Below are 57,671 nucleotides of genomic sequence, written 5' to 3'. Positions count from 1 at the left end.
TGGCTGACGATTATGCGCCCGGATTTTTTATGAAGCATTTTATAAAGGATATGAAACTGGCTTTAATTGAGGCAAATATGAGTGAGCTGGATCTGGGGATGCTCAGCCAGGTGCTTGCTAACTGTGAAGAACTGGAAGCGGAAGGATATGGGGAGCTGGGAACACAGGCGCTGATGAAGTACTATGAATAGGCGGCAGGCCGCCTAAAAGGGGCGAGGGAAATGTACATTAGAAAAGGGTGCAGGCTATGAAATTGACGATATTAGGTACGGGGAATGCAACGGTGACAGACTGCTATAATACGTGCTTTGCTTTGACGGAGGAAAACAGGCATTTTCTGGTAGATGCAGGGGGCGGCAATCAGATCCTCCGGATTCTGAAGGAGACGAATATACCGTTGGAAGAAATTCACGATATATTTATTACGCATGAGCACATAGATCATCTGCTGGGGTTGTTCTGGCTGATAAGAATGATCGGGCAGAACATGAATCAGGGAAAATATGAGGGAAAGGTCAGGATTTACTGCCACAGCGGTCTGATCCCGACGATCACAACGATAGCGGAACTGACGATCATGAAAAAGGTGACGAAACACCTTGGAGGACGTATTCAGCTGATTCCGCTTGAAAGCGGGGATACGAAACAGATACTGGGCTGCGAAGTTACCTTTTTTGATATAGGATCAACAAAGGCCCGGCAGTTTGGATTTACTTTGAAAACCGCGGACGGGAAAAAGCTGTCCTGCTGCGGGGATGAACCATATAATCCGTGTGAAGAGGAGTATGTCAGAGACAGCGACTGGCTGATGCATGAAGCATTCTGCCTATACCGGGAAGCAGATAAATTTAAGCCATACGAAAAACATCATAGTACGGTAAAAGAGGCATGTCTGCTGGCAGAGCAGCTGAGAGTCCCAAATCTGATACTTTATCATACAGAAGAAACGCATTTGGAGGAACGGAAAGAACTATATACCGAAGAAGGAAGAAAATATTACAGCGGAAATCTGTATGTACCGGATGACCAGGAAGTCTTCCGGATCTAGCAGATTTTGTGCTGTAAAAGTGAAATAAACGGGCGTACTTGCTCAGAATATATATTTTGAGATGAAAAGAACAAAGAAAGCACAAATAATAGCTTCAAATCTCATGAAAATTAAAAAGTAATCAGGCAAATGCGCCACAGCTTATTGACAAAAACTGACAAACAGAGGTAAAATCAAACCAGTATCAGATACGCATGTCATGATGCATGATATGCGGTCTTTCCGGGAGTCATATTATTGATTCTATTCGGTGCAAAGGGAGGACGACTAACATTATCCAGGAGGAAAAATTTATGTTTAAAAAATTAAGACAGAAGGCTAAAAATAAGAAAGGGTTTACGCTGGTTGAACTGATTGTTGTAATTGTAATTATTCTGGTTCTTGCGGCGGTATTGGTCCCAAGTTTATTGAGATATGTAGATAAAGCCAATAAAGCTAATTGTAAAGCTGATGCAGCAACTATCTTATCTCAGTTGCAGGCAGACTATGCAGCCAGCCAGGCGAATGAGCAGACAGGTGTGTCTGCATTAGGTGATGATTATAAAGTAAATGGTGTTGAAGTTTTGAATAGAGCGGCAACTGTTGCAGCACCTGCTAACAAAGCTGTATATACTGTGACGGCAGTTGCTGATTCAAGCGCTGGTGCCCAGACTTATAACGAAATTACTCGGTTTGCATATAACAACGGTAAGTATACTGCAACTTGGAATATGAATGGTGGAACTGGAGTTACTGCAGGCTGGACAGTAACAAAGAACTAATTCTTGAATTTAGTTCCAGAGAGGAGGTTCATAATTACATATGCCCAAGCAAAATTATGAATCCCTCATCTACAAAAACAAGTTCCTAAGAGCATGTAAAACGGCTCTCATAGTCCTGCTGATCTCCGCAGTGGTTCTTGCACCGACCCTGTGGATATGGGACCAGTCAGTTCAGGAACGGCAGGCTCTGCGTGAAGCGAAGAATGTTGTTCTTAACATGAATCTCCTCAGCCTGGAGTATTATGGCTCCCCCACCTCCATAATGGACAGAACCCGTTCAAGCGGGATCGTGAAGTCTGCGGAGGAGGAGATCGTCAGTTATTCGGGTGCGGAGGGAGAGATCCATTTAGTTTCATGGAATACCAGAAAGAACTGCGTAGATACCATGAGTTATCGGAAGGGAAGATTTTTGGTGCAGTATCAGTATGATTCAACTGATGATACTGATACATGGGAAGTCTACTGGAAGATTCATCAATATGCTGATTAGATGAGGAGTGGGAATTTATTCGGTTGAAACCGGGTGAATTCCCCTTTTTATGAAAGGGAAAAAGTGGAAACGAAGTAGCAATTCAGGCAGGCCTGAACTGTTACGAAAAAACACTGTTTTCTTTTCATAAGAAGTAATTGATTTAAGCAATTCAATGTGCAATCACCGAGCGTGGTTTGAAACAAAATTCGGAGAATAAGTATGGGTTTAATTATATGTGAAGCGCTGTTGTGTATCCTTTTGTTTTTTGCCGGCGCCTGTGTGTTTTCTTTTTTAAACGTGATTGTCTATCGTGTCCCCAAGAAAATGTCCTTTATCCGGGGGCGTTCCGTCTGTCCGGCCTGCCACCATGAACTGGGGGCGGCGGATTTAATCCCCATTTTCAGCTATCTATTCCTGCGGGGGAAGTGCCGTTACTGCGGCGGGAAAATTGGAGCCAGGGATACGCTTGCCGAGGCAGCAGGCGGTGCGGCTGCACTGTTTTGCGCCATATACTATGGATATGACGGCGGGGATTATGCGAAAGCTGTGCTTGTCTTCGCATTCGCAGGGGTTCTGACCGTTGTGGCACTGATGGATCTAGACACCATGGAGATTGCGGACGGCTGCTCCATAGCCATTGTGGTTCTGGCTGCAGCGGGGCTGTTTTTTATGAAAGAGGTTACGATCGGGCAGAGGCTGATCGGAATGGTTTGCATCAGCGTGCCTATGCTGCTTCTTGCGATCGCAGTCCCTGGAGCATTTGGAGGCGGCGATATCAAGCTGATGGCAGCAGGCGGGCTGTTCCTTGGATGGCGGACGGTTCTGGCGTCCGCGATTATCGGTATCCTTTTGGGAGGCGGATATGGAATCTATCTGCTGGCGTCGGGAAAGAAGGGGCGCAAGGAACAGTTTGCATTCGGGCCGTTTCTGTGTGCGGGCATGATACTGGGCCTGCTCTTCGGGAACCAGATGATTGACTGGTATCTGGGGATTCTGATATAATAAAGTATTACCTAAAATTAGGGGATCAGGGAGGGACGTCTGATGGCACAATACAAGTATAAGGCTCAGACGATAGACGGAAAAAAGATATCGGGCGCCATGAATGCGGGAAGCGAGGCGGAGCTGCAGCTCAGGCTGCACGAGCAGGACGCTTTTCTGCTTTCAGCAAAGGAAGTGCGGTCCGGAAAGAACCGGAAGCAGTTTAAGGCAAAGGTGCTGGCGGATTTTTCCAGGCAGCTGTCCACGCTGGTCGGTGCGGGCGTTACTTTGGTGCGGGCGCTCAATATCATTGCAAACGGGGAGTCCATTAAGCCAAATGAACGGCAGGTGTATGAAGACATGATTCGCCAGATCCGGCAGGGAATATCCCTTTCGGAGGCGATGGAGTCACAGAACGGGGCATTTCCTCCCCTTATGATTTATATGTACCGCTCTGCGGAGAGCAGCGGCAATCTGGAACTGGTTTCCATGCAGATGGCTCTGATGTTCGAGAAAGAGCACCGTCTGAACGGAAAGATATCCAGCTCCCTTGTGTATCCTAAGATACTGGGTGTTATGATCATCGCGGTTATCATGGTGCTCACAAAGTTTGTTATGCCGCAGCTTCAGGAGCTGTTTGACACCATGGATACTCTGCCGCTGCCGACACGTATTCTAAATGGGATCAGCGATTTCATGCAGAGCTACTGGTATCTTGCCATAGCGGCGCTGTTGGGGCTGTGGGTCGGATGGAAGGCGCTGCTGAGGATTCCCGGTTTCCGAAGGAGATGGCACAGGGTGCGTCTGCATATGCCGGTATTCGGCAAGCTGCAGAAGGTGATCTGTACCGCGCGTTTTGCAAGGACATTAAGCTCCCTTTATTCGGCGGGAATTCCGATCGTACCCGCACTGCAGATTGCAAGAAATACGGTGGGCAACGATTACATAGATTTACAGTTTGACGAAGTGATTCCCTATGTCCGGGCCGGCAACAACCTGAGCGATGGCCTGGATATGGTGGACGGGTTTGTAAAGAAGCTGTCTGATACAATCCGGGTAGGGGAAGAAACCGGAAGTCTTGACTCCATGCTGCTGGCAACGGCGGATGCCATGGAATTTGACGCGGACATTGCGATCAATAAGATGGTGTCGTATGTTGAGCCAATCATGCTGATCATCATGGGGATTGTGGTGGCATTTGTTATGGTGGCTGTGTTCAGCGCACTGTACGGTTCTTACGACAGCATAGCAGGCATGGAATAGGAGGCAGAAGGATATGGTAGTTGTATATTTGTCAAACCGGTATATCCGCGTTGTGGACGGGGAGGTATCCGGGGGAAGCATACACGCAAAATCTCTTTATTATACAGTGGATACCAGAGGATGTATCCTGAACGGAACTATTACGGATGAGGACGGGTTCCGTGAAATGATCCGTAATCTTTGGGAGACCAATCATATACCCAGAAAAAATGTATATCTGGTGATCGACAGCAGCCAGTTTACTACGAAAGTGGTGGACGTGCCGGCTCTCAAGCCAAAACAGATGATGGAATATATCAGCCGTGAATTCACGGATGTGGAGCGAATCTCCAATCCGGTTTACGGCTATTTCCCGTTATCCAGGGGGGAGAGGAAGAAGGAAAAGCTTAAACGGGTCTTTGCATCCGTAGCGCCTAGAGAACTTGTACGCGGATATGTGGAATGCTTTGCCGGCCTGGATATTGCAATCAGCGGTGTGGAGAGCGCAGTGGGCGTGACCATGAGGCTGGCTGAAAAGCTTTCGCAGCTAAGTGACGCAACCTGCATCGTACAGTTTGCGGACGACATGTCGCTGATCAATCTTCTTCTGGTGAACGGTGAATATAAATATTCCAGCAGAAACAGGATGTTTTCCGAGTCCGGAACCCCGGAGTTTGCTGCGGAGACGGCGCGTACGGTCAGCACGCTTCTACAGTTTGCCAAGGCACAGGATCTGGCACAGAAGATTCCGCAGGTGTACATAGCCGGATTGTCGGAAGACGAACTGCAGATTTATCAGGACAGTATCTATCAGATTGATGCGGAGATGGAAGCGGATGCATTACAGCTGGAGCCGGTGGTGAAGCTTGGAAAAGCTGCCGGAGGCAGTCAGGAACTGACACATTTTGCTCTGACTGTGGGAGGGCTGTTGAAGACAGATCCCAGGACCTCCATTATGTCCCGGGTTGTGAAGGATCCGGAGAAAGAAGCCGGGAAGAGAAAGCGCAGAAAGATGCTGGTTCCGGTGTTTGTTCTGGCTGCGGTCATGTTCCTGCTTGCCGGGATTCTGGGCGGCCGGGCCATGTATTATAATGTGCAGCTGAAAGAATTGGAAGCGTACAACCAGAGAACGGATGTTGTGGCGGCATGTGAGGAGTATGACAGGCTGAATGAAGAACTGCAGGCGGCTTCCTCGCTGGGAAACAGCATGGTGAGCCTTAAGAGCAGCGTGCTGGCCTATCCGAGAGTGGACAGCGCAACCGAAGAGGTTGTAGCCTCCTGTGCATCAGGGCTGGTTACGGCGGAGATCAGCAGTTATGATGCGGAGAACGGCCTGCTGAGCTTTGACGCAAAGGCGGGGAATGTAGATCAGATCAACCGCTTTATCGGTCTGTTAAACAAACAGGAGATATTTGCCGCGGTAGATTACACAGGATATTCCCAGGGAACAGATGACCAGTGGAGTGTAAAGGTGAACTGTATTATGGCGGCAAGACAGGAGGAAAGTGATGACACTGAAGCTGACAGAGAGGGATAAAAAGTTATTGGTGATACTGGCAGTGTTCGTCCTGATCGTCGGCGTTGGGGTCGGTGTGCTGATGCCGCTGCTGGATAAGGGGCAGGAGCTTCAGGAAAAAGCAGCAGATGCCAGAATCGAACAGCAGGAACGGGAACAGAAGGTCGTTTCCCTTCCGGTTCTCAGAGACAGGGAATCAACGGTGCTGAGTAATATCGAAGAGATGAGGAAAGACTTTTATCCTGTCATGAAAAGCATGGAGATTGATAAGATGCTCACAGAACTGGCCCTGTCGAAGGGGATGATCGTGAAAGATATGGACATTAAAATGCCTGCGTCGGGCGAATTCAGTACGATGAAGGATTATTCGGCATTTACCGATGCAGGTGAGCCGGAAACAGCTGATGCCGGGGTTACATACAATGGAATCTATACAGCCGTGGTATCTATGACACTGCAGGGAAGCAGGGGGGAGATCCAGTCGATGATGGATGACTGCGCGGCAAATGAGCCGGGAATAAGAATTACCGATTTTATGTGGCAGACATTAAAAGAGTCCGAGACCAGAACCCTTGGCATGACTCTGGAAATATATATGTGCAGGGATACCGAACAGTACATTATGGAACAACAGGCGGCGCAGGCAGCTGCCAATGCGGCGGATCAGGCGGCACAGACAGACGCCGCGGATGAGACAGAGGGAGAATAGAGGCGGTTTTATGGAGACAGCAAGTATTAAGAACCTCAGAATCGGGGATATATTAAAAGAATACAAGTATGTGACGGATGAACAGATCCAGATGGCCATAAACTACCAGAAGGAGCACAAAGGAGTGCGTATCGGCGGCGCTCTCATAGAGCTTGGCTGCATTACGGAAGCACAGATGCTCCAGGCGCTGGGACAGCGCCTGGAGATGCAGGTTGTGGAGATTGCCAATCTGGATGTGGATCCCGAAGTGGTGGAGAAGATTCCCAGGCAGCTGGCGGAAAAGTATGAGATGCTTGCGGTAAACGAAAAGGACGGGCTGCTGAACCTTGTCCTCAATGATCCCATGAATTTCTATGGAATCGAAGATATCCGCCAGATCACGGGTATGCAGCTGAATATCAGCCTGAGTCCGCGTGCGGAGTTACTTCGGGCAATCCATTACTACTACTCGGAAGTCGGGGCCAAGAAGGCGGCCCGGGTCGCAAACGAAAGCATCCGGGAAGAGGAGCGGTTGGAGGAGCTGGAGATCAGCGAAGATGATGACGATGATACGCCGGTCATCAATCTGCTGAACCGTTTGATTAACCGGGCGTACAGCACCAATGCTTCTGATATCCATATTGAACCTTTTGAGGATAAAACTTTGGTTCGCATGAGGATCGACGGCGCTATCGTGGAATACGTTTCTCTGCAGAAAAGCCTGCATGCTTCTTTGGTCGCACGTATTAAGATTCTCGGCGGGATGGACATTGCGGAGCGGAGAATCCCCCAGGACGGACATTTTCGGATCAAGGTGGAGGGACTCTACATCAATATCCGTGTATCCGTGCTGCCCACGGTATTCGGGGAAAAGGCCGTACTGCGCCTGCTGGCAAGTAATTCCCCGATCGATTATCCGGATACGTTTGGTATGGAGGAGAGCGATTATCAGAAGATTCAGAGGATGCTCTGCTCGCCAAATGGTATTATTTATTTTACAGGCCCCACCGGTTCGGGGAAGACAACCACGCTGTACATGATCCTGCAGGACATCGCCAAAAAGGCGGTAAATATCTCAACGATTGAGGATCCGGTAGAAAAGAATCTTCCGAAGGTGACACAAACCCAGGTGAATAACCAGGCAGGGCTTACGTTCGAGTCCGGACTGCGGGCACTGCTCCGTCAGGACCCGGATGTCATCATGGTCGGGGAGACACGTGATGTGGAGACAGCAACGATTTCGGTGCGTGCGGCGATCACCGGGCATCTGGTATTTTCCACGCTGCATACCAATGATGCGTCCTCCTCGATCATCCGTCTTGAGGATATGGGGCTGCAGCCCTATATGATCGCAAACTCTCTGGTGGGGATTATCGCCCAGCGTCTGATGAGAAAGGTATGCCCTGACTGTGCGGAAGAATACGAGGCCTCAGAAGAAGAGCAGGATATGCTTGGTGTCAGCGGCCCCGTGCGTATGAAACGCGCCAAAGGCTGTCCCCTCTGTAACTATACAGGATACCGGGGGCGGACTGCCATCCATGAGATCCTGATGATCGATAAGAATATCCGGAAGCTGATCACGATAGGAGCAACATCGGAAGAGATCGAAGAGTATGCAGCGGAGAATCAGGATATGAGAACACTGAAGTTATGCGGCACACAATTAGTGCTGGAAGGAGTCACTACTATAGAGGAGCTCCGAAAGGTAGCCTATTATTCATAGTATCGTAACAGTTCAGGCAGCCTGAACTGTTACATTAAATCAAATAGTCCGCAGGCGGGACCGTGCGCGGCAATTGACAGGAGGCAGCAGTTATGCAGGATATAAACAGTATTATATTAATGGCAAGAGAGCTGGAGGTGTCGGATGTACATATGTCATCCGGTATGCCTCTGTTGTTTCGGATTCACGGCCGTCTGACACAGGCGCCGGTGCAGCCGACAAAGGAAGAGACGGATGCGATGCTGTATGGGTTGCTGAGCGGGAAACAGAAGGAAGCGCTGAGTGAAGGCTATGATATTGACTTTGCGCTGCAGACCTCCGATGGAAACAGGCAGAGGGTCAATGTATTCCGGCAGCAGGGGGAGGCGGCCGCCACAATACGGCTGCTGAACAGCCATATCCCCACGCTGGAGGAACTTCATATGCCGAAGAAGCTGTATGAACTGGCAGAGGAACCGAGAGGGCTGATTCTGGTAACGGGGCCTACCGGGAGCGGGAAATCTACAACGCTTGCGGCAATGATTGAACACATCAACCAGCTGAAACCGGTTCACATTATTACAATCGAGGATCCGGTGGAATATAAGTATGAAAGCAAGCAGGCCCTGATCCACCAGCGGGAGACCGGGAAGGATGTCATCAGCTTCGCATCGGCTCTCAGAAGTGCATTGCGTGAGGATCCGGATATCATTCTGGTGGGAGAGATGCGTGATTATGAGACCATATCTGCGGCAATGACAGCGGCTGAGACAGGGCATCTGGTTCTGTCAACGCTGCATACGACCGGAGCGGCACAGACCATCGACCGTGTGATCGACGCCTGCCCTAGCGGCAGCCAGAATCAGATTCGGACACAGCTTGCAGGTGTTCTGAAAAGTGTCGTGACCCAGTGCCTGATGCCCACGGCGGATGGCCGGGGGCGGATTGCGGCTACAGAGATGCTGCTGGGAACGGATGCGGTTTGTAATCTGATTCGTGAAAATAAAACACATCAAATGGGCAGTGTTATGCAGGCAGGGAATGCGAGCGGCATGCATACGCTGAACATGGATCTTGTCCGTCTGGTATCACAGGGGAGGATTACCAGGGAAACGGCGTCACAGTATACCAATGACAAAAGGGATCTGGAGCAGTATTGGTAAGCTAAACTGTTTGGGAGCGGTGGAATAATTAATATCAACGGGAAGTGGGCCTATGCGGGAAAGAAGAAAGGCAGAAAACTTTAAAAAGGGATATACGACAGTGGAACTGGTTGTCGTAACAGTGATTATGCTGATACTTGCCGGTACCCTTGTTGTGAGCCTGGTCACATGGTATCGTAATGCGCAGTTTCGAAAACAGAACGAATATGCGCAGACGATTTTTTCTGCTGCCCAGAACCGGCTTTCCGAGTACAGTTATTCCGGCTATCTGGGAAAACTGGAGAGCCTGCTGGAAGATAACGGAGCGAAGAGCATAGATGAAGAGCTGAAAAACAAAGAACTGATCGGAAGCAGCGGGGATCCTTACGAGCTGGAGAAAGTATGGTACGAGTCTGAGGGAAAGGGCACAAAAGCCAAAAAGTATCAGGGCACCATCTATTCTCTGACCGGTACGCCTGCCGATTATAAAGCGTATAAAAACAGCAGCTGGAACGGGGTTTCACCGGAAAAACAAAGATTAGTACAGGCATTGTACAGGATGCTGGAAACTTACATATATGATACATCCATATTCAGCGGCGGCACGGTCTGCGTGGAATTTTCCGCGTCGGACGGACAGGTGTTTGCAGCAATGTACAGCGACAAGCAGGAGAACTTCGTATACGGAACCCCGGATGCGGAGGCAGAGAAAACAATTGACATAAGAGACCGTACTTATTCCAGGCGCAAGAGCGTAATGCTGGGCTATTATGGTGTTGATACGATGGCAAAAGCGACCAGTCCGAATGCAGAAAAGCCGGTGATAAGCGAAGTGCGGCTGAACAACGAAGATACGCTGAACCTGTCTTTCCGGCTGAGCAAGGCAGAGGAAGCATGGAACCAGCTGACGTATCAGCTGGATGTCTATAATGCAACATCGAATAAAATCGGGCTGACGATTCTGCTGAATGCACAGGAGGAGTCAGACAGTGGAAAATACCAGTGGCCGTCCGCTTATAATGAGAAAAAACAGGTACTGGGTACCGTTACACGCTATTGGTATGATAAAAAGGGAAAGCAGACAGCAAAGACGCTTGGTAACTACAAATTTTATCTATATGTGGAGACAAATGGGACGGTGCATCTTGTACTGGATGCAGCCGATCTGAACGCTACATCACAGACCTATATTGAGGGATACCAGGGGAACGGAATAGGCAATAAGAATTACAGCAGGCCGTCCTATTCCGGTATGGGCGGTGCAGCGGAAGAATTGAGCGACAGTTATAGTTTCCACAGATTCGGACTGAGCGCAGAAAAGATCTACTGCAAGATAAAAGGGAGCGGTACGGGATATAAGCCCACTGCATTAAAGAAAAGTAATCTGGCGGATATCTACTACGGCGATGAGAGCACATCCTCAGAGAAAGACGGCGTGACAACTTACCGCTATGAGATAGCCAATCCGCGCCATCTCTTTAATATGCGTTACATAGAGGATATTGAGGAAACAGGCGGAAATTATACAAAGCTGTTTGCAGGTAATGAGCAGGAACTGGAGGAGTATGCGTATCAGCTGCCGGAGAACATCACGTGGCTTTTGACAAAGGATATTGACTGGAAAGCACTTGTAAAGAATAAGTACCTGTTCCATGGCGGCATCGTACAGGAAACAAACACAGATTTTCCCTCCATCTGCTATCTGCGGCAGAAGTCCATTTTCGAGACCAAAGGATACTCTGCCAAAAACTGGAAGGCGGAAAAGGAGAATCATACGATAAAGGGGCTGACGGTCACAGCACAGACAAATGACTCTTTGGAATTAAAAGGTACGGGAAAAGAAATCAATTCCACAGGCTTGTTCCTTGAGAACAAAGGAAATATCCGGGGAATCAGCCTGGATTCCATTGTTGTGTCGGGGATCAGCAACGTGGGGGCATTCTGCGGCATTAACAGCGGCAGCCTGAAGAATCTGGCAGTGAAGAGCACGTCAAATGCCAGCAGTATATCCGGAAAACAAAGGCTGGAAGACAACGGTTCTTATACAGGAGGGGAAAATGTAGGCGGCATTTTTTGCGCACAGGATGGGAAGGCTTCGGCGGACAAGCAGACTTTTCAGAAGCTTTTGAACCGTGCCTCGGTGAAAGGTACCCGGTTTGTCGGCGGAATTGCGGGAAGACTGACAGGGGATAAGCAATCCGAAATAAAAATGAGTGAATGTGGGAATTATGGCGCCGTATCCGGAAGAAGTGAGAGCGCAGGGATAGAGCCGATGTTTATTGGCGGAATCATCGGATATGCGGAGAATAAGACCCAATCTACGGATCATTTTGTGATTGAGGACTGTACCAGCTCTCCGCAGTATGAAGCGAAAGCGGTTGAGGAAATCATAGACGGGATCCAAAACGGCGGCAGCGAATTAAAGGGAACCTATGTAGGCGGGATCGCAGGTTATAACCAGTGGTGTGAGATCAAAAACTGTTCCACAGAAAACGAGAACAGCCGCCGCCAGGGATATATTTTCGGCAATCAGTATGTAGGCGGGATTGTGGGATTTAATTCCGGCCCTGCCAGCGGGATTGAGGGCAACAACCGTGTCAATGAAGCACATGTGATCGGTGATACATACGTAGGCGGAATTGTAGGCTGCAATGCAGGCGTGCAGAGAAACAGGGGCGGAAATTATGTGGATGCCGAAGGAAATGTCTTTCAGGATGTCGCCGATGGAGTCCACGTGGTGGAGCCGGAGAAAGAACCTTCCCTGGAGGTGAAGATCAGCGGATGGATCAATAAAGGCATCATAGTGGCGGCAGGCAATTATGCCGGGGGAATTACCGGATTTAATGCCGGCTGGATCTTTGGATGCAACAGTGATGTGGCAAACAGCGCAGAGGACGATTCCCTCAGCGAGGTCACGAATCTTGGCGGGGATTATGCCGGCGGAATTGCCGGATATAACAACGGGATTATCGGAAATACAAAAAGAGGTGCGGACGGGAAAGCGACGGGGGCAAGCGGAGATGCATTATCTGCGATCTGTTATATAGCAGGGCGCAATTACGTGGGCGGAATCGTCGGTTATAATGATGTGGATGCGCTGGTGGAGGACTACGAGCTGGCTGGCGGATATGTAAATGCATCCGGAAACTTTGCCGGTGGTTATGCAGGCTTAAATGCGTCGGTCTGCCTGCTGCAGTATACGTATGATACGGCTACGGATACCTATGGGGCGGGCAGCGCCAGAAAGCTGGTATCCAAACCAAATGCAGTAGAAGGCGCCTATTTCGTGGGAGGCATCATCGGGGGCAATCTGGTATGTACAGACTCCATTATTCAAACAGTATTCCAGACCGATAACTTTCTGGGAAATATAGAAGCCAAGGCATATGCGGGAGGATTTATCGGATATAATGCACTTCTTACTGCTAAAGGGAACCAGAAGGCGAAGGTGGCGGCATATCAGGAAGGCCTGAATATCAAAGCAGACGAAAATGCTGAAATAACATACAATTTTGCGGAGGAAGTACCCGGTGATTTTGCATTCTATACGAATACAGGGCTTAAAATCTCAGGCTATGAAGAGGGCGTAACCAGCAGCAAATTTGGCGGGGTGCGCGCGGAAGTCTTTGCCGGCGGCGTACTTGGCTACAGCAAAGATTTGAATAATCTGACCATACAGAACGTAGAGAACCTGACACCCGTGACTGCAAGCGGCGTCATCAGGGAAAGCGTGGCAGGGGAGCAGACTGGCCGGGATGAAGCTGCTGAATTCGCATATGCGTATGCGGGAGGTATTATCGGTATAGTAGGTAACAATACCACATTGGAAAGCTGCAGCAACAGAGACGTGGGTGATGTTACTACGACAGGAGGAGCAACCTATACGGGGGCGCTCTGTGAGATTAACAGAGGAATTATTGAGAAATGTAAGGCTTCCAGCATCGGCGACAGCAGCAAGGATCAGGTAGGCGGGGTCTGCGGTATCAATCTGGGAATCATAATGGATTGTGAGATTAACAGCAGTACAATCACCGGAAGAGATAATGTAGGCGGAATAGCAGCCGAGAATTTCGGCCTTATCCACAACTCGAAACTGAGAACGGCCAGAATATTATCTTCCGGCAAGAATGCCGGAGCTGTAACAGGATTTAACGGGAAGTTCGGAGGACATGAGGGAAGAGTTGCATTAACGGATGCGGAAACGCTGGACAGCAATGTGGTTTATGTGACCGGAAATATAAATGCAGGTGGCCTGATCGGAAAAAATGAGGGCAGATTAACTGCATCCGGATATGCCAAGGTTACGATCAGTGGTTTTGTAAGCGGTACACAAAATGTAGGCGGTATCATAGGAGAGAACAGTCAAAGCATTTCGTCATTTATCAGCCGCTCTGTTATTACCGCGAGTGAAGGAAATGCTGGCGGCATCATTGGAAGAAATACGGGCAACTATTCCATAACAGAATGTGATAACTATGGGACGGTCACGTCAGTATCCGGATATGCCGGCGGCATTGTGGCAGAGAACAGCGGAACGGTTAAAAACTGCAAAAATGGCGGCAATATTTTAGCTTCGGCAGGAAATGCCGGCGGTATCAGTGGAAATAACACAGGTAATATAGAACTGTGTGAAGTGAAAGGCAATCTGCGGATTACTCTTACGGCTCTGAATCGTGTCGGGGGAATCAGCGGCTCAAACAGCGGTATGATTCAGCAGTGCACGATAGACAAGATCTCCGTCAGGAATACTTCCAAGAGCACAAACGAAAGCCTTGCAGGGGGGATTGCGGGCCTGAACAGCGGCATGATCCGGCTTGCAGGGGGAGAAATCCTGGATTCTGAAGTGATCACCTATGCGAATGGCAGCAGCGCAGGAGGAGTCGCAGGGGAAAACTCAGGGGGCGGAAAGATTTCAGGCGAGACAGGGAACGGGACTTCCGTACTGATAAAGAATGTGGATCTTCAAACAGCACCTACCGTATCCTACTGTAATCTAGGCGGCGTAGCGGGGAGGCAGCTGGGAGCATCCAGTGCGATCGAACACTGTGAAGTTGTGGATACCGCCATTGGCACCATAGCATTGCTTGGCAATACGGATATGGGCTATGGAGGAATCGCGGGAATCAACGAAGGGAACCTCTCAGACTGTTCCTTTGACGGAACCCTCCAGGTCGGCGGAAATGGAAGCAATATCGTCAATGCGGGCGGGATCACCGGAAAGAATACGGCCGGCGGTCTGATCGAGCACTGCTACATTGGTGTGGATAAAAGCAATGAGAGCACGGTAATCCGTTCCGGAGTAAGCAATAAGGATAACCAGACGTATACGGCATACCTTGGCGGGATAGCAGGCTGGAATTTTGGTACGGTACGAGAATGTGATAACTTTGGTGAAGCGGATCGCCAGAAGTCTACAGACACGGTAGTTATCAGCGGAAACGGCGGTATCGTTGGCGGTATTGTGGGCAGAAATGAGGCAGGAGCTGTAGTTACAGGTACCGATGCAGAGAAGCTGTCCACTGGAAAGGGCTGGTCTGTACAGCACTATTATTACATCAACGATTCCGGTACCGGCGGAATCTGCGGCTGGTCCGGTTCAGGAAGCAGCATGAGCTTTGTGGAGAATCATGCCAGTGTAGCGAACAAGAGCGGCATTAAGGACAGTACTGCAGTTGGAGGACTGATCGGCCGTTTAGAAAATCAGGAAAGCAATACATTCTCGATGGACCACTGCTTAAATACAGGAAAGGTGGATGGGCCATCTAATACAGGCGGATTTGTGGGGAGATGGAAGTATAATGGCGGATCCATCCAAAACTCTTCCAATACTGGAAAAATCGGTACAGAAGTGACCTCCCTTGTTAGCGGAGGGATGATCGGATCGTTGTATGACCTGACGGATCACGCCAGAATTTTATTTACAGGATGCAGCAATCAGGGAGAGGTAAAAGGGGGGTATGCAGGCGGTCTTGCAGGCAGGCCCGCAGTATGCAATACGTCAAACCAGGCCATCTTCAGTGACTGTATCAATACGGGCAAGGTAACCGGAACTACGGCCGGCGCGGGAATAATGGCCAACTTTAACAATGAATTTATGAGCGTTTCATTCAGCCGGTGCAGAAATTATGGGACAGGTACGAATTTTTACGGGATAGCCAACTATAACAATGGTTTGGTGAGAATGCAGGATTGCTTTGACTTTTCCGGGGCAGGTCTGACTCGTAAAGTATCGGATTCCGATAAGGCCAAGATTGTGAATTCCTACTACTATACAAAGGAAATAGAGGCAGGGATGACGGAGGAAGAAGCCCAGTTGGCAGTTGAGACGGCGAAAGAGAAGAAGGAAGAATCGGAGGCTGCATTGCAGTCTGCAAAAACAAAAGTAAATCAAATCAAGAACCCCGGGTATGGGGATGGGATTTATTATTCTTTAGATGCGGAAGAGAGCTTTTATAGTTCTGTAAAAAATGACGGCGGCGCATTTAAAGATATGTTTGACGGAAAGACCGAAAACGGGAACGGATGCCAGGTACGGCCTGCCGATGGCGGGGAAATTAAACAGAGCAATCCCCTGACTGTGAAATATACCCTGGCTGAGACTGCTCTTGGATATGATGAAAGTGAAGGGGTCCAGGAACTCTCATATCCTTCCGTGAAGTCCTTTGGCGTCTACTGGGGAGCAAATTCCACCGGATCATGGACCAGGTACTATATCTATACAGTGTCCTATACAGCGGCAGACGGATCGGTCAAATATCTGAAGGCAAAAGATGAAAGCCCGGAAAACTTTATAACTGCAAAATTCACAGACGGCAAAACAGTCAAAGCTTACAAAAACTTTGGAGACAGCCTGTGCCAGGCAGTGACAACGGATCATCCGGATGAGGCTACCAGATTTTTTACATTTGGGTTAAGCTATGTATCTGGCGGAACACAGAACTCATTTGGAAGATTTGAGCTGGATAACAGCAGCCAGATCAGTGATATTACCTTTCAGGCAGATTATGTTGCCACATATAAGGGGAATATCTATGGTTTATTGAAGGGAGACAGCATAAGCGGAACGGGATACAGTACGGCAGGAACGGTCTGTGAATTTGTTGCAAATGCTGTTCTGCCGGGCATAGAACTGAACGTAACCGATGGTATTGTGCGCAATGTCTCCGAACCGGAAAACCCGCTGGATAAAGAAGCATGGGACAGTGCATCTGCCGCTTATGAAACTGCAAAGCAGAACCTGGAAACAGCGGCTGCCGCCCTGGAACAGGCGGAAGAAGATCTGGAAACGATAAGGAACGGCGGGAGCGTTGGTGTTGACGGGCAGGCACCGCTGGACGACCCGAACAAATCAGGATCCTCCATGTATGCCTCAAAAACGGCACAAACAGAGTATCCAAGCTATAACCTGAGATCCGCAAGCAAAGCGGTTCCCAATTTCCTGGAGGCTTCAAAGATTCCTTCGATCACCGCAAGAGAGGCAAAAAGAAGGCTGGAAGCTGTCAGCTATTCTAAATTAGATCAGAAGAATGGAAACGCGCTGACGCTGGTAGAGCAGTATTATCTGGATGCGTATGACTTAAAGATGAAGGCAGAGGCTCCGGAGTTTTCCGTGATAAATGCCGGCGGTAAGACAACGCTGAAGATAAAGGAAGTGCCGGGGGCATATGGATATCAGGTCTGCTGGCAGGCAAAAGAAAAAGGCAATCCGGACACCCCGCATTTTGTGCCGAATACAGTAACTTCACTGGAGAACGGGCAGGGGTATGCAGAATATGACATCCCGCAGGATGCCGAGTGGTTCGGCCGGGAGTATACATTTTATGTCAGGGCTGTAAATGGGACTGCCTACATGACCTATTATGACGCAGACGGAACATTTCAGGATAAGGATGGGCAGTACAGGGCGCCCACCGATCCGATGCCGGAAAATGACGGACAGTTTATAGCCGCCAATGTTTCAAAATGGGGCAGTATCAAGATGCTGCTGACAAAACCTCAGACCGCACCGAAGGTACATCTGGAACTGGTGTATCTGGACAACACCAAGTCATTTGGGTGGAAACCAGTACTGGAAAATCCGGAAGATTTTGAAGAGGGAACAGTGATTCCGGTCTACATGTCGGTGTCACCGGCAGGCACTGTGGCAACAGAGGGCAATAAGCAGGCAGTGATCACGGTTCAGGCCGGCCATACATACACAGCGGATAAGGTCATTACCAAATTTGCAAATGACCGGAGGGACAACATTAATTTTGCTGTGAAGGCGCTTGCCATAGAAGGCAGGGCATCGGAATCCCCTCTTATCATGTACCAGTCAGCATATTATGGGATAGACACTTTAAAGAATGAGGATCTGTATACCGCAAAATGGAACGGCTTTTATGGAAATACACCGGACGGCCTGAGTTATCAGCTTGGAAAGACTCCAAGCGGATCAAACGTAGATCTGTATATCGAGGCGGAGCTGATCGTGCAGAATTATTTGAAATATGAGGATGGCACTAAAATTGATATTTCTGTTTCCAACGGCCAGTCCCATATCACAAGCACAGGAGGCGCCGCCAAGATCAGCACGCTGGCGAACCTGCCATCAGACCTTCTGGAGGAATACGATCAATATAGTATACAAAGTTATCCATGGCAGAATCAATGGTATATCTGCCAGTATGGGCATATTGTGAAGCAGAATGCCACAAAAGAAGAGCTGTATACGCTGAAAGATGCGGACCGTGACAATGAGTCAATTGTAAACAGCGGTACAAAGAGGCTGAATCCGGGGTATGTGGTGCGCCTGGAGAAAGACGGCACTTATACGATCATATACAGAGCACTGCTTGCGCATAGCGATACCTTCAAAAATCAGGTGAAACAAAATGTGCTGAATGTCCATGATAATCCTGCAAATGGGCAGAGGGATTATATCAGCCAGTCAACATCGGCGAATCAGATTCCGATTCAGCCAAACCCGGTTATTTCAAAGGATGATTACGAGGTACAGCCGCTTGAAAATGGAGCCGCTTACACGTTTAAATGGGATCAGGGCCTGTTGGAATCGGGTGCAGAGTATATCCTGCAGCTATACGGGCATACTTCTTCGGGAGAACGGACGCTGCTGGAATCGCAGACCGTTGTGAATGCAAATGAGTACACCTTTAAAGACAGCGGCGGAAGCTGGAATTATTCAAAAATGACGCTGCGGGTGACCCGCAAGGGCATACCGGCCGGGGAGACGGCTGTACAGTCGAAAAAACTTCCGTTCTACACGGAGCATACTTTTGAAGTGAAGCTGGCACTGGAACAGATTGCCATGCCTGCCGTACAGCTGCACAAGGATGCGGCCGGGGTGACGGATAAGGATCACATGTATTACGACGTTAAATGGACAGGAATTGCGGATGAGAATTCAGAAGGCATCATGGATCATCTGGCCGGATACACCGTTACCATAGAGCGCAGCGCGGATGATAAGGTCTGCAGTCAGTACAGCGCAGAGGAAACGGAAGTATTAAAGAAAGATTTAAGGGAAAATGGCTATGAGGAATCTGTGGATGAGGCAGCGGGGACGGTTACATACAGCAAAATAATAGAAAATTCAGACGAGGATATCTACCGCGATGCAACACAGGTGGATAAGACCGTAGTTATTACAGAGAACGCAGACGGTTCCTATGCGGTAACTCGCAGAGAGATCTGGACATTTTTATCTCTGAGCGGAGCGGAAAGAGTTTCTTCCGCCGCTTTAGAGCGAAGTGTTGACCTGAGTGAATTTACCGGCGGAATGACAATCCATGTATCGGTCAAAGCATTAGCAGAGAAAGATTCCGTGATGTACAAGGACGGTCCCGCAGGTGTCATCCGCGAGATGGAACTGCCGTCAAGGCTTCCTGTGCCGGATGTGGCAGACCTGGCCATGGCAGAAAAATACAGCACCGAAGAATATATGACCATAGATGCGATGAACGATGACGGACTGCATCTCACAATGGATGGCAGCGGCTATGGCACGGCAAACGGCAGGTATGAACTTCATCTGTTATTCTTTGAGGCAAGTGCAGTAGGTGCGGACGGGGAATTGATTCAGGGTGCACAGCCCAAATATGTCATGAAGGATACCATATCCATGGGCGGCAATCTCGCAGGCGGAACATATAACCTGCATGGAACAGAGATAGAAGTTACGGACCATACCGGAAAGACGTCCTCAATCAGTCTTTCCGATTGTGCTGGGATGTATATGGCAGCGGCTGTCCGTGCGGTATCTGACAGCCAGATCAGTTCCTACTGGTCTCATGAATACAAGTATAACAGGAGTTACGCCGAATTCCGGATACCCCGTGTACAAAATGCGGTTCCGGAAATGACAAAGTCCAGAACCGGTGTGGTATACACGGAATCAGGTCATTACGAAGGAGATACGGCGGGGCAGGATGACAACAAGACGGAACAGACTACGCTGATTTGTACAGTGGAAGCGTATGCAGAACACTATTTGCTGCAGATCATCCACAACTCCCAGAACAGCAGACAGGAGGCAGGTTATGATACGCTGCTGGAGATGGACTGGATCTATGCAAAACGGGACGGAGACAAGTACCACATTTATGTGCTGTCATCAGATGCAAAAGAGATGGAAGGCCTGGGCGAAAAACTGGAGGATACGTATCTTCCGGATGCAAATCTGGCCAATGCGGGATATGCAGGCAGTCTGCCGGCCGACGGCGGCAGCCTGGATCTGCCATATGAGCTGCAGATCACAGCAGAGGATGGTACTGTATTTACGGCAGTATCTTATCTGAAATGCCAAACATCTGAAGAAGGTAAACAGGAATTTGTTCTTGTACTGGCGGACCCGGAAACGGTGAATGGCGCAGGAACTTCAGAGGAAATCAGGACTTCGCAGGTAATGGCAAAAGGCATTTCAGGAAATATAGAACGGTATGAAGACTCCGCCTTCGGAAGCTGGTACCAGAAGTCGGACGAAGTAACTGAGATTGCAGGTACGACAGGACCGGTCGAAGGCCAGGATGCTCCGGCCGCTCTATCTGCAAGAGATGGGGCTGCCTTGGAAGTGGACGGCAGCAACGCCCGGATGAGACACTTTATTTATAAGCTGCCAGATGAGGCGGGCGGGGTACAGTACAGAAGTGCATATGCCAGAGCGGAGGAAAATTCGATGAGTTCCCTGCTGCTGCTTGAAAACGGGCAGTATCAGAATGCAGACGGAAAGCTGGCGGATACAGAAATCATGGCAATTGAGCCGGATGGAAAGGAATCAGCGACTGGACAGCGGTTGACATTTCTGTAAATGCAGTATCAAAACTGGAGCATAAGGCGGCAGCACAGGAGGGCTATCCGGTCAAAGTGGAAGCGGAACATCCGCAGATCCGTATGAATATACGGCCGGATGCAGCAGATTACACCGCGGAGATATCGGGAGCATCCCAGGCGGCGCAGATTTATATGCTGCAGTTTACAAAGGGGAACGGAACTTATTATCATGTATTTTATAAGGATACGTCGGACGCAGATCTGGCAGCCGGATATCCGCTTGCAGGTTCACAAAAGTCAGACAATCGTTATGCGGATGTGGACCATGCCATGATTACTGCACCAGCCCCGGGAGAGTATTACCCGTCATGCAGTGCTTATGATGAAAATGTTTATTATTTAGGAGACATCGGCGCAGGCAGAACCATTGGACTGCCTTGGAAACTGGAGACGGAGGATCAAGGCAGTACGCTGGTTACCTACGGGCAGCTGTCACAGGATGGCGCGGTATTTCTACTCACTCTGCCGGATATGGATCGAATCGTATCTGAGAATTTTGCAGGGAACCAGGACACCAGGCAGGTCACATTCCTGTCCTGCGATGCGGATACCGGAGAAGGCGGGGCAAGCATGTCCAGCTGGTACCGCAGTGATTCCGGGAACATGGTGAAGCAAAGCTACAGGAATCAAACTTCATGCAGTGCTGCATGGCAGGAAGAGGATTCCGGCATCAGCATCCGGTATTCAAATACAGATAATGGGTATGAGCATACCGAGGAATTCGCTGCGGTATGGGACGCCGGTGAAAAAAGGTACACGGTAAATGAGGCGGGTGCCATCGGAAACTATGGAATTCTATTCCGGTTTGAATATGAGGACGGAAACGTAAGCCTGAAATATGCTTCAGATCAGGCCAAGAGCTTTACTCTGACAGATCCTGAAAGCATAAAAGCAGTTAAGATTAAAGTAACGGACTGGTCCGGATATGGATGGACAGACTGGACCAGTCTGGAAGATCTTATTCTGACATCAGAAGCAGATCAGTATGTTGCGGATGAGCCGGATCATGCTGCCGTGCCTGCAGGAGATGCGAATGCAAAAGGCTATAAGGCGCAGGAGATCCCGGATGTCAATGAGAAGGAAAATGAAAAATCCGGGCAGCAGGACAGCGGCACGGGTGCAGAAAACAATGATAATGCAGAACCTGCAGAAAATGCAGAAAGTACAGGAAATACAGGGAAGTCCGGTGATCCCGGAGGCACTGAAGACAGCAGGCAATAATCAGCAAAAGGGGTCAGACCCCTTTGAGGAAAGGAGGCGCAAAAGATGAAAAGGAAGAAATACAATCAGGGTTCCGCAATGGTATATGTGCTGGCGGTTATGGCAGTTATCGTCGTTTTGTGCCTCTCCCTTCTGCTGTTATCCTATTCCCTGTTTGCAACATCTCTGAATTATGGGGATCAGGAGCAGTGCCAGATTCTGGCGGCTTCACTGAGCAATGAACTGCAGGACGAGCTGGAAAATGACGGCAAGTCCTGGTACATTCCCTACAATGGGGAATGGGTAGACAAGGGGCAGAAAATATACTCCTATAATGTAAAAAATGAAGATGGCAGCAAAATAGAAAATACAGAAGCCTCCGGCCTGGTGACGTTTATCACGCAGAATATATGGACCGAAAACTGGCCGTATTACAGTGAGGATGAAGACGATAAAAAACATAATAAAAAGAATGCTGCGCGAAAACTACAGTTTGACAGCGAGAAAATAGAAAATGAAAAGTTTCAGAAACTGGCAGCCGGTCTTACGGTTGAAATGTACTGGTATAATGTAATGGCAGATTACGACAGTGCAGAAGCCTCTAAGAAGGACGACACGACGCTGGTAATCACCGTAAACTGTGAGAGCGGGAAAAACTACAGTACAATTACCCGCGCATACCAACTGAGCTGCTCCGAAGACAAGAGCGTACCAGACGGGAAGTATGAAATCTGGAATTGGTCTTTGACAGATACTGGCGACGAAGTGGGGGAAGAGTAAGATGCAGAATGAAGCGAAAAACAGAAAAACGTGTCATCCCTTTGATTCAGACAATAAACGGAAAGGGTCTACCATGGTAGAATTGGTTGTGGGATTTGTAATCCTGGTGCTGCTTGTCGGTACCTTCACAAAAGTAATCTCACAGTCCTACAAGCTGCTCACACGTTCCCAGAATATGAGGCGAAATACAGAGGCTGTTTATTCATCCTATTACAAGCAGAAACACGGAGCAAAAGACAGCGGAGAGGCAGTGTTAAACAAAACAGAAGAGAAAATGACCCTGCAGCTGGTATACGAAGGAGAAAACCTGCCTCTGAAAAGCCAGAAAATAGGAATTACCAAGGGAAACAACATAACAATTTATGATTTTACAATTGAGGATACTCCGTAACAGTTCAGGTCAGCCTGAACTGTCACGATACGCTTAATAAACCGTGATAATGGTGGGGAAACAGATGGAAAAATGGATTGCCGGAATTCGTAAAAACTTCAAATCCAAAAAAGGGGTTACCATGGTTGAGATGGTAGTAACAATCGTCTTAACGGGTATTCTTTTCACCATGGCCTGCAGCATGCTGATCTCCTGGGTGAAGGTATATGACGAGCTGAAAACGACAGAACAGGCTGAGCAGCTGGCAGATACCCTGATGAATAAAATTTCAGGTGAAATCGCAGGCGCGCAGACCGGAAACATTGTGGATGCCGGAAGCGCAGGGGCCGGGGAAAGCACCAGGAAAGCCATACGCATAAGTACAGATAATCAGTCGATCGAGTTATATGACAGAACAGGAAGCCACATCACGATCGGCACGACAGAGCGTAGGCCAAAAGACGGCGGAGGGCGCGAGCTTAACATCCATTATGAAGCGGTAAAGAATCCGGATCCAAAAATATCAGAAAACATATACGACGAGATTGACTGGAAATATTCCACCAAGATGTACATGAAATACAGCATAGAATCTCTAAAATTTGAAACCGTGCAAAACGCAGCGGACGAGATTCTCCCTCTTGTAGATGTAACACTAAAGATTAAAAGCGGTAAATACGGGAATGCCTGTACGGTGTCGAAAACGGTGGAGTGCTATAATTCACCGGAGATCACGGGTCCTGTTACCGGAGGCACGACAGAGCCGGAGCCTCCTCCGGTAGATCCCGAAGTCCCCCCGTCCCCTCCGAATCAAGAAGAAAATAACAGCGGCGGATATATAGAGGTAAACGGCGGTACGTTGAGTTACCATGCCGGAGTGCCAACCTTTCAGGATTTAAAAGATCAGGCAGATGCGATGAAACCGCCGAATGATACAGAAATCATAAAAGTACCGCAAGGTATTTATTATGACGAGAGTGTTCAAAGATATTATTATGTAACCGAGGATACGATTACCCAGAAATACAATTGCGGCAGCATGGCACAGATTAAAAATTACACGAACAATTGGACGAAAGTCCTGGCTTTAAATGATCAGTTGATCACAGAGGATGATATTATAGGCGGAGACCATTTCGGCAGTAAGCTGCAGGAGGGCAGTATCTATAGTTTTGGCGGTAAATATTACATATGCGTCAGCCCCAGCGGCGGGTGGCCGGGCGTCAATCCTGAGAATAATAATAACTGGAAACAGATCGATAATTCCTACTTCAGAACAGGGGGCAGTTAGTAAACTCGCTTTGGGGACGCCGAAAAACCGGGAAGCCGGCCCCATGCCGTGAGTATATATGCCATTTTAAAAATCCGCTCCGTTTACGTAAGAGTCCCTAAAGGAAAAAACATAAAAAATCGCGGTCCAGCGGCATGCAACCCCAAATTTGATAATTTGGGGTCTTAGGCCGCTTCAGAATTTGACGTGAGACGTCAAATTCTGCCCGCCATTTTTTATGTTTTTTCCTTAAGGGACTCTAACGTACACTCTAGGACTTTTAAAATAGCATATATACTCACGGTATGGGGCCGACTTCCCGGTTTTTCGGCTGGCGCATCCGACCGGTAGGAAAAGCTTGCCCACTGGGAGGGGCTCGGAAGCGGGGGCGGCGTATAAATTCGTATGGTGAAACATATCAGCATTACTTACCCTTTTCTTCAATGTCTTGGGCTGATTCAGTAAGAACCAAACGAATTAATACGCTGCCCCGGTTACGGAGCCTTCCTCAGTAAGCAAGCTTAACTGCCGATTGGATGAGCCCAGCAATATGAAGGGATAGCCACCTGCCAAATGCATATATGCCGCTGCGAAGTGCTAAAGCGGACCTTAGAAATTCTTGGAAGCCGACAGCCGAAAAAGCAGGGAGATTTTGTGATCACCAAATCACAAAATCAGGCGACCCAGCGCGAGAAATCATCGGATTTCTCGTGATGTGTCGCCCTGTGCCCTGCTTTTTCGGCTGTCGGCTTTCTAGAATTTCTTAGGTTCGTGTCCGCACTTCGCAGCGGCATATATGCATTTGGCAGGTTTGCGGCTATCCCTTTATTTTGCGGCTTTCATTTTGCGACCTTCATTTTGCGGCCCCATCCATCGACAAAACTTACTTGACAAGAGGAAGGATTCCTTGTATCATTGTACTAAAGGAGTAATACAAATATCGCATATTAATGAAGTCAAATTACCGCTGTATAGTTTTATACACAATCCGTTTTATAGATGAGGAGGGATGACGAATGCTGGTAGTATCAAACCTGAGTAAGAACTACAAATCCTTTTCTCTGGATCATGTTTCTTTTACTGTCAGAGAGGGCCGGATCACCGGTTTTATCGGCAATAACGGCGCCGGTAAAACAACAACGCTGAAATGCATCTTAGGCCTGGTCCCATACGATTCCGGCCATATACTTCTTGAGGGAAGAACGATGTATCATAATGAGCTGGCGTATAAAGAGCGGATCGGCGTGGTCTTTGATGACGGATATTTTTATGATAAGTTTACTATGTCTGCTATGAAAAACATTGTGGCCGGGGCTTATGACGGCTGGGATGATTCGGAATATCACAGGTATATGGAGAAGTTTGGACTAAAGGAGTCGCAGAGGATCGATACACTTTCAAAGGGCATGAAGATGAAATTTGCGCTTGCCCTGGCGTTATCCCATCATGCGGAGATCCTGATTCTGGATGAGCCGTCCGGCGGTTTGGACCCGAAAACGCGTCAGCTATTCTGTACGGAGTTGTCAGAACAGAAAGAGAAAGGGAAGACGATCTTTTTTTCTACGCATATTACTTCTGACCTGGATAAAATCGGGGATGACATCATCCTGATTGATGAAGGGCAGATATTAGCCGCGGCATCGAAAGAGGAGTTCCTGAGACAATCAAAGCTTCCGGATCCTACAATCGAAGAGGCAATGCTGAAAATAATTGGGTGAGGAGGTGCATCATGAAGATTATTCATCTCATAAAAAAAGATCTTTTACTGGCAGGGATGTATTTCGTTTTTGCCATCATGATACTGCTTGCAGTCCCGATATTTTTAAGCAATCAGACTGTTCATATGAGCAGCGTGTATATTCTGTTCATATCGGTCAGCTTTGCCTGCTATTTCCTCTTTAATAACATTTTTTTAATGGAGGATAAGTATAAGGGCAACCTATATCTGCTGGCGGTTCCATATAAGAAAAGCATGATTGTGGCCGTAAAATATATCCTGGGTCTGCTGATAACTATACTGGAAATGCTTATATACTTTTTGCTTTCCAAAATTACGCTTCAAAATATAGTTTTAGTAAGGGAAGACTTAACCTTATCCTCCCTTTCTATTACATTTTTGGCGATGTCGGTTGTTTTAAGTATTTTCTTCCTGCTGTATTTTCGATTTTCCTATACGAAAATAAAAGCTGCGTTGCTTGTTGTAATGATTATGCTGCCCACATGGGGGCTGGTGGCTTTGTTTTCAATAATTGGGAAAAATTTGATTGCGGAAGCAATCGTAATGGATACGGGCATATCCGTATTGTTGATAGTATTGGGATTAGCTGTTATGATAGTGTCTGCGGGACTTTCTGTTAAGTTTCTCAAACAAAGAGAGTTTTGACTGGAATAAATTTAAAACATGAGGAGGAGAAGTTATGCTGGAGATACAGGAGTTGAGTAAATCATATGGGAAGCACCTTGCCGTGGATCAGGTGAGTTTTTTTATCCCGGACGGGCAGGTGGGGATTCTTCTGGGGCCGAACGGCGCAGGAAAGTCTACGATTATTAAGAGCATCGCCGGGCTTTTGAGGTACAAGGGAAGGATCGGTATACAGGGGATCCCGGCCAAGCAGCTGGAGGCCAAGAAGCTGTTTGCCTATGTACCGGAGATTCCTTCTATGTTTGAGGCGCTGACCGTGAGGGAGCATATAGAATATGTGAGGATGGCATATGGCAGCAGTACTACAGAGGAAGAGGTTACGGCGCTGCTGGAGCGGTTTGAGCTGGACGACAAGCAGGATAAGCTAGGCAATGAGCTGTCAAAAGGGATGATGCAGAAGGTCAGTATCTGCTGTGCTCTTGTCATTAAACCCAAAGTGATTCTTCTGGATGAGCCCATGGTCGGACTGGATCCCAGAGCGATTAAAGAACTGAAAGAGGTGATCCTTGAGCTGCGTGACCAGGGTGCTACCGTTCTGATCAGTACACACATGCTTGAGATGGTTGAGGAACTGTGGGATGTGATGTTTGTGATGGAGAAGAGCCACATCATAGGTTCTTATCAAAAATCAGAGGTCGGGGAAAAGGACCTGGATGCCCTGTTTTTTGAAATGACCAGTAGTTGGGAGTCAGGTGGTGAAGCATAGATGAAGGCATTATTATATCTTACAAAACGGAGTTTTATAAACAACCTGAAAAAAGCGGTGAAAAAACCGGCATCTCTGCTGGTCATGATTATCTGTATTGTTTATGCCATCTTTTTAGCGGTTATGCTGGGTCAGCTCGTAACAAAGATACATTTCAGCTCGGCAAAGGGATTGACTGTCATAATTACACTTTGGACCTTATACATTTTCCTTAGTAATTTTGCAGGCTACGCCTCTAAAAAAGGCGTTATTTTCAAGCCATCCCATGCACACTTTGTATTTACCGCCCCGATCAGTCCGAAAAAGGTCCTGCTGCACAGTGCCTGGATGAACTATCTTCTTACTATTGCGGTGAGCGTTTTATTCCTGATTGCGGGACTCACGGTATTTGGCATTACGCCGTGGAAGATGATCCTGTTTTTCCTGGTGGAGTGTGTCGTGGAAACGGTTTTTGAGGTCAGTGTGATGATCTTTTTGTACACGAATGATAAAATACCTCAAAAAGTAATGAAGGCGCTTAGCACAGGGATCAAGATCTTTCTCGTGGGAGTTGCGGTTCTGATCGTTATTTATTTTAAGAAGCAGGGAGTTACACTCGAAACTGCGGCTGCATTTTTCGACTGGCCGGGGCTGCAGATGATACCGGTTGTGGGCTGGAATATCTCCGTCTACCGCCTGATTCTTCTGGGCCCGGATGTACTGAATGTAATCTGTACCGTGCTGTATCTGCTGACAGTGGCGGTGATGATCACGGCAGCCGTCCGTATGAAATGCGATGGCGACTATTACGAGGACGCCGCCAAATTTGCAGATGACTATGCGGAAATGAGAAGGCGGAAAGTAAACGGCGAGATGGTCATGTCGATAGGAGAGAAGAAAAAACGCTTCCGCCGGGTAAAGGACACATACAAAGGAACCGGTGCAAAGGCCATTTTCTACAGACAGCTGCTGGAATACAAAAAGGAAAAGTATTTTATATTTTCCAAAATGACTCTGCTATGCCTGGCCATCGCGATCCTGCTTTCCCGCGTTATGAGAGACAACGCTTTAAAATCCGGGGTGCCTCAGATGTATATGCTGGGCATTATCATGTACATGACACTGATCCTGACCGGATACCTTGGAAAATGGGAAAATGAGCTGAAGACGCCCTATCTGTTTCTGATCCCGGACAGCCCGGTCAGAAAATTGTGGTACGCGACTTTGATGGAGCATATCAAGGCTCTTGTGGATGGCTGTATTTTCTGCATCCCGTTGAGTATAGCGTGGGGAATCGGGCCTGTTCAGAGCATCCTGGCAATTCTGACATACGCGGTACTGCAGGCTAACCGGCTGTATACCAAAGTCATTGCACAGTGCCTTCTGGGCGATACACTGGGTAAAACCGGGCAGGACTTTGTGCGTGCGATTTTCCAGATGACGATCCTTGGAATCGGGCTTGCAATTGCGCTGGCAGCAGGATTTATGGTTAATGTTGATTTGGTCTTTCCAATTATTTTCATTTATAGTATGATAATGACAGTAGTCATCGGTTTACTGGCCTCTATCCGTTTTTATTCTATGGAGCAGCTGGCATAGCACAGACGATTACAAATACTTTGAAAAAGATGAGCTGCAGGAGAGTTCACGAAAGTGGTCCTGCAATAATTGGGAGGTATTATTTATGCTGGAAGACAGTTACGTAACTTTAGAAATCGGAAAAGCAAAGCACATAGCACTGGTAGCCCATGACGGCAAGAAAAAAGAACTGGTGGACTGGTGTGACAGAAATAAAGACATCTTAAAGAGTCATTTCTTATGCGGAACAGGTACAACGGCGAAGTTGATTTCGGAAAGAACCGGGCTTCCGGTGAAAGGCTACTGCAGCGGTCCCCTGGGCGGTGACCAGCAGATTGGCGCTAAGATCGTGGAGGGCCAGATTGATTTTATGATCTTTCTCTGGGATCCGCTGGAGGCGCAGCCGCACGACCCGGATGTAAAGGCTCTGCTTCGAATCGCAGTGGTTTATGATATTCCGATTGCGAATAACCTGGCAACGGCGGATTTTATGCTGAATTCTAAGTTTATGAATGAGACTTACTGCAGACAGGTGGAGAACTTTAATAAGACTATACAGGAACGGGTTGAGAGGATGAAGTAGGCGCTGAGAAAACGGTGGGTATGGCTTCCGGCAGAGGCGTGTATACCCAAAGGGCGTCCCGCAGCTCATGCCCTGTGGGCGGAGCCTAAGCTGAACTGCGGAATCATGTATGCCGTTTCAGAATCCGCGCCACTTGCTAAGAAACAGTAATAGAGAAAATGTGGGGAATAGAGGTACTTGCCGTAGTTGGCCTGAATGCCGATGCATTCAGGCCGCCGGCGGCAACAGGATTTGATTTTGTGAATCAAATCCTGCCCTCTATTCCCCACATTTTCTCTGCAACTGTTTCTAAGCGCGTTCTGAGGGTTCTGAAACGGCATACATGATTCTGCAGTTCAGCTTAGGCTCCGCCCACAGGGTATGAGCTGCGGGACGCCCTTTGGGTATACATGTCTCTGCCGGAAGCTATACCCGCCGTTTTCTCAGCTGGGTGCATCCGGATGGGAGGCGGCTCGAAGGATGCGGAGATAAAATATAAATGAGGGATGAGATGGAATCTTTTTTTGTTTGTTGTTTGGGGGAGGAATTTGGGCGGGATTTGAGACGATGGGAGAAACGGAAGGGATGGGGGATGAGGAGTTAAGACTGGGCGGAGTGAAATATAAGATAGCAAGAATGCGCAAAACAAATCTTGTGGAGTTTGATAATATTAGGAATTGTGAAAGGAGGAGATTTTTATGGATAAGAATGTTGTTGAGAAAGTTTCGGCGGCAATTGAGTTTATTGAGGAGCATTTGATGGAAAAGCTGGATTTGGATCGGATCTCGACTGCTGTTCATTATTCGAAGTATTATCTTCACAGAGTCTTTATGCGTACGGTTGGGCTGACAATTCATGATTATGTGCAGCGCCGGCAGCTGACGGAAGCGGCTAAGCTTTTGGTTTTTTCTGAGAAACCGATTGTTGAGATTGCGGCGGCAGCGGGGTATGAAAGCCAGCAGGCATTTACAAATATTTTTAGGGAGATGTATAAGCTGCCGCCGAATCAATATCGCAGGAATGAAAAGTTCTATCCTTTGCAGTTGAGATTTCAGTTTGAGGGGGAATATGAAATGCTTCAAAGTAAAGATTTTATGGAATGGAGTATTGATTTTGCGGCAGAAGATGATATTCCCTGCTGGATGGATCTGGTGCGTCTTGTTATTGATGGGTTTCCGCATTTGTATGAAGATGAATATGAGGCGGAGCTGAAACGGCGGATTAGATGCAGGCAGGCTCTGATTTTAAAGGACGGACCGATTGCGGTGGGGATTATGCTTTTTTCATATGAGAACGGTTGTATTGATTTTATGGGAACCCACCCTCTTTACAGGGACAAAGGGATTCCGAAGGCTTTTTTGGAGAAGGTTTCGAGCGAACTGGTAAAGGGGAAGGAGATCAGCGTTACCACTTTCAGGGAGGGTGATAAAGCGGACACAGGGCAGCGTCGGGAGATTCAGGGACTGGGCTTTTCGGAGGCGGAGCTTCTGATTGAGTTTGGCTATCCCACACAGCGCTTTGTCCTGTCTGAGGAGGCTGTAAATAATGAGTGAGCTTAGCAGAAGTGATAAGAAAACGGAAATCGAATGTGTTGAATCCGTGCAGTTTCCGGATGAGGCCGCCCACCTGGATATGATCAATGGCAAATTGGATGCCGCTCTGCAGGAGGCCCATTCCGATCTGGAACGGATGGATCAGGAGTATATGGATGCGAAAAGGTACATGGCAGATTACCGCGGAGAACTGGATCCCCATGAAATGTTTCAGAACGAGCTGGCGCTCAGGCAGATCGACCATACGGGAGCTTTCGCCGCAGGGGTATGGGAAAAACTTTCAAAGCTGAAAGGGTCCCCCTATTTCGCCCGGATAGATTTTCAGGAAGAGGGCAGGAAAATGGCCGAAAAGTACTATATTGGGCGTTTTACTTTCAATTATGAAAATGAACTTCTGATCTATGACTGGCGCTCTCCGGTTGCCGGGATGTTTTATGACAGTGAGTCCGGACCGGCTGGATATGACGCCCCTATAGGCAGAATTGAGGGTAACCTGACACGCAAACGCCAGTTTAAGATAAAAGACGGTGAATTGGAATATACGCTGGAAAGCGCGGTAAATATTCAGGATGATGTTTTACAGCGTGAGTTGTCCCACACCTCGGATGAAAAGATGAAATCGATCATTTCCACCATCCAAAAGGAACAGAACCAAATCATCAGAAACGAAAATACCGGAACCATTCTCATTCAGGGCGTGGCAGGCTCCGGGAAAACGTCCATAGCGCTGCACCGGATTGCATTTTTACTGTACCGGTTCAAGGACAGGCTGAAGGCGGGAAATATCACAATCATTTCGCCTAATAAAGTCTTCGGAGATTACATATCTACCGTTCTTCCGGAACTGGGAGAAGAACCCATTTACGGTGTGAGCTTTACCGATATAGCCGCCGTACAGTTGGAGGGAGTCATTGCCTATGAGCCGGATAAAGACCCTCTGGAAACCAACGACGCAAAATGGTCGGAGCGGGCGCGCTTCAAATCCACTTTAGACTTTGTGGAAAAGATGGAAGCCTTTTTAGAGGAACTGCCCCACTTTATCTTTGAACCCCAAGCCTATACTTTCGGTCGCTTTACTGCAGAGGCAGACTTTATACAAAGCCGTTTCCTTGCTTACCCTTCATATCCAATCAAAAAAAGGCTGCAGCAGACCGCGGAAGATATCCATGACCGTTTTGATACAGATAACTTCATGGGCGACGATATTCCACGTCCGGGAAGCATATTAAAGAGCCTGAACAAAATGCTGAAGATAAAAAGCAGCCTGGCCCTGTACAAAGCGTTCTATCAATGGATTGGACAGCCTGGCATGCTTGTATTCCCTGCAAAGCAGACCCTGGAATGGGCGGATGTATACCCGTTTCTCTATCTGCACGCGTCCTTTGAGGGGCTGCAGCAAAGCAAGCGGATCAAGCATCTGGTAATCGATGAAATGCAGGACTACACCCCCATCCAATATGCCGTCATCAACCATCTGTTTCCCTGTCCCAAAACCATCCTGGGAGATTTCGGGCAGTTTATCAATCCCAACCATCTCAACACTATCGAAGACCTGCGCCGTCAGTACAGCGAAGCAAGCCTGGTGGAATTAACCAAAAGCTACCGTTCAACATACGAAATCATCACATTTGCAAAGCAAATCCAGCAGACGGCCCGCTTAGAGCCCATAGAACGCCACGGTCCTGCCCCCCAGATGATCCCAAGCGAAGACACCCGGGACGAAATCCGAAAAATCAAAAAAGCAATCAAAACCTTCCAGGAAAGCGGATACGCGTCAATGGGAATCATCCTGAAAACAAACAAAAAAGCCGCCGCAGTACATAAACAGCTCTCCCGGGATCACAAGATCCACCTGATCTCCCCCGAAAGCACCAGTTTCACCAACGGAATATCCATCACCTCCATCCAAATGTCAAAAGGTTTAGAATTCGACGAAGTCATAATCCTGGATGCTGATTCCGAAACCTACAAAACCCAATACGACAAAGGCCTCCTCTACATAGCCGCCACCAGAGCCATGCACCAGCTCACAATACTATATACCGGCTCCCCATCCCCATACCTGCCAAAGAAATAAAATAGACCAAATACCAACCGCCCGCCCAACCCAATCCGCCGCTCCCCGCGATTTCCCCCAAAATGAGCAAATCTTCCGTCTTGATGAAGCCCAGCCTGATGGAAGGGGGATGCGGTAATCCGGCGGGGACAGCTCCGGGGATTTTGCAGGCATAGAATACGCGTTAGAGACTGTTACATCAAAGCGGGAGTCTCACATGGACAAAATTTGCTCGCCAAAGCAAATTTTGAGAAGACCTGAGCCGGAAAATTCATCAGAATTTTCCGGTGAATGTCTTCGGTTCCATGTGAGGCTCCCGCTTTGATGTTACAGTCTCTTCGCGTATGGACAGCCAGCAAAATCCCCGGAGCTGTCCCCGCCGGATTACTGCATCCCCCTTTCATCAGGCGCCCCTACAGCCAAATTTACTCATCCCCAAATATCTCATCTTGTGTATCGCTGTGTATTGTGTTAGTCTTGAATCATAAAGTCACGAAAGAAAACAGCAAAAAGTGAAAGCAGTAAATACAAGGAGGTCTTTCAGTATGGCTACCATTAAAGATGTAGCAAAGCGTGCGGATGTGGGAATTGCTACGGTGTCACGCATGATTAACGGAACCGGTTATGTTTCGGAAAGTTCCAGAAAAAGGATTGAGGAAGCGATCCGTGAACTCAATTTTATTCCGAACGAACGCGCGCGGAATTTATCGAGGAAAAAGTCGGGAATCATCGGGGTAATTATTCCAGATTTCCAGACGCCGTTCTATGCTTCTTTTATCCGCCAGGCAGAGATAGAGCTGTACAGATATGGGTATAAGACGATGGTCTGCAATACGGTTAAGACGAGCGACCGGGAGCAGGAATATATTGATATGCTGGACCGGAATATGGTGGATGGGATTATTACCTGCGCCCTGTCTGTGGAGGATACGGTGTACCAGCAGATCGACAAGCCGATTGTCAGTATGGACCATGATCTGGGACCTAAGATACCGCTGATCCATTCTGACCACCGCAAAGGCGGAAGGATTCTGGCGGAATATCTGGTGGAACAGGGGTGCAGGAGAGTGATCCAGATCGGCGGATTTTTCAGGGTAAATACGCCGTCCAACGACCGGTATCTGGAATTTGAAAATGTGATGAATAAATACCATATCTCAGTCCGCACGCTGGAAATGGAGTGGAATCGGATGGACTATTCCTATTATGTAAATCTGCTGAAAAATTATGAAGATGAAGTGCGGCAGGCAGATGGGATATTTGCTTCTGATATGGGGGCCATAGCGCTGTATCATTTTGTGACCGACATGGGGATAAAGGTACCCCGGGATTTGAAAATAGTGGGATATGACGGCACGGATTTTACCCGCATGGTGACACCGGTTGTGACAGCTGTCTGCCAGGATATTCCGCTCCTGGCTAAGAAATGTGTGGATACAATTATGAAACTGATACAGGGAGATCAGGATATTGAGTACCACCAGATTACGGATGTGTATCTTCAGAAGGGTGGTACTGCTTAAAGATAGAATTGTTAAAAACGACCAAAACAAGAATGATTACTATTTTATGGAAACGTTTCCTTTATGCATTGTGCTTATATGGAAACGTTTTTATAATGTTTATTAGTAACAAATAAATAAAAAATGATAAAAACGCATTGACAATAATGGTAAAAGTGCACATAATTAATATATGGCCGACAGGACATAACATTACGAACTTGTTACTGAGAATGCTCCGTAACGCATGCCCTGGCGGGCGGGTCTGCAGCAAAGGTGCAGAACAAAAGATAATCAACGCATGCGAAAGTAAAAATATCCGGATAGGAATCAAGGGTGAAATAATTTTAGAAGAAAGGAAAAAATGCAGGCACACCGATCACCCTGTGTGTATGCATCTTTCAACTACAAGCAGGCTTGTGCTTGAAAGTCTTGGTACAAAATATGAAACAGGTAAAATGGGCGGTCGTTGGCACAGGCTATATTGCCAATGAATTTGCAAAAGGGATGCAGGAAGTAGAGGATGCCGTGCTTGCGGCAGTCGTTTCAAGAAGTATCGTAAGCGGAAGGGCATTTGCCCAGAAATATGGCTGCGTTCAGGTGTATACAGACTTTGAGGGTATGCTCGAACAGGAAGAGATCGATGTTGTGTACATAGCAATTCCGAATGACTGCCATTATGCATATATCATGGCGGCGCTCGACAGAGGAATCCCTGTTTTGAGTGAGAAGCCGATGGTAGATAATCTGCGGCAGCTGGATGATGTGTTCAGAAAAGCAGAGGAGAAACAGGTCTTTGTGATGGAGGGAATGTGGACAAGATGCTTCCCGGCGGTAATAGAAGCCAGGAATTGGATAGAAAAAGGCAGGATCGGAAAACCTCTGGCCGTACACGCGTCTTTTGATATCAAACCGGACATTGACGACTGGCAGCCGTGGAAAGGCGGTGTGCAGCATGCTGCGGGAGCACTCAGAGATGTGGGGATCTACTCGCTGGCGATGGCTTATCTTGCATTCCCGGAGGGGCCTGTTCAGGCTTATTCCACAATGAAGTCTAACGGGGAAGTGGATGAGAGTTTCCATATGCTGCTGGAGTACGAAGATGGCGGGGCCGCATTTGTTGGAGGTGCATTTAATCAGGTAAGTACACCTGAGACGGAAATTGTCGGGGAAGAGGGCAGAATCATAATCGGTTCAGAGTTCTGGCATCCGACTACGGCTACACTGATCATGAATGATGGTACTAAGGAAAAGTATATGGAGACATATCCCGCCTCCGGCTTCCAGTTTGAGATCAGGGAAGTACAAAAGTGCCTTAGAAACGGTGAGTTGGAATGCCCGCATTTTACCTGGGAAGAAAGCAGGAAGATAGCAGCCTTAATAGAAAATACAAGAAAAGACTGGGGCATTTATTACAAGGCAGACACGGAAGGAGAAGTTTAGGACATGAAGGGCGCAATCAAACAAATCTGTGTTCTGGTAGATGATCTGGATACAGCAATGAAAAACTACTGGGAGAAATTTGGAATAGGGCCATGGGATATCCGACATTTCACGCCGGATACCGTCAGAGATTTTTATGTACATAACAAACACATTGAAACGGGATTTGATTTCATCTGTGCGGTAACCTGGGAGGGAGATGTAGAGTATGAACTGATCCAGCCGGTCGAAGGACCGAATATCTACTGGGAGTATCTGAAAAAATACGGAAGCGGCCTTCACCATTTTAAAATTGTGATTCCGGATGATGAAGAACTGAAAGCATATGTAAAAGAACTGGAGGAGAAAGGGCTCAAGGTGATGCAGACGGGGTGGATCGACAACGATGTACACTATTATGTGGATTCTCACGAGCAGCTGGGCCTGACACTCGAGCTTGGAAACGGAGGCAGAATCGGCGAGGCCCCGGAAGTATATCCGGCAAAGGATGCAAAGAGACCAGTGTCCCACAGGCAGAATATCAAGCAAATTGCAATTGTCGTGGACGATGCAGAAAAATACATGGAGAATTACGCTTATTATCTTGGAATTGACGGATGGGATGTGAGGCATTTCACACCGGAGAAGTTAAGAGACTTTAAGGTGAACGGCGCGCACATTACAGAGGGATTTGATTTTATCTGTGCAGTGAAATGGGTTGGCGGCATGGAGATCGAGATCATACAGCCCATAAAAGGAGATAACATTTACTGGGATTTCCTTGAAAAGCATGGCCCCGGGTTCCATCATATCAAAGATGTATACCCGGATGAGGAGATCAAAGAGGAATGCAGGAGACTGAGCGGATACGAAGTCCGGATCATGCAGACGGGATGGATCGATGGAGACAGCCATTATTACATGAGCACAGAGAATCTCCTCCACATGATCGTGGAATTCGGCAATGGCGGCAGGATTGAAGCGCCGGATTACGTATACTGCGCAAAGAACGGGAAATGAGAGAGTCATCTCTGGTTTTAAGCAGAGGATTCAGAGAAGCGGGCTGGGAAGGGTTTCCCGCGGACCGCATCTTCAGGAGAAAAGTAAAAGAACAGGAGCGATAAAATATGAAAAAGAAAATCGTAAGTCTGGTATTAAGTATGGCAATGGCGTCAGCACTTTTGGCAGGATGCGGCAGTGTCGAGGATTCCGGTAAGGATTCCGGCAGTAAGGCAGAGAGCGGGCAGACAGAGGATAAAGCAGATAAAAAAGAGGATGGAAATTACACGATTGCAGTAGTACCAAAGCTGACGGCGCTGGCATGGTATGAGAGAATGGAAGAGGGCGTTGATGAGTACGCAAAAGATAACGGTGTGGATGCATTCTTCACAGGGCCGTCCGAGGCAGACGGCGCGCTGCAGGCACAGTGCATTGAGGATTTAATCTCACAGGGCGTTGATGCCATCTGTGTAGTACCATTTTCCACGGAGTCACTGGAGCCGGTATTAAAGAAAGCCAGGGATCAGGGCATCGTAGTGATCACACATGAGGCTCCGGGTATGACCAATGCAGATTATGACATTGAGGCCTTCAATAACGACGAGTACGGCAATCACCTGATGGAAGCGCTTGGCGATTCCTGCCAAGGGAAAGGCGAGTATGTGCAGACGGTAGGAGCACTGACAAGCGCGTCTCATATGGAATGGGTGGCGGCAGCGGAGGCACTGCAAAAGGAAAAATATCCGGATATGAAAAAATACGGAGACCTTATCGAGACATCCGACGACCAGGATACCGCATACAATAAAGTGAAAGAAGCACTGACGGCGAATCCGGGAATCGTGGGAATCCAGGGCTCCGCAATGCCGGACGTTGCAGGCGCCGCACTGGCTGTTGAAGAAATGGGAATGTCAGGAAAGATTAAGATCGTGGGAACGGCTCTTGTTTCCAATGCGGGTGAGTATGTAAAGAACGGCACCATTGATATGATCAGCTTCTGGGACCCGGCCCTTGCAGGAAAAGCCATGGTAGAGACGGCCGTAAAGCTCCTCAATGGCGAAACAATCGAAGACGGTGTTGATCTTGGTGTGGAAGGTTACAACGAGATGAAGCTGGATGGAAATATTTTGATTGGAAATGCATGGATTGATGTGACGAAAGACAATGTAGACGATCCAGCATATGATTTCTGATTCACGGTTAAAAAAACAGGGGTGGGAGGTTCTCAATGGAGCGGCATCCCACCTATTTTCATATTTATCAGCAGGCTGCATTACTTAACAGCTTAGACACGGAGTACTCAAAAGAAGTGGAAGAGAACTATGGATAAAATATTTCTGAGATTAGAAAACATTAAGAAAACATTCGGCGGCGTCCAGGCGCTTAAAAACGTGGAATTGGAAATCCGGGCCGGTGAGATCCACTGCCTTGCAGGAGAAAACGGATGCGGAAAATCAACGCTGATCAAGGTGATTTCCGGCGCCCATGACCCGACAGCAGGATCCATTTATATTGAAGGGGAAAAGATAGAGAAACTGACACCCATTGATTCGATCCGAAAGGGCATCCAGGTGATTTACCAGGATTTTGCGGTCTTTCCCAACCTGACGGCAGCCGAGAACATTGCCATGAATCATGCTCTTTTGACTGGTGCGAAGACTATGAACTGGAAAAGGTCCAGGGAGCTTGCCATCCGTGCAATGGAACAGATCGGCGCCCATATGGATCCGGATGTCCTGGTGGAAAGGCTTTCCATAGCCAATAAACAGATGGTGGCGATCTGCCGTGCGATTATAAATGATGCCAAACTGCTGATTCTGGACGAGCCGACAACGGCGCTTACCCAGAAGGAGGTCGGCATGCTCAACACCATAATAAGGAATCTGAAGGAAAAGGGCATGGCAATCGTGATTGTCAATCACAAACTGGATGAAATCTATGAGATCGCGGACAGGCTGACCATCTTAAGAAACGGTGAGAACGTGGCGACCGGGCCGATTGAGGAGTTTGACAGAAAACGGTTCATCAAGTGCATGACCGGGCGCGATGTGGATGAGGTGTATTACCGCCCCGAGGGCAGCAGAGAAGTCATTCTGAAAGTGGAGAATCTTACGAGAAAGGGTGCATTTAAGGATGTCAGCTTTGATCTGAAAAAGGGCGAGGTTCTTGGCATCACAGGGCTTCTGGGTTCCGGCCGCGGGGAACTGGGAGACGCGCTGTTCGGCATTGCTCCGGCCAGCGGGGGAAAGATTACGCTGAATGGAAAGCCCGTATCCATTAAGTCCATAGGGGATGCCATGAAAGCGAGAATTGGATATGTACCGGAGGACCGGCTTACCCAGGGACTTTTCCTGGACTGTACAATCCAGGAGAATACCGTGGCCGCATCCATTCGGAAATATCTGAAAAAGGGCAGGCTGAACTACCGGGAGATGTATGACGCGACGCAGGCATGGATCCGGAAAATCGGCTGTAATGCGAAGTCGCCGAAACCGCTGATCCGGACTCTTTCCGGAGGAAATGCGCAGAAAATGGTCATTGCCAAGTGGCTGAATACCAATCCGGCGCTGCTTGTGCTCAACGGCCCCACCGTGGGTGTGGATATCGGTTCTAAGGCAGACATCCATAAGATACTGAGGGAACTGGCGGAGCAGGGCGTTGGAATTATTGTGATATCGGATGATGTCAGCGAGTTGATACAGAACTGCAGCAAGATTTTGATTATGAAGAACGGCAAGACCGCCGGCAGCATCAATTCAAAGGAATTAGATGAGACAAGGCTTTCCCGGCTGCTTACAGGTGAGGAGGAGACAGTATGAAAGACAGAATAAAAAGAGGGCTGACTGCAAACGAAATGATTGTCGTATACATTATTGCCGCCCTGTGTATTCTTATTGGGGCTGTCAATCCGGCATTTGCAAGTGCATCCACGGTGGTTTCACTGCTGCGTTCCATGCTGGTAACCCTGATATTCGCAGCGTTTGAAATGATGGTTATCATTTCCGGCGGAATCGATGTTTCCTTCCCGGCTGTAGCCAGCTTTGCAATGTATGCAACGGCAATGATCATGAATGCAGCAGGGCTTAACAGTGTGGTGCTGGCTTTTATGATAGCAATCGTGATCGGTATGCTGTTTGGTTTTCTCAATTCCGTTCTGGTTGCACGACTCGGAGTTCCGCCGCTGATTGCGACGCTCGGGGTGAGCAGTGTGGCAAACGGGGCCACGCTGGCATTCCTTGGCTCCAGGGAAATCAACCGTCTTCCGGAGAGCTTTGGAAGATTGTCTAAAGTATTCATTTATGAATATGTGGGAGACAGCGGAATTACATATCAGCTGACGGCACTGATCCTGATACCGGTTGTGATCTATATCGGGCTGTGGATTCTCCTGAAATATACCATGCTGGGCCGTGGAATCTATGCAGTGGGCGGAGACAAGAATGCGGCCAGAATTGCAGGCTTTGGGGTTGTATTTATCCAGTCCTTTGTGTACATACTTGCGGGGGCGCTGGCCGGAGTCGGCGGCGTGACTTATATGATCCTGATGCGGCAGGCGCATCCACAGGTTTTGATGGGAACAGAGATGATGGTGATTGCGGCGGTTGTCATGGGCGGCACGAGAATCACAGGCGGGCACGGTTCCATATCTGGGACGATACTGGGCGTCACGCTGATAGCCCTGATTCAGAACAACCTGATCATGCTGGGGGTTCCGACCTATGCACAGACATTTGTGGTAGGGCTTTTGATCGTAGCCGGTACATCCATCACCTCACTGAGAACTAAGAAAATACAAAATAGTGTGAAAATATAGGAAGGTGGCACGATGGAAAATATAAAAAGCAGACTGAAAAATTCAGATAAAAACAGCATGATGCTATTGCTGATTGCCGTCCTTATTTTTGGAGTCATGGCAGTCCTGGCGCCTTCTTCCTTTCTTGGCATAAAAAATATCCAGGGAATGTGCACACAGTTTCCGGAATTCGGCTTGATTTCATTTGGCATGATGCTGGCTATGATCTCGGGCGGGATTGACCTGTCGCTGGTTGGAATCGCGAATTTTTCCGGGATCACTGCAGCCTATATCATGGTGAAAATGGGCGGAGGCCCTGTGTCTATTCTCCTCGGGTGCATTGCTGCTGTTATAGTGGGGGCGCTTTGCGGCTGTTTTAACGGCTTTATGATCGGATACCTTCAGATCCCCGCCATGCTGGTAACTCTGTGCGGACTGCAGCTGTACACGGGCTGTGGGCTGATGATTACAAAGGGTCCCGCAATCACTGGGCTTCCGGAAGGCTACAGCATTCTGGGAAACGGCACACTGGCTGGGGTACCGATTGCATTTATTCTCTTTATCCTGGGCGCCCTGCTGGTTTCCTTCCTGCTCCGTTCAACCGTATATGGACAGCATGTGCGGTATATGGGAACCAACTCTATGGCGTCACGGTACAGCGGGATCAATAATCTGGCGGTTACGATCAAGACGTATGCCGTATCCGGTGTGCTGGGAAGCCTGGCCGGATTGATCATGGTGTCCAGATACAATTCTGCAAAAACAGATTATGGCAGTTCTTATACACTGCTTTCCCTGCTGATTGTCGTTCTGGGCGGAACAAACCCGGATGGGGGAAAGGGCAGCGCAGTTGGAGTGCTGCTGTCTGTAATCGTGCTGCAGCTGGTGTCCAGTGCGTTCAATATCATGCGTGTCGATTCCTCTTTGAAAACATTTGTCTGGGGGGTGATACTTATAGTAGTCATAGTAATTGGGCAGATTGGGGGAAGAAAGCGGGGGCGGGAGTGAGATGGGACGCTCTGCGCCAGGCTTGCCGGGAAGGCTGCGGGGCTGTGTATGTCCTTTCCGTATGCACCCGTGCTGCCAACTGATTCTAAGAGATAATAATGCCGGGAATGTGGGCACGGGATGACACAGCGAGAGAAATTTGATAATTTCTCTCACTGGGTCATCCGGAAACATGATTCGGAATCATGTTTCCTCCCACATTCCCGGCATTATTTTCTCTAAGAATCAGTAAGCGCACTCTAGCATACGGAAAGGACATACACAGTCCCGCAACCTTCCCGGCAAGCCTGGCGCAGAGCTGGTGCATCCTGGCGGGAGGAGAGGATGGTTCTTTCATTTTTAGAGAGTTCTGTCGGGGGCAGACTATGGAAGGGCTGCACGTTGGGTCTTGATTATAATAGGTGGTATTTTGGTTAGTTTTTATTTTTTCCTTGGAGGGAGTGTGGATCTGTTGAGGAAGCGAACTTGTTATAGTACCTCATGGAATCTTCAGGGGTTAAGGAGAAGCCTTTTGACAGTTTGGTCAAGATGGTTTCCTTACTGTATCCTTCTTCTGTATAATCTTTTACTAGTACTTTGATTCCTTTCTCAAGCCCCTTCCCAATTCCTTCTTGATATAAGTCATCCAATGCTTTACATATAGTTATGGTTCCTCCTTTTTCCGTAATTGATGCTTTTAGATGTTGCGCTGATCCCAGCATTGTGCGAACGGCTTTATAGGAATCCTGATCGATTTGTGCGAAATATGAGTTATGATTCAGCACATAATCTTTCATATCCTCTTTATTTTTTCTATATTTTAACATGCCAAATATGATCTGTAAATCAGTTTGAAAACACTCCAGGTTTTCTAATTTTTTCGGATCTATCAGGTTGATTCTGTAATTTGGGACATACTTCTTCAGCATTTGGCAGTCTTTCCTGTCTATCCCAAGGAGTCCGTGCAGATCCAGGCTGCCATCCCAGTCCTCTTCGCCGTAGTAAAAAACAATATTCAGGACTGGCGATAATAAATCCATTTTTTTCAGCCCGGAAAGAAATTCAGCTGATTCTTTTAAATCCTTTTTCATTATTTTCTATTCTGTTACAAATAAAATATTTATAAAATCACCCCAAAGGATAACCTACAAGGAAACGATTTGATTGTATATTTCAGATATACGAAGTATAATTGACGAAGGAGGGAATGGAATTGGAGTATTTAACATCAAATGAAATCGCAAAAAAATGGAATGTCAGCAGCAGAATGGTTGCTTACTATTGTAAAGCAGGAAAAATTGTGGGCGCAATTATGAGGGGGAAAACATGGCTGATTCCTGCTCACGCAGAAAAGCCGAGTGACCACCGTTATCGAAAAAATAAGATGATGGTTCAGGACAATCCAGAACTTCAAGGCGCCTTGCAGAGCATTAACAAGCTGGATTCAGATAACAGCACTGTTTACAGAGCAAAGGATTTATATCAAAATCTTGGCCTTACGAGGGAAACCCTGCGTTACTACGAAGAGATTGGATTGATTGCACCGGAACGGAATCAGAGCAGCCAATACCGGGAATTTACCTTTGAAGATGTTTCCCGCCTGATGTCCATTGACTTTTATAAGAAACGTGGGTTTTCGCCGTTAGAAATCCGAGAGTTGACAGCAGCCGGGAAGCATAGCGATTTAGACGTGCTGGATAAAAAAATCAGCGATATAGAAGAAACGATTCGAGCCGGACAGCGGATTCTGGGGCGGCTGGCAGAGACAAAAGCGTTCTGTGAATATGCCGCACAGTCTAAAAAAGTATTCTCAGTGAAGGAACTTCCGCCCTATTGGGTTTTGGAAACCTTTGACGCGGTATCCTCTCTGAAAGAGTATCAGGAGCGGGTACTAGTATCGCTGGATTTACAGGAAGAAGATATTTTATCGAACCTGGTGCGTGTCGTTACCTTTGATTCAGCCGGATATAAAGGCACGAAGATGTGTCTGGTAAGTAAGGCTTCTAATGAAAGAAAAGCGGCGGGAAGATTGACTTTGGAATACGGCAGGTGTCTGCATACGGTTTTTGACGCGGACAGCCATGACGATTCTCTGATGGAGAAAATGTTTTTTGAAAGCCATACATGGGCCGCTGATCATCAGGAGAGCTTCCGGGGCGTTGTCTATATTTTTGTCCGATTTGTGGAAATGGCTGAATTGGGGGAGCGCAATTTTTACGAGGTTTGGATTCCGCTGAAATAAATAAAAAGCCTATTGACTTGGGGGCTTCCACCACCTTTATACTATTTTATGAAAGGTGGTGGTGCGGTGAAGATCAGAAGCTATGGCAGGGATTATACGCTTGTAGTTGTGGGCCAAATCGTCTCGTTATTTGGCAATGCAATTCTGCGATTTTCCCTGCCTTTATATCTGCTGAGGGAAACCCATCCCGGTCATTGGCGCGGGAATGGTTTCAATGGGGATTGCGATATATTCGAAAAAAGTACTCAAGAAATTAGGAGGAAACAGCGCTGAGACTAAGAAGAGGTGAACGGAATTGAATTTAAAAGGAAAGAAGGTTTTAAGGGTGACAGTGATTCTGTTGGGCACGCTTGTCGCATTCATTGTCCTGTTGTTCATATTGTTGTGGCTCAATAGTCCGGGCAGGATCGAGCCGCAGGCTCATACAAACGGAAAGCCCATAGAAGGCAGTATATCGGAGATCGTGCGGATGCCTATTGGCGGCGTGGAGCAGGGCATGATCATCCAGGGGATAAATCAAGATAACCCCATACTGCTGTTTTTGCACGGCGGGCCGGGAAACCCCGAATATGTCATGGCAAAAGAGGCGGGGGTAAAGCTGGAGGAAGCGTTCACAGTTTGTTATTGGGAGCAGAGAGGAAGCGGCATGTCATACTCCTCCTCGATTCCCAAGGGCAGCATCACGCTGGAGCAGATGGTGTCCGACACCATAGAGGTTACGAATTACCTGCGGGAGCGGTTTGGCAAAGAAAAAATATATATCATGGGTCACTCATGGGGGTCCTTCCTGGGAATCCATGCTGCATATGAACATCCTGAACTATATAAGGCTTACCTGGGAATCGGGCAGGTCGTCAATCAATTTGAATCTGAAAAATTGAGCTATGATGTTCTGCTTGCAGCCGCAGAGGAAAAAAATGACCAGCAGGCCATAGACAAGCTGAAAAAGTATACATTGACGGTCCCCTCCGATGTAACGACGGAGTATCTTATGCTCCGCTCAGATTTGCTGAGTAAATATGGATATGGTGTATACCACATTGCCAAATCCAAAATGGAACTGCTGATGCCTGTTATGAGCGCGAAGGAATATACGATAAAGGATAAATACGGCTATGCAATGGGGGCATTGCTCAGTCTGGAACAGCCAATGAATCAAGCGCAGTATACCACTGATTTGAACGAAACAGTTCCGGCCCTGGAGATTCCCGTGTATATCTTCCACGGGTCCTATGACAGGCAGGTATCCTTCGACTTGTCAAAGGCATATTTTGAACAGTTGCAAGCGCCGCATAAGGCGTTTTATAGTTTTGAAGAATCCGCCCACAGCCCATTTCTGGAAGAGCCGGAGCGCTTCATGGAGATTGTGAGACGGGAGGTGCTGAAAAACGAGGGTTGTGCGCTCTACGGCCTGACGGCACCATCCGGTTCCATCATGTGGTGCTTGTAGAGAACTGATGGTTCAGCTTATGCCTGAAAACTATCGGGAGATTGAAATTTTCCTTGACTTTGAAACAGAAAAGGTTGTTACACTTGGGGAACTTACTCCCGATTGGTGGATATGAACAATTTTGATTAAGGAGTACAATGGCCAGAAGGGTTTAGTTGAACTTACAGTCACATCAAACATGACGCCTATATGTCGTGCTTGGTGTGCTATAATAAGCGCATTGAACAATGCAGCGGTATCTAAATTAGGCAAAGCTATGAAAATGGTTGTAAATTGCTTTCTTACTTCTGGTATGACTATGAAAGAAACTTCTGCAAAAATGGACGTTTCTATAGAGGATTTAACAACGCTGCTGAACAGTTAACTTCTCAATATAACAGGAAGCTGAGAATTATAGAGAAGTTGACAAATCAGAATTGCAAAGGAGAATTAACAATGAAAAAAATCGGATTAGGGATTTCAATATTACTCTTCGCTATCGTAATCTCTCTTTCTTCATCAGGAATGGGATTGCTTACTATGGGGATTGGTATTGTAGGATTGATTTTTTCACTCATTGGATTTATGGAACATGAGTAAACAAATTCCAGTTTGGCGGAAAAAAACTGAAAATTGTTGGTATAAAGAAATAAAATGCGTGGGCTGCAGTGTATGCACGACGCTGTGTCCAATGGGCAATTTGTCAGTTGAAAATCAAATGGCGGTACATCACAATCGATGCACCATGTGTTATCGCTGCATCAGTCATTGTCAGCATCAGGCGATTACGCTGTTAGGCGATACCTTGCATGAACAATGCAGAATTGAGAATAACCTGTAACGGGTAAATCAGGCGATTATATTTTGCGGCATTTTATGGAGAAACGCCGGTTAGATCGGAAAATAGTTGATAAAAGCAGGAGGATAATTATATGTCACGAATATCAAACATTGAAATTAAACAAGAGCCGGAGCATTACACGCTAACAATTCGTAAGACGATTAATTTTATGAAAGACTATTCAGATTTTGCAATGCAGGCGTTTGCGTTGACTGGCGATTACTTGAATGAAATGAATGTATATCCCATAAGCGGCCCCGTTGTCTGCTTCCATAATCAAGAGCTGGAAAGCCTTGATGTGGAAATGGGTTGGCAAATTGCTCAAAAAATTGAGAATAGAGATATTATGCTATGCAATATGATACCAACCCGAAAGGTCGTATCGGCAATTGATTTAGGCCCTTATGAGAAGCAAGACCCTACGCTGATGGATATATTTGAATGGGTAAAAGAAAATGGGTATGAACCGCAAGGCTCAATTTACTATTATTATTTGAATGATACTGAACGGCCAGAAGCAGAGTATCTCACTCAAATGTCAATGCCAATCAAACAGGCAGACGAAGAATATGGAAGCTGCGGTTGCGAATTAGACCCAATGTATAAAAGAGCTTTAGAATTGATTTAACAGCACTTTCAATTCCGGTTTAAAGAGAAGATGATCTGATTCAGCATTTGGCAGTCTTTCCTGTCTATCCTTTCATTTCGCCTCCTTTTCCTAAAAACATCCCGCTTGACATACAAAACCCAATGCCGTAAGATTATTCTTGATGTATTGAAAAGTCTGCATTTCAGCGCATTGCAGAGAAAAAGCAGATTTGAGGCAAGCAAAACTAAAGAGAGGTTTGAGAGTGAAATGAAAAGAGAAAAGTTTGGTTCCAGGCTGGGATTTATCCTGATATCAGCAGGATGCGCCATCGGTCTGGGTAATGTCTGGCGGTTCCCCTTCATTACGGGGCAGTACGGAGGGGCTGCGTTTGTATTGATTTATCTGTTTTTCCTATTGGTTCTGGGGCTGCCGATTATGGTAATGGAGTTTGCCGTAGGGAGAGCAAGCCAGGTGAGCGCTGCCTTATCCTTTGACAGGCTGGAGCCTGAAGGGACAAAGTGGCACTGGTATAAGTACGGTGCAATGGCAGGCAACTATCTTCTGATGATGTTCTATACGACAATCGGAGGCTGGATGCTGCTGTATTTTATTAAAATGGCAGGCGGCAGATTCGAGGGTCTGAACGCAGAAGAGATTGCCGGTGAGTTCGGCGCGCTGACCGCCCGTCCGGTTCTTATGGCTGTCTGCATGATCATTGTAGTAGCACTTTGCTTTGGAATCTGCAGCAAGGGCCTGCAGAAAGGCGTGGAAAAAATCACGAAAGTGATGATGCTGATTCTGCTGGCGCTGATGATTATACTGGCAGTACGTTCCGCAACTCTTGAGGGTGCAGGAGAGGGTCTGCGTTTCTATCTGTCCCCTGACTTTTCAAAGGTAAAAGAAGCCGGGATTATGGATGTGGTATTCGCGGCCATGGGACAGGCGTTTTTTACCCTGAGCCTTGGTATTGGAGCGATCGCCATATTTGGAAGTTATATAGATAAGAAGAGAACCCTGACAGGAGAGGCTGTCTGCGTTACGGTTCTGGATACATGTGTGGCCCTGGTTGCAGGCCTGATTATCTTCCCTGCGTGTTTTGCATTTGGGGTAAAGCCGGACAGCGGGCCAAGCCTGATCTTCATTACCCTTCCCAACATTTTCAATTCCATGAGCGGAGGGCGGATCTGGGGAACTTTATTTTTCCTCTGCATGTTTTTCGCAGCCGCCTCGACAATCATTGCAGTATTTGAAAATATCATATCCTTTGCCATGGATCTGACGGGATGCAGCCGTGGGAAAGCAGTGCTCACCAACTTGGGAGCGATTATCGTCCTCTCCCTACCATGTGTACTGGGCTTCAACATCTGGAGCGGCTTCGCCCCCATGGGTGCAGGCACAAACGTACTGGACTTTGAAGACTTCCTCGTAAGCAACAATCTCCTCCCTCTGGGCAGCCTGATCTACCTCCTGTTCTGCACCAGCCGCATCGGATGGGGATGGAAAAACTTCTGTAAAGAAGCCAACACAGGCGCCGGAATTAAATTTCCAAAATGGGCCAGAATCTATGTTTCCTATATCCTGCCCCTGGTGGTACTGTTCATTTTCGTACAAGGATACTGGTCACTGTTCCATAAATAACGGATATAAAATGAAAAAGTTTTATAGCAATATGTGCGTATTTTATAAGGTGCCGCATTCGACCGCCTGTTCTTTCTAAAGATTTACCCAGAGCGATTATGTTGAAACCGCCGTGCTTCTTGTGTGGAAGCCTTGTTATTACGGGCGTTTACGGGATCTTTAGAGAGATATGATGTTGTGTTTTGGGGAAGGTGAGATGGATAAGTTTCCGCAGTTAGTGGGATGAGGTAATGCCAGATCGCTCAAAAATAAGGGCTTTGTTGAATAAAAGACGCAATCAAACAAAACCCTTATTATTTGGAAAAAGATATACTAAGAGGCCAAACTCAATACAAGTTAACGAATACTTAACCTATGTAAGTGTAAGGGGATATAGTTCAATTAGTATATTGATTTAAATGTACCATTAAAAAATGGGAGCCCGCCCGTGACTCCCTTACTTGATACAATAGTATCTTCGGCACCCGTCCGAAGATTATTGTAATAATATTCATATGTATAACTAATGAAAAATATACTTAAATTATAATAATAAAGGAAACTCACTCGTAGTCACCTTATTTGAAAAATAATAATATTACCCCGCCCGTGAGTAATCTTCTTGTATTCTTATATTAGCATGAACTAGATGTTTTGTCTACGTATTTTTTGAATGTTTTTCTAAAAAGTTTTCCAGAGCCTTAATATCTGAAAAATCGAATTTATCTAAAAGAGCCTGATAGTTAGCTAGAATTAGTTGGTAACTGGCTATCTCTTTATTTAAATCGTTTCTTATATTTTTCAACTTTTCTATGTATTGAAGTTTATCGTTAAAGGTATTCTGCATGGTTTGATAGTAATGATTTAAGTCGAGGGATAATGAAATTGCATAATCAATTTTTTTCATTTCATCAGGAGTAAGATTTACTACATAATCACCAAGCCGTGCTTTGCTGATACATACAATATTACCTAGGAGTACATTGCCGTCTAATACTACATCACCGTTAGAGTCCAATTTATCTACAATTGGAATAACAATCGGCAAGGATGAGGTTGTATGTGTGATAGGTGCTACTATCGTGTTAGGTGAAGATTTATTTGCAGAGTTATGCTGTAGAATTACACATGGACGGGCATTTGTCTCCTCCCCATAGGCGACTTTAAATGACTTAGATGCCATTGCTATACACGACCCATAGAGAGCTTAGTAGTCGATAATTGGGATAACAACATTACGCAGAATATCCGCGTTTTATTTAGCCGTTCTCCGCAAATGATCAGCTTTCAGTAAGCCGGCCTTCTTTCCTCCCCACTCCGCGGCAGAACTTCCTCTTTGCACTGGCGTCCCCAACAAAAGTGGGGGTGGAAATGTCTGATAATTTGACGTATAATGTCAATATGGTATAAATAGTATGAAAATACATACATTGAAGTGCTATCATACAGAAAATAACATGACTTCGGGTGGGCGTCCGGAGATATCGGAATAAAAGGGGAAGGAAGGGATTTCATGAATGTTAAATCGCTTCGAAAGAAGCTTGGCAGCCGTTATGGTTCCGCCGTCACGGTTCGGGTGGAGGATGGATGTATCGTCGTCTCCGGGCAGTTGAAGAGCTGGGATGATATCGTGGCGGCATGCTGTATGTGTGTGGACAAAAAGTCCGGCATGCATGTGGTAAATGATATCTGTCTGGAGGGAGCAGAAAGACCTCCTGTGCGGCTTCCGTCGTTTCGGGACCAGTCGCTGGAGGGGAGCCGTCCGGATGTCCTGATCATCGGGGGCGGTATTTCGGGAACGAGTATTGCAAGAGAACTGTCTAAATGGAAACTGGACATTCTGCTTGTAGACAAAGAGGCGGATCTGGCTGTGCAGGCGTCCGGCAGGAATGACGGGGAGGTCCACCCGGGAGTGGATTTGAATAAGGGCAGCCTAAAGCAGCATTATGTCCTGCTTGGCAATAAGATGTATGACAGGGTCTGCAGAGACTTAAGTGTTCCTTTCGAGCGCTGCGGGCAGTATGTCGGTTTCACAGACTGGTGGATGTATCCTGCCGTATGGGCCTATGCCTGGCAGAGAAAACACATATGTAAAGTGACGGATACCCGCATGATGAGCAGAAAAGAACTGGCAGACAGAGAGCCGAATCTGAATCCGGAATTTAAGTTTGCCATGTACAATTCCTCGGCTGGCTGTGTCTGCCCGTACGGACTCACGATCGCCTATGGGGAAAATGCGGTTGAGAACGGAGCCAGGATATCTTTGAACACGGCGGTGCTGGGAATGGAACTGACAGATGGAAAGATCGTTTCCGTGGAGACAAACAGAGGCAGGATTTATCCTGAAATCGTGGTCAACGCGGCAGGAGTGCTTGCCGAAGACATTGCGGAAATGGCGGGCGACAGGTTTTATTCGATTCACCCGAGGCGGGGAACGAACTCCATACTGGATAAGAAGGCCGGCTCTCTTGTGATGGGGATCTCATCCATAAAAACATGGAAGACGAACGCCTCTCACACAAAGGGAGGCGGAATCCTCCACACAGTACATGATAATCTGCTGGTCGGGCCCAATGCGGTAGAGACGCCGGAAAAAGAGAATTATGCCACAAGCAAAAACAGCATTGATGCCGTTTTTGCAAAACAGAAAATGACTGCGAAAGCACTGAGTGAACGGGATATTATTACCTATTTTACCGGCGTCAGGGCCGCGACCTTTGAGGAAGATTTTATTATTGAAAAGGGACATAAAACCCGGAACCTGATCCACTGTGCCGGCATACAGTCACCGGGGCTGACGACGGCGCCGGCAGTGGCGCTGGACGTCGAAAAGATGGTAGTGGAAGCACTGGAAAAGAAGAGGAAAGTAGAGCCCAATCCGGATTTTGATCCCGTGCGCAAGGCGCCTCCGGTTCTGAGCAGGCTTTCTGATGAAGAAAGGAACCACCTAATTCGGGAAAATCCTGATTATGGAGAGATCGTCTGCCGTTGTGAAGAAATCAGTAAAGGGGAAATACTGGATGCCCTGAAGTCTCCGATATGTGTACCTACGGTTGATGGGATTAAAAAAAGGGTCCGACCGGGGATGGGGAGATGCCAGGGAGGATTCTGCATGCCTCTTGTGACGAAGATCATCAGTGAATATCTGCGGGTTCCGGAAGAGCAGGTGAGAAAAGCAGGGGAGGGAACCGAAATCCTTCTGCGCGATACGAAGAAAATACAAAAGTCGGGGGAGGCGGCAGAGATATGAAAGCGTATGATGTCATAATAATCGGCGGCGGCCCCGCAGGTCTGGCGGCAGCCATATCGGCGGATAAGCAGGGGGCAAAAGTTCTGCTGCTAGAGAGAGAGGCAAGGCTGGGCGGTATTTTGAAGCAGTGCATCCATGATGGCTTTGGGCTGGTTCGCTTTGGAGAGAAGCTCTCCGGGCCGGAATATGTGGAACGTTTTCTAGGCGAATTCCGGGAAAGGAAAATAGAAGCAGAGCTTCTGACCTTTGTAACAAAGATGGAAAAGAAGGACGGAGTGTTTGCGCTGACAGCTGTAAACCGGCGGGGTGTGCAGCAGTACATGGCAAAAGCGCTGGTACTTGCCACGGGCTGCAGGGAGAGAACGGCAAAGCAGGTGCAGATTCACGGTACCCGCCCGGCTGGAATTATGACGGCTGGAACGGCCCAGCACTTTGTGAATCTGCAGGGGAAGATGCCGACAGAGCGCTGTGTGATTCTGGGCAGCGGTGATATCGGACTGATCATGGCAAGGCGGCTGACGCTGGAAGGCGCCCGGGTGCTGGGAGTCTACGAGGTGAAGCCGCAGCCCTCGGGACTTACGAGAAATATTATACAATGCCTGGAGGATTACGATATTCCTCTTCATTTGTCCCATACGGTCACAAGAGTATTCGGGGAGGAACGACTGACGGCAGTAGAGGTGGCGGAAGTGGATGAGCATATGAACCCAATAGAATCCACCAAAAAAAGAATAGCATGCGATGCATTAATTTTGTCTGTGGGTTTGATACCAGAGAATGAAATGGCGGAAAAACTGGGGATCAGGCTGGACAGCCGTACAAAGGGTCCTTTCTGCGATAATCATTTCATGACGGAGACTGCAGGCGCTTTCTCCTGTGGGAACGCACTGCATGTCAATGATCTGGTGGACTATGTGTCTGAGAGCGGCGAACTGGCTGGAACTGCCGCCGCAAAATACGCATTTGAAGCATCCTGCGGCGGCAGCGGTACAGCCGAAAAGGCAGCGGAGCTGGAGCTGTCCGTGGATTCTTCCCTGCAGTATATTGTTCCACAGAAGCTGCGCATAGGTACAGGCGGTGAGAAGGTGGTTTTCTATTTCCGCAGCAGGGAGAGTGTTGCAGTTGGAAACTTTGTGTTCACCGTGAATGGAAAAGAGGTTTTTATCAAAAAGTACCGGAATCTGAAGCCGCCGGAGATGGAACGGCTGGAATTGGAGCTGAGCCTGTTCGGGGCAGCGCCGGGCAGCAGGATTGAAGCTGCAGTCCGAAAGGAGGCGGGAGCATGAAAGAGTTAACCTGTATTGTATGCCCGAACGGATGCCGCCTTGAAGCAGAGGAGAAAGACGGAAAATGGATTGTCCGGGGCAACCAGTGTAAAAGGGGAGAACACTTTGCCATAGAAGAAATGACGCATCCCATGCGCACAATCAGCACCACTGTGAGTACGGTTTTTCCGGAAGCGCCTGTGATCTCCGTGCGGGTTTCGGCGGAGATTCCGAAAGAACGGATTTTTGATGTGATGAGGGAAATTAATAAAGTGACGGTCCGGGACAGATTTGCAGCGGGCACTCCGGTCATTAGAAATGTGCTGGGACTTGGTGTGGACGTGATCGTGACGAGCGGTATTCTAAAAGAAGAGAACAGTATATGCCAGAAGGGAGAAGAGCAGCTATGAGCAAGCCGTACAAAGATTTTGAACCAAAATGGGTGAAAACACCTGCGCCAAAGGATAGTTACAGATCTATTTTCCGGTGGGGGGATCCGGAATATGTGAAGTATCCGAAGGAATCCCTTTATAAAATGATGAAACAGATATTTAATATGACGGATGAGGATTTCAGTTCTTATGACGGAGACATTGGGATGGATCCGGTGAAGCTGGACGTTCCGTGTGATCTGGCGCAGGAGCATATGGAAGCGCTGAAGAAAATTGTGGGAGAGGAATTCGTTACCGCGGAGGATTACCCAAGGCTTGCAGTGGCATACGGGAAGACCGGTTATGATGCGGCCAGGCTGAGACAGCGCAAGATTGAAAATCTGCCCGATGTGGTTGTATATCCGGGCACCACGAAGCAGATCGAAGAGATCGTAGCATACTGCACAAAACACAGTATCCCTCTTTATGTGTACGGAGGAGGAAGCAGTGTGACCCGCGGCGTGGAACCGGTAAAGGGCGGAGTTTCCCTGGATATGCGAAAACGCTATAACAAGATCGTCTCTTTCAATGAGAAGGACCAGACAATCACCGTGCAGAGCGGCATGTCCGGACCGAAACTGGAAAGAGCGCTGAATCATGCCCAGAAACTCATGGGTGCAAAACGCGCCTATACTTGCGGCCATTTTCCGCAGTCCTTTGAGTACAGCAGCGTGGGCGGCTGGGTCGTTACCAGGGGGGCAGGGCAGAACAGTACCTATTATGGATGTATTACCGATATTGTGCTTTCACAGAAATATGCGACGCCAATCGGAAATATGCAGACCAGTCATTATCCACGGGAGGCAACCGGCCCGAACCTGAATGAGATTATGATGGGAAGCGAGGGGACTTTCGGCGTACTGACAGAGGTGACGCTGAAAGTGTTCCGGTATATGCCAGAGAACAGAAAACGGTTTTCTTATATATTCAAAGACTGGAAGACCGCCCAGGAGGCGGCAAGGGAAATGATGCAGTGCGAGGCCGGATACTCCTCTGTATTCCGACTGTCTGACCCGGAAGAAACGAATCTGATGCTCCGGCTCTATAATGTAGACGAGACGCCCCTGTGGAAACTGCTGGATACCCGCGGATATGCGGACATGGAGCGCTGCCTGTTCCTGGGATTTACGGATGGGGAGAAGGGATTTTCCGAAAATGTGGCTAAAAATACCCGCAGAATCGCAAAGGAGTACGGCGGAATGAGCCTGACTTCTTTCGTGACAAAGAGCTGGGAAAAGGGCAGGTTTACAGATCCGTATCTCAGAGATACGCTGCTGGACTTTGGCATTATGACAGACACGCTGGAGTGCTCCGTGAACTGGTCCAATATGGGCAGAGTGCATGAAGAGGTGCGCAAGGTCTGCCATGCCCTGCCTAATACGATTGTAACAACGCATATGTCCCACTGTTATCCGCAGGGGGCCAATCTGTATTTTATTTTCATCACACGAATGGACGATGCAGAGGCATTTAAGGCATATCATGCAACTATTCTGGATGCAATTCAGAAGTCCGGGGCAGCCATGAGCCATCATCATGGCATCGGAAAGATGTTCGCACCGTGGCTGGAAGGCCAGATTGGACGCAATGAGTATGGCGTCATCCGCGCCCTGAAGAATTATTTTGACCCCGGATATAACATGAATCCGGGCGGGACGCTGGGGCTGGATCTGCCGGAAGAGGAAAAGCGCTTTTTGAGAGAGGATATTCATTAGGACATCCGGGACTGGTGAAATAAGCGTATCCTTATGGAGGGAAGACCATGGGAGTAAAAGAAGAAAGGATCGTACTGACCTTTGATGTGGGAACCCAGAGTTCCCGCGCTCTGTTGATCAACAACCGGGGGGAGATACTGGGAAAGGGACAGATCAGGCATGATCCGCCCTACATTTCCAGAGAACCTGACTGGGCCGAGCAGGATGCGGACTTTTATTACCGCAGTATCTGTGAAGCTGCGCAGAAATTAAAGGCTGAAACCAGCCTGTGGGATCGGATTGAAGCCGTTTCTGTGACGACGATCCGCGACACGGTTATTTGTGTGGATAAAGTGGGAAAGCCCCTGCGCCCTGCAATCGTCTGGCTGGACAAAAGAAAAGCGGAAGGCGGCCCCAAGTTTTCACAGGTCACACGGATGATGCTTAAGGCCGTAGGGATGGAAGAGACTGCAAAAGTCCAGTACCAGAAAGCACACTGCAACTGGATCATGCAGAAAGAGGCGGATATCTGGGCCAGGACAGAGAAATATCTTCTGCTCAGCGGTTATCTGACATTTCTCCTGACGGGCAATATGACGGATGCAGCAGCCTGCCTGGTGGGGCGCCTACCGATAGACAGCCAGTGCAGGAACTGGCAGCGGAAAGGGGCTCTGACCCGCCCGGTATTCGATGTGGAACCGGATAAGCTTTGCGAGGTCAGGGAATCCGGGGAGCTATTGGGGAATATCACGAGGAAGGCGGCGGAGGATACCGGCCTCAGGGAAGGTCTTCCGGTGCTGGCATCCGGCTCAGATAAAGCCTGTGAAATACTGGGCCTGGGCTGCATTTCCAAGGAGAAAGCCGCCATTGGGTTCGGCACCACAGCCACAATCACATTCAACATCAGCCGCTATCTCGAACCGGAGCGTTTTATTCCGCCTTATCCGTCCGTAATCCCTGGCTGGTACAACCCGGAAATCGAGATTTACAGGGGATACTGGCTGATATCCTGGTTCAAAAAAGAATTTGCCGAAAAAGAGGTAAAACAGGCGGAGCTGCTGGGCGTAACTGCAGAACAGCTGCTGAACAAGCGTCTGAAAGAGGTTCCGGCAGGCTGCGGTGGCCTCCTCTTCCAGCCCTACTTCACACCAAACGTGACGATGCCGGTAGCCAGAGGAGCCATCATAGGATTCTCCGACCAGCACACAAGGATTCATCTGTACCGCGCAATCATAGAAGGCATCAACTTCGCCCTGATGGACGGCATGCGCTTACTGGAAAAACGTTCCGGCCACACATTCAAAGAGATCAGGCTGGGAGGCGGAGGATCCCAAAGCGATGAAATATGCCAGATCACGGCCGACATGTTCGGCATACCGGTCAAACGAATGCAGAGCCATGAGGCCACTGGAATAGGGAGTGCTATGGCGGCATTCGTAGGCATGGGAGAGTTTATAAATTACGAGGAAGCGCAGGAGTCTATGGTGCACCTGAAAGATGTATTTGAACCGGATATGAATCAACACCAAATATATCACGATCTTTATCATGATGTGTATCAAAATATATACGGGAAGCTGGTGCCGCTATACGAAAAGCTGCATGAAATATATCACAAGAAAATCGGGAGTTAGTGACGCGCTTTAGTCGCGGCACGGATGGGGACGCTCCATGAAGGGATAGCCGAAAACCTCCCGGAGAACATCCATGTCCTTTCAAAAATGCGGCCGCGGACCTAAGAAATTCTAGGCGGGAAACAGCCCTGAAAATGGAGCATCACTGACACATCACGAGAAATAGATGATTTCTCGCGATGGGTCAGCTGATTTTTGGATTCGGAATCCAAAAATCTCTCCATTTTCAGGGCTGTTTCCCACCAAGAATTTCTAAGGTTCGCTTTGAGCGTTTTTGAAAGGGCATGGATGTTCTCCGGGAGGCTTTCGGCTATCCCTTCATGGAGCTGGCGCATCCAACCGGCAGGAAAAAGCTCGTTTCTAAGGTGGGGCCTCAAACGGGGGCAGCGTATGGATATAGAATTGTCGGTTCTTTTATGTCCCCAGTAGGTGTACATAAACAAGGTGATGCGACTTACAGTTCATACACATCTGGAAGATGAAAAGACACGCATAGCCAATCCACATCCGCTGCCCTGGTCCGGGATCCCACCCAGTTGGCGGGCTTTCCTGCCGATTGGATGAGCCAGCTTTATGACAGGGAGGCCGGGGAGGTGCTGGGGCTGTATATGCCGTTGCGA

At 47.9% G+C, this 57,671-nt stretch carries 42 protein-coding genes (1 of these 42 running past the window's edge); 40 read left to right on the top strand and 2 right to left on the bottom strand.

The window, feature by feature from the left end:
- The 29 genes from ARB69_RS14905 to ARB69_RS14760 all read left to right on the top strand — a co-directional run.
- Positions 1 to 191, top strand: partial view of an NAD(P)-dependent oxidoreductase gene (locus ARB69_RS14905; RefSeq protein WP_055153987.1) — the 3' portion only. Its footprint begins 670 nt before the window's first position; 191 of the gene's 861 nt are visible here — the last part of the coding sequence; its start codon lies beyond the left edge, outside the window; its stop codon occupies positions 189 to 191.
- Positions 192 to 247: 56 nt separating this feature from the next.
- Positions 248 to 1,048, top strand: a complete 801-nt coding sequence (locus ARB69_RS14900; protein WP_050639631.1) for an MBL fold metallo-hydrolase — start codon at positions 248 to 250, stop codon at positions 1,046 to 1,048.
- Between the two features lie 293 nt (positions 1,049 to 1,341).
- Positions 1,342 to 1,809, top strand: coding sequence for a prepilin-type N-terminal cleavage/methylation domain-containing protein (locus ARB69_RS14895; protein WP_055153971.1), 468 nt, complete (start codon positions 1,342 to 1,344; stop codon positions 1,807 to 1,809).
- Between the two features lie 40 nt (positions 1,810 to 1,849).
- Positions 1,850 to 2,299, top strand: a complete 450-nt coding sequence (locus tag ARB69_RS14890) for a hypothetical protein (RefSeq protein ID WP_055153969.1) — start codon at positions 1,850 to 1,852, stop codon at positions 2,297 to 2,299.
- A gap of 201 nt (positions 2,300 to 2,500) precedes the next feature.
- Positions 2,501 to 3,283: a prepilin peptidase gene (locus ARB69_RS14885; protein WP_050639634.1), complete on the top strand. Its 783-nt coding sequence runs from the start codon at positions 2,501 to 2,503 to the stop codon at positions 3,281 to 3,283.
- Between the two features lie 42 nt (positions 3,284 to 3,325).
- Positions 3,326 to 4,525, top strand: coding sequence for a type II secretion system F family protein (locus tag ARB69_RS14880; protein WP_050639635.1), 1,200 nt, complete (start codon positions 3,326 to 3,328; stop codon positions 4,523 to 4,525).
- Positions 4,526 to 4,538: 13 nt separating this feature from the next.
- Positions 4,539 to 6,041 (top strand): hypothetical protein, encoded by a 1,503-nt coding sequence (locus ARB69_RS14875; protein WP_055153967.1) that lies wholly within the window; start codon positions 4,539 to 4,541, stop codon positions 6,039 to 6,041.
- Entirely contained in the window at positions 6,013 to 6,729 is a 717-nt protein-coding gene (locus ARB69_RS14870) for a hypothetical protein (protein WP_055153965.1), read from the top strand. The genes ARB69_RS14875 and ARB69_RS14870 overlap by 29 nt, the downstream gene beginning before the upstream one ends.
- Positions 6,730 to 6,739: 10 nt before the next feature.
- Complete coding sequence (locus tag ARB69_RS14865; RefSeq protein WP_207643118.1) at positions 6,740 to 8,431, top strand: GspE/PulE family protein; 1,692 nt, start codon at positions 6,740 to 6,742, stop codon at positions 8,429 to 8,431.
- 92 nt (positions 8,432 to 8,523) lie between these two features.
- On the top strand, positions 8,524 to 9,573 hold the full coding sequence (locus ARB69_RS14860; protein ID WP_050639638.1) for a type IV pilus twitching motility protein PilT: 1,050 nt from the start codon (positions 8,524 to 8,526) through the stop codon (positions 9,571 to 9,573).
- 52 nt (positions 9,574 to 9,625) lie between these two features.
- Positions 9,626 to 20,857, top strand: a complete 11,232-nt coding sequence (locus tag ARB69_RS14855) for a GLUG motif-containing protein (RefSeq protein ID WP_055153963.1) — start codon at positions 9,626 to 9,628, stop codon at positions 20,855 to 20,857.
- Between the two features lie 56 nt (positions 20,858 to 20,913).
- The gene (locus tag ARB69_RS14850) at positions 20,914 to 22,101 is read left to right on the top strand and encodes a hypothetical protein (protein WP_055153961.1); all 1,188 of its coding nucleotides are present in this window, start codon (positions 20,914 to 20,916) and stop codon (positions 22,099 to 22,101) included.
- 45 nt (positions 22,102 to 22,146) lie between these two features.
- Positions 22,147 to 22,860, top strand: a complete 714-nt coding sequence (locus tag ARB69_RS14845; RefSeq protein ID WP_055153959.1) for a hypothetical protein — start codon at positions 22,147 to 22,149, stop codon at positions 22,858 to 22,860.
- A 1-nt stretch (position 22,861) separates the two neighbouring features.
- On the top strand, positions 22,862 to 23,251 hold the full coding sequence (locus ARB69_RS14840) for a hypothetical protein (RefSeq protein WP_050639641.1): 390 nt from the start codon (positions 22,862 to 22,864) through the stop codon (positions 23,249 to 23,251).
- Between the two features lie 64 nt (positions 23,252 to 23,315).
- Positions 23,316 to 24,521 carry a type II secretion system protein gene (locus ARB69_RS14835; RefSeq protein ID WP_055153957.1) on the top strand — a complete coding sequence of 402 codons (1,206 nt, stop codon included), beginning with the start codon at positions 23,316 to 23,318 and terminating at the stop codon, positions 24,519 to 24,521.
- Between the two features lie 995 nt (positions 24,522 to 25,516).
- On the top strand, positions 25,517 to 26,218 hold the full coding sequence (locus tag ARB69_RS14830) for an ABC transporter ATP-binding protein (RefSeq protein WP_050639643.1): 702 nt from the start codon (positions 25,517 to 25,519) through the stop codon (positions 26,216 to 26,218).
- 11 nt (positions 26,219 to 26,229) lie between these two features.
- The gene (locus ARB69_RS14825) at positions 26,230 to 26,883 is read left to right on the top strand and encodes an ABC-2 transporter permease (protein WP_050639644.1); all 654 of its coding nucleotides are present in this window, start codon (positions 26,230 to 26,232) and stop codon (positions 26,881 to 26,883) included.
- A gap of 34 nt (positions 26,884 to 26,917) precedes the next feature.
- Positions 26,918 to 27,628, top strand: coding sequence for an ABC transporter ATP-binding protein (locus tag ARB69_RS14820; RefSeq protein WP_050639645.1), 711 nt, complete (start codon positions 26,918 to 26,920; stop codon positions 27,626 to 27,628).
- Positions 27,629 to 29,206 carry a putative ABC exporter domain-containing protein gene (locus ARB69_RS14815; RefSeq protein ID WP_050639646.1) on the top strand — a complete coding sequence of 526 codons (1,578 nt, stop codon included), beginning with the start codon at positions 27,629 to 27,631 and terminating at the stop codon, positions 29,204 to 29,206.
- 85 nt (positions 29,207 to 29,291) lie between these two features.
- On the top strand, positions 29,292 to 29,768 hold the full coding sequence (locus tag ARB69_RS14810) for a methylglyoxal synthase (protein ID WP_050639647.1): 477 nt from the start codon (positions 29,292 to 29,294) through the stop codon (positions 29,766 to 29,768).
- A 677-nt stretch (positions 29,769 to 30,445) separates the two neighbouring features.
- Positions 30,446 to 31,300, top strand: coding sequence for a helix-turn-helix transcriptional regulator (locus ARB69_RS14805; RefSeq protein WP_050639648.1), 855 nt, complete (start codon positions 30,446 to 30,448; stop codon positions 31,298 to 31,300).
- Positions 31,293 to 33,377, top strand: a complete 2,085-nt coding sequence (locus tag ARB69_RS14800) for a HelD family protein (RefSeq protein ID WP_055153955.1) — start codon at positions 31,293 to 31,295, stop codon at positions 33,375 to 33,377. Before ARB69_RS14805 ends, ARB69_RS14800 begins: the two co-directional genes overlap by 8 nt.
- Before the next feature lie 524 nt (positions 33,378 to 33,901).
- On the top strand, positions 33,902 to 34,879 hold the full coding sequence (locus ARB69_RS14790; protein WP_050639651.1) for a LacI family DNA-binding transcriptional regulator: 978 nt from the start codon (positions 33,902 to 33,904) through the stop codon (positions 34,877 to 34,879).
- Positions 34,880 to 35,281: 402 nt separating this feature from the next.
- On the top strand, positions 35,282 to 36,301 hold the full coding sequence (locus tag ARB69_RS14785) for a Gfo/Idh/MocA family protein (RefSeq protein ID WP_050639652.1): 1,020 nt from the start codon (positions 35,282 to 35,284) through the stop codon (positions 36,299 to 36,301).
- A gap of 3 nt (positions 36,302 to 36,304) precedes the next feature.
- Positions 36,305 to 37,300, top strand: coding sequence for a VOC family protein (locus ARB69_RS14780; protein ID WP_050639653.1), 996 nt, complete (start codon positions 36,305 to 36,307; stop codon positions 37,298 to 37,300).
- 107 nt (positions 37,301 to 37,407) lie between these two features.
- Positions 37,408 to 38,472 (top strand): autoinducer 2 ABC transporter substrate-binding protein, encoded by a 1,065-nt coding sequence (locus tag ARB69_RS14775; protein ID WP_070102455.1) that lies wholly within the window; start codon positions 37,408 to 37,410, stop codon positions 38,470 to 38,472.
- A gap of 129 nt (positions 38,473 to 38,601) precedes the next feature.
- Positions 38,602 to 40,098: a sugar ABC transporter ATP-binding protein gene (locus tag ARB69_RS14770; RefSeq protein ID WP_050639654.1), complete on the top strand. Its 1,497-nt coding sequence runs from the start codon at positions 38,602 to 38,604 to the stop codon at positions 40,096 to 40,098.
- On the top strand, positions 40,095 to 41,093 hold the full coding sequence (locus ARB69_RS14765; protein ID WP_050639655.1) for an ABC transporter permease: 999 nt from the start codon (positions 40,095 to 40,097) through the stop codon (positions 41,091 to 41,093). Before ARB69_RS14770 ends, ARB69_RS14765 begins: the two co-directional genes overlap by 4 nt.
- 12 nt (positions 41,094 to 41,105) lie before the next feature.
- The gene (locus ARB69_RS14760) at positions 41,106 to 42,080 is read left to right on the top strand and encodes an ABC transporter permease (RefSeq protein ID WP_050639656.1); all 975 of its coding nucleotides are present in this window, start codon (positions 41,106 to 41,108) and stop codon (positions 42,078 to 42,080) included.
- Between the two features lie 413 nt (positions 42,081 to 42,493).
- Here ARB69_RS14760 and ARB69_RS14755 read toward each other — a convergent pair whose 3' ends face one another.
- Positions 42,494 to 43,150, bottom strand: coding sequence for an Rpn family recombination-promoting nuclease/putative transposase (locus ARB69_RS14755; RefSeq protein WP_055153951.1), 657 nt, complete (start codon positions 43,148 to 43,150; stop codon positions 42,494 to 42,496).
- A 122-nt stretch (positions 43,151 to 43,272) separates the two neighbouring features.
- On the opposite strand from ARB69_RS14755, the gene ARB69_RS14750 reads away from it, so the two are divergent.
- From ARB69_RS14750 to ARB69_RS14735, 6 genes are all read left to right on the top strand, one after another.
- The gene (locus tag ARB69_RS14750; RefSeq protein ID WP_055153983.1) at positions 43,273 to 44,301 is read left to right on the top strand and encodes a MerR family transcriptional regulator; all 1,029 of its coding nucleotides are present in this window, start codon (positions 43,273 to 43,275) and stop codon (positions 44,299 to 44,301) included.
- A 295-nt stretch (positions 44,302 to 44,596) separates the two neighbouring features.
- Positions 44,597 to 45,751 carry an alpha/beta fold hydrolase gene (locus ARB69_RS14745; RefSeq protein ID WP_055153949.1) on the top strand — a complete coding sequence of 385 codons (1,155 nt, stop codon included), beginning with the start codon at positions 44,597 to 44,599 and terminating at the stop codon, positions 45,749 to 45,751.
- A gap of 435 nt (positions 45,752 to 46,186) precedes the next feature.
- Positions 46,187 to 46,330, top strand: coding sequence for a DUF4337 domain-containing protein (locus ARB69_RS27215; protein WP_167702502.1), 144 nt, complete (start codon positions 46,187 to 46,189; stop codon positions 46,328 to 46,330).
- Entirely contained in the window at positions 46,323 to 46,571 is a 249-nt protein-coding gene (locus ARB69_RS28315) for a 4Fe-4S binding protein (RefSeq protein ID WP_334291946.1), read from the top strand. The genes ARB69_RS27215 and ARB69_RS28315 overlap by 8 nt, the downstream gene beginning before the upstream one ends.
- Positions 46,572 to 46,662: 91 nt before the next feature.
- A complete protein-coding gene (locus ARB69_RS25640) occupies positions 46,663 to 47,199 on the top strand; it encodes a GyrI-like domain-containing protein (RefSeq protein WP_070102452.1) in 537 nt (178 codons plus the stop codon).
- A 228-nt stretch (positions 47,200 to 47,427) separates the two neighbouring features.
- Positions 47,428 to 48,798 (top strand): sodium-dependent transporter, encoded by a 1,371-nt coding sequence (locus ARB69_RS14735; protein ID WP_055153948.1) that lies wholly within the window; start codon positions 47,428 to 47,430, stop codon positions 48,796 to 48,798.
- A gap of 637 nt (positions 48,799 to 49,435) precedes the next feature.
- Here the strand turns inward: ARB69_RS14735 and ARB69_RS14730 are convergent.
- Positions 49,436 to 49,960 (bottom strand): type II toxin-antitoxin system PemK/MazF family toxin, encoded by a 525-nt coding sequence (locus tag ARB69_RS14730; RefSeq protein ID WP_055153946.1) that lies wholly within the window; start codon positions 49,958 to 49,960, stop codon positions 49,436 to 49,438.
- A 330-nt stretch (positions 49,961 to 50,290) separates the two neighbouring features.
- Here ARB69_RS14730 and ARB69_RS14725 point away from each other — a divergent pair, with 330 nt between their 5' ends.
- The 5 genes from ARB69_RS14725 to ARB69_RS14705 are packed head-to-tail and all read left to right on the top strand — an operon-like array spanning position 50,291 to position 57,051.
- Complete coding sequence (locus tag ARB69_RS14725; protein WP_055153944.1) at positions 50,291 to 52,027, top strand: NAD(P)/FAD-dependent oxidoreductase; 1,737 nt, start codon at positions 50,291 to 50,293, stop codon at positions 52,025 to 52,027.
- Positions 52,024 to 53,313: an NAD(P)/FAD-dependent oxidoreductase gene (locus ARB69_RS14720; protein WP_055153942.1), complete on the top strand. Its 1,290-nt coding sequence runs from the start codon at positions 52,024 to 52,026 to the stop codon at positions 53,311 to 53,313. Before ARB69_RS14725 ends, ARB69_RS14720 begins: the two co-directional genes overlap by 4 nt.
- Entirely contained in the window at positions 53,310 to 53,702 is a 393-nt protein-coding gene (locus ARB69_RS14715) for a DUF1667 domain-containing protein (protein WP_050639664.1), read from the top strand. The genes ARB69_RS14720 and ARB69_RS14715 overlap by 4 nt, the downstream gene beginning before the upstream one ends.
- Entirely contained in the window at positions 53,699 to 55,438 is a 1,740-nt protein-coding gene (locus tag ARB69_RS14710; RefSeq protein ID WP_055153940.1) for an FAD-binding oxidoreductase, read from the top strand. The genes ARB69_RS14715 and ARB69_RS14710 overlap by 4 nt, the downstream gene beginning before the upstream one ends.
- Before the next feature lie 47 nt (positions 55,439 to 55,485).
- Positions 55,486 to 57,051, top strand: a complete 1,566-nt coding sequence (locus tag ARB69_RS14705; protein ID WP_055153938.1) for an FGGY-family carbohydrate kinase — start codon at positions 55,486 to 55,488, stop codon at positions 57,049 to 57,051.
- The last annotated feature ends 620 nt before the right edge of the window (positions 57,052 to 57,671 follow it).

This window comes from Faecalicatena contorta (genome assembly GCF_001404335.1).
Classification (GTDB): Bacteria; Bacillota; Clostridia; order Lachnospirales; family Lachnospiraceae; genus Faecalicatena; species Faecalicatena contortus_B.
Note: the sequence above shows the minus strand (reverse complement) of the source record. Positions and strands in the feature narration are given on the sequence as shown.

What these genes read in the sequence shown, in the direction of transcription:
- ARB69_RS14845 (WP_055153959.1), top strand. Translation starts at nt 22,147, where the DNA reads ATGAAAAGGAAGAAATACAATCAGGGTTCCGCAATGGTATATGTGCTG.
- ARB69_RS14855 (WP_055153963.1), top strand. Translation starts at nt 9,626, where the DNA reads ATGCGGGAAAGAAGAAAGGCAGAAAACTTTAAAAAGGGATATACGACA.
- ARB69_RS27215 (WP_167702502.1), top strand. Translation starts at nt 46,187, where the DNA reads ATGAAAAAAATCGGATTAGGGATTTCAATATTACTCTTCGCTATCGTA.
- ARB69_RS14705 (WP_055153938.1), top strand. Translation starts at nt 55,486, where the DNA reads ATGGGAGTAAAAGAAGAAAGGATCGTACTGACCTTTGATGTGGGAACC.
- ARB69_RS14835 (WP_055153957.1), top strand. Translation starts at nt 23,316, where the DNA reads ATGGAAAAATGGATTGCCGGAATTCGTAAAAACTTCAAATCCAAAAAA.
- ARB69_RS14900 (WP_050639631.1), top strand. Translation starts at nt 248, where the DNA reads ATGAAATTGACGATATTAGGTACGGGGAATGCAACGGTGACAGACTGC.
- ARB69_RS14870 (WP_055153965.1), top strand. Translation starts at nt 6,013, where the DNA reads ATGACACTGAAGCTGACAGAGAGGGATAAAAAGTTATTGGTGATACTG.
- ARB69_RS14875 (WP_055153967.1), top strand. Translation starts at nt 4,539, where the DNA reads ATGGTAGTTGTATATTTGTCAAACCGGTATATCCGCGTTGTGGACGGG.
- ARB69_RS14730 (WP_055153946.1), bottom strand. Translation starts at nt 49,960, where the DNA reads ATGGCATCTAAGTCATTTAAAGTCGCCTATGGGGAGGAGACAAATGCC.
- ARB69_RS14790 (WP_050639651.1), top strand. Translation starts at nt 33,902, where the DNA reads ATGGCTACCATTAAAGATGTAGCAAAGCGTGCGGATGTGGGAATTGCT.
- ARB69_RS28315 (WP_334291946.1), top strand. Translation starts at nt 46,323, where the DNA reads ATGAGTAAACAAATTCCAGTTTGGCGGAAAAAAACTGAAAATTGTTGG.
- ARB69_RS14710 (WP_055153940.1), top strand. Translation starts at nt 53,699, where the DNA reads ATGAGCAAGCCGTACAAAGATTTTGAACCAAAATGGGTGAAAACACCT.
- ARB69_RS14865 (WP_207643118.1), top strand. Translation starts at nt 6,740, where the DNA reads ATGGAGACAGCAAGTATTAAGAACCTCAGAATCGGGGATATATTAAAA.
- ARB69_RS14765 (WP_050639655.1), top strand. Translation starts at nt 40,095, where the DNA reads ATGAAAGACAGAATAAAAAGAGGGCTGACTGCAAACGAAATGATTGTC.
- ARB69_RS14805 (WP_050639648.1), top strand. Translation starts at nt 30,446, where the DNA reads ATGGATAAGAATGTTGTTGAGAAAGTTTCGGCGGCAATTGAGTTTATT.
- ARB69_RS14885 (WP_050639634.1), top strand. Translation starts at nt 2,501, where the DNA reads ATGGGTTTAATTATATGTGAAGCGCTGTTGTGTATCCTTTTGTTTTTT.
- ARB69_RS14820 (WP_050639645.1), top strand. Translation starts at nt 26,918, where the DNA reads ATGCTGGAGATACAGGAGTTGAGTAAATCATATGGGAAGCACCTTGCC.
- ARB69_RS14815 (WP_050639646.1), top strand. Translation starts at nt 27,629, where the DNA reads ATGAAGGCATTATTATATCTTACAAAACGGAGTTTTATAAACAACCTG.
- ARB69_RS14825 (WP_050639644.1), top strand. Translation starts at nt 26,230, where the DNA reads ATGAAGATTATTCATCTCATAAAAAAAGATCTTTTACTGGCAGGGATG.
- ARB69_RS14810 (WP_050639647.1), top strand. Translation starts at nt 29,292, where the DNA reads ATGCTGGAAGACAGTTACGTAACTTTAGAAATCGGAAAAGCAAAGCAC.
- ARB69_RS14760 (WP_050639656.1), top strand. Translation starts at nt 41,106, where the DNA reads ATGGAAAATATAAAAAGCAGACTGAAAAATTCAGATAAAAACAGCATG.
- ARB69_RS14860 (WP_050639638.1), top strand. Translation starts at nt 8,524, where the DNA reads ATGCAGGATATAAACAGTATTATATTAATGGCAAGAGAGCTGGAGGTG.
- ARB69_RS14890 (WP_055153969.1), top strand. Translation starts at nt 1,850, where the DNA reads ATGCCCAAGCAAAATTATGAATCCCTCATCTACAAAAACAAGTTCCTA.
- ARB69_RS25640 (WP_070102452.1), top strand. Translation starts at nt 46,663, where the DNA reads ATGTCACGAATATCAAACATTGAAATTAAACAAGAGCCGGAGCATTAC.
- ARB69_RS14830 (WP_050639643.1), top strand. Translation starts at nt 25,517, where the DNA reads ATGCTGGTAGTATCAAACCTGAGTAAGAACTACAAATCCTTTTCTCTG.
- ARB69_RS14800 (WP_055153955.1), top strand. Translation starts at nt 31,293, where the DNA reads ATGAGTGAGCTTAGCAGAAGTGATAAGAAAACGGAAATCGAATGTGTT.
- ARB69_RS14725 (WP_055153944.1), top strand. Translation starts at nt 50,291, where the DNA reads ATGAATGTTAAATCGCTTCGAAAGAAGCTTGGCAGCCGTTATGGTTCC.
- ARB69_RS14770 (WP_050639654.1), top strand. Translation starts at nt 38,602, where the DNA reads ATGGATAAAATATTTCTGAGATTAGAAAACATTAAGAAAACATTCGGC.
- ARB69_RS14880 (WP_050639635.1), top strand. Translation starts at nt 3,326, where the DNA reads ATGGCACAATACAAGTATAAGGCTCAGACGATAGACGGAAAAAAGATA.
- ARB69_RS14715 (WP_050639664.1), top strand. Translation starts at nt 53,310, where the DNA reads ATGAAAGAGTTAACCTGTATTGTATGCCCGAACGGATGCCGCCTTGAA.
- ARB69_RS14755 (WP_055153951.1), bottom strand. Translation starts at nt 43,150, where the DNA reads ATGAAAAAGGATTTAAAAGAATCAGCTGAATTTCTTTCCGGGCTGAAA.
- ARB69_RS14735 (WP_055153948.1), top strand. Translation starts at nt 47,428, where the DNA reads ATGAAAAGAGAAAAGTTTGGTTCCAGGCTGGGATTTATCCTGATATCA.
- ARB69_RS14840 (WP_050639641.1), top strand. Translation starts at nt 22,862, where the DNA reads ATGCAGAATGAAGCGAAAAACAGAAAAACGTGTCATCCCTTTGATTCA.
- ARB69_RS14780 (WP_050639653.1), top strand. Translation starts at nt 36,305, where the DNA reads ATGAAGGGCGCAATCAAACAAATCTGTGTTCTGGTAGATGATCTGGAT.
- ARB69_RS14720 (WP_055153942.1), top strand. Translation starts at nt 52,024, where the DNA reads ATGAAAGCGTATGATGTCATAATAATCGGCGGCGGCCCCGCAGGTCTG.
- ARB69_RS14775 (WP_070102455.1), top strand. Translation starts at nt 37,408, where the DNA reads ATGAAAAAGAAAATCGTAAGTCTGGTATTAAGTATGGCAATGGCGTCA.
- ARB69_RS14895 (WP_055153971.1), top strand. Translation starts at nt 1,342, where the DNA reads ATGTTTAAAAAATTAAGACAGAAGGCTAAAAATAAGAAAGGGTTTACG.